The organism is Caballeronia sp. LZ032 (assembly GCF_031451315.1).
Lineage (GTDB): Bacteria > Pseudomonadota > Gammaproteobacteria > Burkholderiales > Burkholderiaceae > Caballeronia.
In genome coordinates, this window is record NZ_JARUXP010000004.1 from 322114 (window position 1) to 379218 (window position 57105).

The 57105-nt window shown below is 65.7% G+C and carries 51 protein-coding genes; 27 read left to right on the forward strand and 24 right to left on the reverse strand.

Annotated elements, in window-relative coordinates:
• Positions 1–684, reverse strand: a 684-nt coding sequence (locus QCE69_RS29220) for an aldehyde dehydrogenase family protein (protein ID WP_309934447.1), incomplete at its 3' end; no start/stop codon positions are given.
• Positions 685–739: 55 nt separating this feature from the next.
• On the reverse strand, positions 740–2035 hold the full coding sequence (gabT, locus tag QCE69_RS29225; protein WP_309934448.1) for a 4-aminobutyrate--2-oxoglutarate transaminase: 1296 nt from the start codon (positions 2033–2035) through the stop codon (positions 740–742).
• 145 nt (positions 2036–2180) lie between these two features.
• Here gabT and QCE69_RS29230 point away from each other — a divergent pair, with 145 nt between their 5' ends.
• A complete protein-coding gene (locus tag QCE69_RS29230; RefSeq protein WP_309934449.1) occupies positions 2181–3674 on the forward strand; it encodes a PLP-dependent aminotransferase family protein in 1494 nt (497 codons plus the stop codon).
• Between the two features lie 52 nt (positions 3675–3726).
• Here QCE69_RS29230 and QCE69_RS29235 read toward each other — a convergent pair whose 3' ends face one another.
• The 5 genes from QCE69_RS29235 to QCE69_RS29255 all read right to left on the reverse strand — a co-directional run bounded on the left by QCE69_RS29235 (position 3727) and on the right by QCE69_RS29255 (position 8693).
• Entirely contained in the window at positions 3727–5268 is a 1542-nt protein-coding gene (locus QCE69_RS29235) for a methyl-accepting chemotaxis protein (RefSeq protein ID WP_309927486.1), read from the reverse strand.
• A gap of 127 nt (positions 5269–5395) precedes the next feature.
• Complete coding sequence (locus QCE69_RS29240; protein ID WP_309819430.1) at positions 5396–5557, reverse strand: hypothetical protein; 162 nt, start codon at positions 5555–5557, stop codon at positions 5396–5398.
• A gap of 40 nt (positions 5558–5597) precedes the next feature.
• Positions 5598–6218, reverse strand: coding sequence for a glycosyltransferase family 9 protein (locus QCE69_RS29245; protein WP_309925742.1), 621 nt, complete (start codon positions 6216–6218; stop codon positions 5598–5600).
• Between the two features lie 328 nt (positions 6219–6546).
• Positions 6547–7062, reverse strand: coding sequence for a hypothetical protein (locus QCE69_RS29250; RefSeq protein ID WP_309925744.1), 516 nt, complete (start codon positions 7060–7062; stop codon positions 6547–6549).
• Between the two features lie 134 nt (positions 7063–7196).
• Complete coding sequence (locus QCE69_RS29255) at positions 7197–8693, reverse strand: UdgX family uracil-DNA binding protein (protein ID WP_309934451.1); 1497 nt, start codon at positions 8691–8693, stop codon at positions 7197–7199.
• Positions 8694–8915: 222 nt separating this feature from the next.
• Here QCE69_RS29255 and QCE69_RS29260 point away from each other — a divergent pair, with 222 nt between their 5' ends.
• Complete coding sequence (locus QCE69_RS29260; RefSeq protein ID WP_309934452.1) at positions 8916–9626, forward strand: glycosyltransferase; 711 nt, start codon at positions 8916–8918, stop codon at positions 9624–9626.
• A 154-nt stretch (positions 9627–9780) separates the two neighbouring features.
• Here the strand turns inward: QCE69_RS29260 and QCE69_RS29265 are convergent, their stop codons facing one another.
• The 9 genes from QCE69_RS29265 to QCE69_RS29305 all read right to left on the reverse strand — a co-directional run bounded on the left by QCE69_RS29265 (position 9781) and on the right by QCE69_RS29305 (position 17555).
• Positions 9781–10065, reverse strand: a complete 285-nt coding sequence (locus QCE69_RS29265; RefSeq protein WP_309934453.1) for a DUF2335 domain-containing protein — start codon at positions 10063–10065, stop codon at positions 9781–9783.
• 55 nt (positions 10066–10120) lie between these two features.
• A complete protein-coding gene (locus QCE69_RS29270; protein WP_309909813.1) occupies positions 10121–10315 on the reverse strand; it encodes a hypothetical protein in 195 nt (64 codons plus the stop codon).
• A gap of 162 nt (positions 10316–10477) precedes the next feature.
• Complete coding sequence (locus tag QCE69_RS29275) at positions 10478–11065, reverse strand: nucleotidyltransferase family protein (RefSeq protein ID WP_309934454.1); 588 nt, start codon at positions 11063–11065, stop codon at positions 10478–10480.
• Between the two features lie 112 nt (positions 11066–11177).
• Positions 11178–13400 (reverse strand): xanthine dehydrogenase family protein molybdopterin-binding subunit, encoded by a 2223-nt coding sequence (locus tag QCE69_RS29280; protein WP_309934455.1) that lies wholly within the window; start codon positions 13398–13400, stop codon positions 11178–11180.
• Positions 13397–14386 carry a xanthine dehydrogenase family protein subunit M gene (locus tag QCE69_RS29285; protein WP_309934457.1) on the reverse strand — a complete coding sequence of 330 codons (990 nt, stop codon included), beginning with the start codon at positions 14384–14386 and terminating at the stop codon, positions 13397–13399. The genes QCE69_RS29280 and QCE69_RS29285 overlap by 4 nt, the downstream gene beginning before the upstream one ends.
• Before the next feature lie 10 nt (positions 14387–14396).
• On the reverse strand, positions 14397–15089 hold the full coding sequence (locus tag QCE69_RS29290; RefSeq protein WP_309934458.1) for a 2Fe-2S iron-sulfur cluster-binding protein: 693 nt from the start codon (positions 15087–15089) through the stop codon (positions 14397–14399).
• 332 nt (positions 15090–15421) lie between these two features.
• On the reverse strand, positions 15422–15661 hold the full coding sequence (locus tag QCE69_RS29295) for a DUF4148 domain-containing protein (protein WP_309934459.1): 240 nt from the start codon (positions 15659–15661) through the stop codon (positions 15422–15424).
• A 60-nt stretch (positions 15662–15721) separates the two neighbouring features.
• Positions 15722–16237 carry an isochorismatase family protein gene (locus tag QCE69_RS29300; protein WP_309925762.1) on the reverse strand — a complete coding sequence of 172 codons (516 nt, stop codon included), beginning with the start codon at positions 16235–16237 and terminating at the stop codon, positions 15722–15724.
• A gap of 4 nt (positions 16238–16241) precedes the next feature.
• Positions 16242–17555, reverse strand: coding sequence for an inositol monophosphatase (locus QCE69_RS29305; protein ID WP_309934460.1), 1314 nt, complete (start codon positions 17553–17555; stop codon positions 16242–16244).
• A gap of 90 nt (positions 17556–17645) precedes the next feature.
• Between QCE69_RS29305 and QCE69_RS29310 the strand changes: the two genes are divergently transcribed.
• The 11 genes from QCE69_RS29310 (at position 17646) to QCE69_RS29360 (ending at position 33617) form a co-directional block, all read left to right on the forward strand.
• Positions 17646–18071 carry a GFA family protein gene (locus tag QCE69_RS29310; RefSeq protein WP_309934461.1) on the forward strand — a complete coding sequence of 142 codons (426 nt, stop codon included), beginning with the start codon at positions 17646–17648 and terminating at the stop codon, positions 18069–18071.
• A 215-nt stretch (positions 18072–18286) separates the two neighbouring features.
• Positions 18287–19861, forward strand: coding sequence for a S53 family peptidase (locus tag QCE69_RS29315; RefSeq protein WP_309934463.1), 1575 nt, complete (start codon positions 18287–18289; stop codon positions 19859–19861).
• Positions 19862–19954: 93 nt separating this feature from the next.
• Positions 19955–21673 carry a S10 family serine carboxypeptidase-like protein gene (locus tag QCE69_RS29320; RefSeq protein ID WP_309934465.1) on the forward strand — a complete coding sequence of 573 codons (1719 nt, stop codon included), beginning with the start codon at positions 19955–19957 and terminating at the stop codon, positions 21671–21673.
• 348 nt (positions 21674–22021) lie between these two features.
• A complete protein-coding gene (locus QCE69_RS29325; protein ID WP_309934467.1) occupies positions 22022–23548 on the forward strand; it encodes an efflux transporter outer membrane subunit in 1527 nt (508 codons plus the stop codon).
• A gap of 102 nt (positions 23549–23650) precedes the next feature.
• Positions 23651–24820, forward strand: coding sequence for an efflux RND transporter periplasmic adaptor subunit (locus QCE69_RS29330; RefSeq protein WP_309934468.1), 1170 nt, complete (start codon positions 23651–23653; stop codon positions 24818–24820).
• Between the two features lie 12 nt (positions 24821–24832).
• Positions 24833–28120 (forward strand): efflux RND transporter permease subunit, encoded by a 3288-nt coding sequence (locus QCE69_RS29335; protein WP_309934469.1) that lies wholly within the window; start codon positions 24833–24835, stop codon positions 28118–28120.
• A gap of 32 nt (positions 28121–28152) precedes the next feature.
• Positions 28153–28818 carry a TetR family transcriptional regulator gene (locus tag QCE69_RS29340; protein WP_309934471.1) on the forward strand — a complete coding sequence of 222 codons (666 nt, stop codon included), beginning with the start codon at positions 28153–28155 and terminating at the stop codon, positions 28816–28818.
• A gap of 39 nt (positions 28819–28857) precedes the next feature.
• On the forward strand, positions 28858–30981 hold the full coding sequence (gene katE, locus QCE69_RS29345; RefSeq protein ID WP_309934472.1) for a catalase HPII: 2124 nt from the start codon (positions 28858–28860) through the stop codon (positions 30979–30981).
• 187 nt (positions 30982–31168) lie between these two features.
• The gene (locus QCE69_RS29350; protein WP_309925777.1) at positions 31169–31702 is read left to right on the forward strand and encodes a hypothetical protein; all 534 of its coding nucleotides are present in this window, start codon (positions 31169–31171) and stop codon (positions 31700–31702) included.
• A 245-nt stretch (positions 31703–31947) separates the two neighbouring features.
• Positions 31948–32214: an RNA-binding protein gene (locus tag QCE69_RS29355; protein WP_309925779.1), complete on the forward strand. Its 267-nt coding sequence runs from the start codon at positions 31948–31950 to the stop codon at positions 32212–32214.
• A 215-nt stretch (positions 32215–32429) separates the two neighbouring features.
• Positions 32430–33617 (forward strand): L,D-transpeptidase, encoded by a 1188-nt coding sequence (locus QCE69_RS29360; protein WP_309934473.1) that lies wholly within the window; start codon positions 32430–32432, stop codon positions 33615–33617.
• Between the two features lie 25 nt (positions 33618–33642).
• Here QCE69_RS29360 and QCE69_RS29365 read toward each other — a convergent pair whose 3' ends face one another.
• Entirely contained in the window at positions 33643–34524 is an 882-nt protein-coding gene (locus QCE69_RS29365; RefSeq protein WP_309925781.1) for a DMT family transporter, read from the reverse strand.
• An 83-nt stretch (positions 34525–34607) separates the two neighbouring features.
• A complete protein-coding gene (locus tag QCE69_RS29370; RefSeq protein WP_309925783.1) occupies positions 34608–34793 on the reverse strand; it encodes a hypothetical protein in 186 nt (61 codons plus the stop codon).
• Between the two features lie 183 nt (positions 34794–34976).
• Between QCE69_RS29370 and QCE69_RS29375 the strand changes: the two genes are divergently transcribed.
• The gene (locus tag QCE69_RS29375; RefSeq protein WP_309934474.1) at positions 34977–35756 is read left to right on the forward strand and encodes a DeoR/GlpR family DNA-binding transcription regulator; all 780 of its coding nucleotides are present in this window, start codon (positions 34977–34979) and stop codon (positions 35754–35756) included.
• Between the two features lie 46 nt (positions 35757–35802).
• Here the strand turns inward: QCE69_RS29375 and QCE69_RS29380 are convergent, their stop codons facing one another.
• Positions 35803–36573 carry an alpha/beta hydrolase gene (locus QCE69_RS29380; protein ID WP_309934475.1) on the reverse strand — a complete coding sequence of 257 codons (771 nt, stop codon included), beginning with the start codon at positions 36571–36573 and terminating at the stop codon, positions 35803–35805.
• 288 nt (positions 36574–36861) lie between these two features.
• Here QCE69_RS29380 and phnS point away from each other — a divergent pair, with 288 nt between their 5' ends.
• From phnS to QCE69_RS29405, 5 genes are all read left to right on the forward strand, one after another.
• The gene (gene phnS / locus QCE69_RS29385) at positions 36862–37935 is read left to right on the forward strand and encodes a 2-aminoethylphosphonate ABC transporter substrate-binding protein (RefSeq protein ID WP_309925788.1); all 1074 of its coding nucleotides are present in this window, start codon (positions 36862–36864) and stop codon (positions 37933–37935) included.
• Between the two features lies 1 nt (position 37936).
• Positions 37937–38998 (forward strand): 2-aminoethylphosphonate ABC transport system ATP-binding subunit PhnT, encoded by a 1062-nt coding sequence (gene phnT / locus QCE69_RS29390; RefSeq protein WP_309934477.1) that lies wholly within the window; start codon positions 37937–37939, stop codon positions 38996–38998.
• Positions 38976–39902 (forward strand): 2-aminoethylphosphonate ABC transporter permease subunit, encoded by a 927-nt coding sequence (phnU, locus tag QCE69_RS29395; RefSeq protein ID WP_309934478.1) that lies wholly within the window; start codon positions 38976–38978, stop codon positions 39900–39902. Before phnT ends, phnU begins: the two co-directional genes overlap by 23 nt.
• A 1-nt stretch (position 39903) precedes the next feature.
• Positions 39904–40716, forward strand: coding sequence for a 2-aminoethylphosphonate ABC transport system, membrane component PhnV (gene phnV, locus QCE69_RS29400; RefSeq protein ID WP_309934480.1), 813 nt, complete (start codon positions 39904–39906; stop codon positions 40714–40716).
• A 258-nt stretch (positions 40717–40974) separates the two neighbouring features.
• A complete protein-coding gene (locus tag QCE69_RS29405; protein ID WP_309925793.1) occupies positions 40975–43428 on the forward strand; it encodes a glycogen/starch/alpha-glucan phosphorylase in 2454 nt (817 codons plus the stop codon).
• Between the two features lie 11 nt (positions 43429–43439).
• Here QCE69_RS29405 and QCE69_RS29410 read toward each other — a convergent pair whose 3' ends face one another.
• The 3 genes from QCE69_RS29410 to QCE69_RS29420 all read right to left on the reverse strand — a co-directional run bounded on the left by QCE69_RS29410 (position 43440) and on the right by QCE69_RS29420 (position 46599).
• Positions 43440–43847, reverse strand: a complete 408-nt coding sequence (locus QCE69_RS29410) for a DUF6232 family protein (RefSeq protein WP_309934482.1) — start codon at positions 43845–43847, stop codon at positions 43440–43442.
• A gap of 114 nt (positions 43848–43961) precedes the next feature.
• Entirely contained in the window at positions 43962–46058 is a 2097-nt protein-coding gene (locus QCE69_RS29415; protein ID WP_309934484.1) for a TonB-dependent receptor, read from the reverse strand.
• Between the two features lie 166 nt (positions 46059–46224).
• On the reverse strand, positions 46225–46599 hold the full coding sequence (locus tag QCE69_RS29420; RefSeq protein ID WP_309934485.1) for a DUF2946 domain-containing protein: 375 nt from the start codon (positions 46597–46599) through the stop codon (positions 46225–46227).
• A gap of 204 nt (positions 46600–46803) precedes the next feature.
• Here QCE69_RS29420 and QCE69_RS29425 point away from each other — a divergent pair, with 204 nt between their 5' ends.
• The 7 genes from QCE69_RS29425 to QCE69_RS29455 all read left to right on the forward strand — a co-directional run bounded on the left by QCE69_RS29425 (position 46804) and on the right by QCE69_RS29455 (position 53973).
• Complete coding sequence (locus QCE69_RS29425; protein WP_309925797.1) at positions 46804–47097, forward strand: hypothetical protein; 294 nt, start codon at positions 46804–46806, stop codon at positions 47095–47097.
• Between the two features lie 100 nt (positions 47098–47197).
• Positions 47198–47491, forward strand: coding sequence for a metalloregulator ArsR/SmtB family transcription factor (locus tag QCE69_RS29430; RefSeq protein WP_309819508.1), 294 nt, complete (start codon positions 47198–47200; stop codon positions 47489–47491).
• 55 nt (positions 47492–47546) lie between these two features.
• The gene (locus tag QCE69_RS29435) at positions 47547–48608 is read left to right on the forward strand and encodes an alkene reductase (RefSeq protein ID WP_309925799.1); all 1062 of its coding nucleotides are present in this window, start codon (positions 47547–47549) and stop codon (positions 48606–48608) included.
• A gap of 322 nt (positions 48609–48930) precedes the next feature.
• Positions 48931–49254, forward strand: coding sequence for a hypothetical protein (locus QCE69_RS29440; RefSeq protein WP_309935449.1), 324 nt, complete (start codon positions 48931–48933; stop codon positions 49252–49254).
• Positions 49137–50831, forward strand: coding sequence for an aspartate-alanine antiporter (aspT, locus tag QCE69_RS29445; protein WP_309925801.1), 1695 nt, complete (start codon positions 49137–49139; stop codon positions 50829–50831). The genes QCE69_RS29440 and aspT overlap by 118 nt, the downstream gene beginning before the upstream one ends.
• A gap of 58 nt (positions 50832–50889) precedes the next feature.
• Entirely contained in the window at positions 50890–52530 is a 1641-nt protein-coding gene (locus QCE69_RS29450) for a bifunctional aspartate transaminase/aspartate 4-decarboxylase (RefSeq protein WP_309934487.1), read from the forward strand.
• A 39-nt stretch (positions 52531–52569) separates the two neighbouring features.
• A complete protein-coding gene (locus tag QCE69_RS29455) occupies positions 52570–53973 on the forward strand; it encodes a glutamate decarboxylase (protein ID WP_309934489.1) in 1404 nt (467 codons plus the stop codon).
• Between the two features lie 103 nt (positions 53974–54076).
• On the opposite strand, the gene QCE69_RS29460 is transcribed toward QCE69_RS29455, so the two are convergent.
• On the reverse strand, positions 54077–55240 hold the full coding sequence (locus QCE69_RS29460; RefSeq protein ID WP_309925804.1) for a porin: 1164 nt from the start codon (positions 55238–55240) through the stop codon (positions 54077–54079).
• Between the two features lie 237 nt (positions 55241–55477).
• Here QCE69_RS29460 and QCE69_RS29465 point away from each other — a divergent pair, with 237 nt between their 5' ends.
• Entirely contained in the window at positions 55478–55846 is a 369-nt protein-coding gene (locus tag QCE69_RS29465) for a nuclear transport factor 2 family protein (protein WP_309934491.1), read from the forward strand.
• A 10-nt stretch (positions 55847–55856) separates the two neighbouring features.
• Here QCE69_RS29465 and QCE69_RS29470 read toward each other — a convergent pair whose 3' ends face one another.
• Positions 55857–56972: a M14 family metallopeptidase gene (locus QCE69_RS29470; RefSeq protein ID WP_309934493.1), complete on the reverse strand. Its 1116-nt coding sequence runs from the start codon at positions 56970–56972 to the stop codon at positions 55857–55859.
• Positions 56973–57105 lie beyond the last annotated feature (133 nt).

The window sequence follows — 57105 nt, forward strand, 5'->3', positions numbered from 1 at the left end:
CGGATTGCCGGTCATTTCCTCGCCGATGGCTTTCGGGTCGCCGGTGAGGATGCTCAGCACGCCCTTCGGAATGCCGGCGCGTTCGGCGAGCACGGCCATTGCGAAGGCCGAGAACGGGGTGGCTTCTGCTGGTTTCACCACGATCGGGCAACCGGCTGCGAGCGCGGGGCCGACCTTGCGGGTGATCATTGCTGCCGGAAAGTTCCAGGGAGTGATCGCCGCGCATACGCCGATCGGCTCCTTCGTCACGACAATGCGTTTGTCCGCTGCCGGAGTGGCGAGCGTATCGCCGGCGACGCGCTTGCCTTCTTCCGCGAACCATTCGATGAACGACGCCGCGTAGCCGATTTCGCCCTTGGCCTCGGCGAGCGGCTTGCCTTGTTCGGTGGTGAGGATCAGCGCGAGGTCATCGGCGTTTTCCGTCATCAGGTCGAACCACTTGCGCATCACGGCCGCGCGTTCCTTCGCGGTCTTCTTGCGCCAGGCGGGCCACGCAGCGTTCGCTGCATCGATCGCGCGGCGCGTTTCAGCCGTGCCCATCTTCGGCACGGCGCCGAGCGATTCACCTGTCGCGGGATTCACCACGTCGAAGGTCGCACCGTTGTCGGCCTGCTGCCATTCGCCGTCGATGTAGGCTGCGTGACGCAGCAGGGTCGGGTCTTTCAGTTGGTCTTTCAGGCTCATTTCTGCGAATCCTTTGCGATTGATCGGGAGCGTGGGTCGATCATGCCTTCGATCGTCACACCGTGGCGCCGACCGTTTCCGTCAGCACGTCTTCCAGGATGCCCAGCGCTTCGTCGAACACCTCGTTCTGGATCGTCAGCGGGAACAGGAAACGCACCACGTTCGAATACACGCCACACACCAGCAGCAGCAAGCCACGCTCCAGCGCGCGCGTCTGCACGTGCTTGGCGAAGGCGGCGTCGGCGTCATGCGTGCCGGGCTTGCAGAACTCCACGGCCACCATCGCGCCCGGGCCGCGCACATCGGCAATCTGCGGGACGTCGGCCTTGAGCGCTTCCAGCTTGGCCTTCAGCTTGTCGCCGAGCGCCGCGCCGCGTTCGCACAGCTTTTCTCCGTCGATGATGTCGAGCACCGCGTGCGCCGCCGCCACCGCCAGCGGATTGCCCGCATAGGTGCCGCCGAGACCGCCGGGCGCGGCTGCGTCCATGATCTCCGCCCGGCCGACGACACCCGACAGCGGCATGCCGCCCGCGAGCGACTTCGCGATGGTCATCAGATCCGGCGCGACGCCGTAGTGCTCCATCGCGAAGAGCTTGCCGGTGCGTGCGAAGCCGGTCTGCACTTCATCGGCGATCAGGAGGATGCCGTGCTCGTCGCAAAGGCGGCGCAGCGCGCGCACGAATTCCACCGGCGCCTGATAGAAACCGCCCTCGCCCTGCACGGGTTCGAAGATGATCGCGGCGATGCGCGCGGCTTCGATGTCGGCCTTGAAGAGGTGTTCGATGGCGCGCAGCGAATCTTCCACCGAGACGCCGTGCAGCGGATTGGGGAACGGCGCGTGGAACACGTCCGACGGGAACGGCCCGAAGCCGATCTTGTACGGCGCGACCTTGCCGGTGAGCGCCATGCCCATCAGCGTGCGGCCGTGGAAGCCGCCGGTGAACGCGATCACGCCCGGACGGCCGGTCGCGGCGCGCGCGATCTTCACGGCGTTTTCGACGGCTTCCGCGCCGGTCGTGAAGAACGCGGTCTTCTTCGGATACGCGCCGGGCGCGCGGGCGGCGATCTTCTCGGCGAGCGATACGTACGACTCGTAAGGCACGATCTGGTACGCGGTATGGGTGAAGCAGTCGAGTTGGGCGCGGATCGCCTCGACGATCTTCGGATGACGATGCCCGGTGTTGCAGACGGCGATGCCCGCCGCGAAGTCGATGAAGCGGCGGCCCTCGACGTCCCACAGTTCCGCGTTCTCGGCGCGCGCCGCGTAGAAATCGCACATCACGCCGACGCCGCGCGGGGTTGCGGCGTTTTTGCGGGCTTGCAGGTCTGCGTTCTTGACGGGGGTGCTCACGGGGATCTCCTTGGATGGACGGGGCGTTTCGGCTGCGGCGAGAGGGTCCGGCAGGCCAGATGGCCCACGGGACGATGCGATGACTATAGTAAGATTTGGCCCTCAAGTTCAGAGCCATTTCAATAAATCTATAGGGGCCAATCGGATGTCCAATCGTGCCAGCGTGTTGTCGGACTGGCTGGCCCAGCGGATCGAGCGGGGCAATGGTCAGCCGGTCTACCGGCAACTGCACCAGCTTCTCCAGCAGGCGATCCTCACGCGCGAGCTCGCGGCGGGCGCGAAGGTGCCGTCGTCGCGGCTGCTGGCGGCGGAGCTGGGCATCGGACGCAATACGGTGACGCAGGTCTACGAGCAACTCGCCATTGAAGGCTACGTGTCGTCGGCGACGGGGCGCGGCACCTTCGTCACCGACGGCGCGCCCGACGAAATCCTCTTCGACGACACACCGCCCGCCGCCTTGCCGTCCGCCATCGAGGCTGAGCAACCGGCGCTTTCGGCACGCGGTACGCGGCTGATCGCGGGCGCGGGCGTCTCGAAGCGGCAGGGCGGCGCGTTCATGCCGGGCGTGCCGGACGTGTCGCGGTTCCCGTCGCGTGTGTGGAACCGGCTGCACGCGAAATACTGGCGCCGTCCACAGCCCGATCTGCTGACCTATGCGCCCGGCGGCGGCCACGCCGGTCTGCGCCATGCGCTCGCGGACTATTTGCGCACGTCGCGGTCGGTGCGCTGCACGCCGGAACAGATCGTCGTGACGACTGGCATCCATCAGTCGATCGATCTCGCCACGCGCCTGCTCGCCGACGCCGGCGACACCATCTGGACCGAAGATCCCTGTTATTGGGGCGTGCGCAGCGTGCTGCAGGTGTCCGGGCTGGACCTGAAGGCGATTCCGGTCGATGCGGAAGGCATCGCGCCGACGCCCGCCGATCTCGCCGCGCCGCCGCGTCTGATGCTCGTCACGCCGTCGCACCAATATCCGCTCGGCATGGTGATGAGCCTCGCGCGCCGCCGCATGCTGCTGGAATACGCGCGCCAGCATCGCTGCTGGATCATCGAGGACGATTACGACAGCGAATTCCGCTACGGCAGCCGTCCGCTCGCCTCGTTGCAGGGCATGGACACGGGCGGGCAGGTGATTTACGTCGGCAGCTTCGGCAAGACGCTGTTCCCGGGATTGCGCGTGGGTTACGTGGTGGTGCCGGAAGCGCTCGCGGAGAGTTTCGCGACCGCGAGCGCCGAGTTGTATCGCGAGGGACAGCTCCTGCAGCAGGCCGTGCTGGCCGAGTTCATCGAACAGGGACACTTCACGTCGCATATCCGGCGCATGCGCGTGCTCTATGGCCAGCGCCGCGACGTGATGCTCGCCACCATCGCCGCGCGCTATGGCGAGACGCTTGCCATCGCCGGCGGCGATGCCGGGCTGCATCTGGTGCTCAGGCTGCCGAAGGAAATCGACGATCGCGCCGTTGCCGCGGCGGCGCTGGCCGCGAATATCGTCGTGCGGCCGCTGTCGGGGTATTACGCGCATCGGCCGGAGGCGGAGTCGGGCCTGCTGATCGGCTATGCGTGCGTGCCGGACGAGGACATCGCGCCATCTTTCGCCGTGCTCGCGGACGTGATCGACCGCTTCCTGCGCTGAACGAAAAAAAAGCGCACGACACGTCGTGCGCTTTTCACCGCTTTTAGGTGACTCAGGCAGGCAGCCTGAAACTGCCGATCGCCTCGCGCAGCACATCCGCCTGATCCTTCAGCGAGTGCGCGGCGGCGGCCGCCTGTTCGACCAGCGCGGCGTTCTGCTGCGTGACCTGATCCATCTCGACCACTGCACGGTTCACCTGCTCGATGCCCGCGCTCTGCTCGCGTGATGCGTGGCTGATCTCGTCGAGAATCTCGTTCACGCGGCGCACCGACTGGACGATCTCGCCCATCGTCGCGCCCGCGTTCGACACCAGCGACGCGCCGCGTTCCACCGTCTGCGTCGAGGTTTCGATCAGCGCCTTGATTTCCTTGGCGGCCGTGGCGGAACGCTGCGCGAGACTGCGCACTTCCGCCGCGACGACCGCGAAGCCGCGGCCCTGTTCGCCCGCGCGCGCCGCTTCGACGGCCGCGTTGAGCGCGAGGATATTGGTCTGGAACGCGATGCCGTCGATCACGCCGATGATGTCGCCGATCTGCCGCGAGCTGGCGGTGATGCGCGTCATGGTGTCGATCACGTCGTCGACGACGCCGCTGCCGCGCGTCGCCACGTCCGCTGCCTGCTCGGCGAGGCGCGCGGCCTGCGCGGCGCTTTCGGCGTTGTTCTTCACGTTGGCGGTCATCTCGTCCATGCTCGACGCGGTCTGCACGAGCGCAGCCGCCTGTTCCTCGGTGCGTTGCGAGAGATCCGTGTTGCCCGCCGCGATTTCCGATGCGCCGACATTGATGTTCTCGGTGCCGTTGCGAACGCGCGAGACCGTTTCGACCAGACCGCGCTGCATGATGCCGAGCGCGTGCAGCAGGCTGGTGGTGTCGTCCGGATGCACGTCGACGGCGCTTGTCAGGTCGCCGCGCGCGATGCGGTGCGCCGCGCCGACCGCGAGTTCCAGCTCGCCGCCGAGATTGCGCCGGATGCTGCGCAGGACGATCAGCATCGCGGCCGTCGCGATGCCGCCGAGCACCGCCGTGATCGCGAGCCAGCGCAGCGCGCTTGCCCAGAAGGCGCTTTGCACGTCGTCCATGTACATCCCGGTGACGATGTACCAGTCCCACGGCGCGAAGCGCTGCGAGTAGGACATCTTGCCGACCGGCTTGTCGCTGCCCGGCTTCGGCCACAGGTAGCTGATGAAGCCGCCGCCCGCCTGATCGCCGGCCTTGACGATATCGACGAACAGGCGGTTGCCCGCCGGGTCCGTGTAACCGGACAGGTCCTGTCCGTTCATCGCGGGCTTGATCGGATGCATCACCATTTTCGGATGCGAATCGTTGATCGAGAGATAGCCGTCCGCGCCGTAGCGGATCGCGCCGACCACGTCCAGCGCGCGCTTTTTGGCTTCTTCTTCGGTGAGGGTCTTGTCGGCCGCGAGCGCGGCGTAGTGCGCGGTGATGGCGTGCGCTTCGTTGACGAGGGTCTTCAACTGTTCCTTGCGGTCCTCGATCATCGACGACCGGTTCTGCCACGCCCCGATGATCCCGATCGCAATCAAGCCGATCCACAGCACGGCGATCATCGAGCCGAGCTTCCTGTTCAACGTCATTCTGTTCATGTGCGCCTGCCGCCTCTTGGTATTGTCGGTTGCGACGGCGCATGCCGCCGCATGCCCGCTTTACGGCAGGCGCGGCGGCGTCATGAGGGCGGGGAAAACCCGCGGGTTCCGGGCGCGTTCAGAAGCGGCGGATCGGATCCTTGTCCGGCGGTGCATCGGGATGCTGCGGTTCGTCCGGACGATGTCCCGGCGACGGCGGCGTCAGCGGATCGGCTTCCGGATCGCGGTTCGGGTCCGCGACAGGATCCGGGACGGGATTGGTCTGCAGGTCGATTTTCATGGTGTCCCTCGAAAGACGGTTCGGCGCGCGGACGGCCTCGTCACGCGGATTGGGGTGCGGCCGGCATGTGCAGCGTGAACGGCGCGCCGGGATGCGCGCCGCCTGCGTCCGAGAGGAGGGCGCGGGCGCGGGCCGTGATGGCGTCGCTGGTCGTGTCGCGCGGGTGCTCCGCGAGCACGATGTGCGGCGTGCCGAGCGCGCGGGCCATGGCGACCGGCGACACGGCGGCCGAGGAAGCCGGCGCGGCGTCGTCCGACACCAGCAGGCGCGCATGGGCAATCAGGCGCGGCAGCACGCGCGGCGCGACCGCGCCCGCCAGGAACAGCGCGGCCGTCTGCATCGCGCCCAGCACGCCGCCCGTGCGCACGGGATCGGGCGCATCGCCAACGATGGCGATCTGCCAGCCATCGGCGGCGAGCTGGTCGGCGAGATCGGCGTAACGCTCGGCGGGCCAGGCCGGCGGCGCGCCGTGACTGCCCGGATGCAGCAACACCAGCCGCTCCTGCTCGATGCCATGTAACGCGGCGAGTTCGTCGTATTCGGTGTCGGGCGGAGGGGCTGCACCCTCCGCGCGGGACCTGACATGAGGCGCGCCCGGCGTGTCGGGCAGCAATGCCGGGGTGAATTCGTCGCTCATGATGGAAAGGGGATTGGCTCGCATCCTGGCTCCTGCAAGTGGCGTGGGCCTCGTTGGATCGTCCGCGATGACGCGGTGGCTGGAGCGGGCAAGCACCGTCCATGCCCGGGCCGGCGCGTGCGCATGGCGTGTGCCGATGCTTTCAAACGCACGCCGTGACGTGCACGAAGTGCAACGGCGCGCGTGACAGTCTGGTCGAAGACGGCTCTGACAGATATTGAAGGAGCAGCGGCGGCGCGCGTCAAGGCGGCCGGTGTGGAGCGGGAGTCAGTCGTGGAGCGTAAAAAAGCCGCTGCCTCGTCAAGGCAAGGCGGCGGCTTTTACGGAGACGTTGTACGGCGGAGGCCGGGAATCAGGTTTCGGCGTTGCCGTCGTCGGCGGGCAGGGCTTTCGGCACGAACGCTTCGGCGCGGCGGCGAATGCCTTCGATTTCGCCGGTCACGAAAGTGCGGTTGTCGGCGGCGAGCGCTTCCTGATACGACGTGCCTTCGGGCACGCGATGCAGCAACGCGCGCAATTCGCCCTGGGTCGTCTGCTCGACGGGTTCGTAGTCGTAGAGGCCCAGCGAAAGCTCGGCGCGCTCATGCAGGATGAACAGGCAGGACGCGAACACGGCGACCGCGAGCACTTCCTGCACGCCGAAACGGAATTCGTGGGGCACCGGCGAGAACGGCAGCCAGGCGATGAGCGCCGCACCGGCGAGCGCCACGGCGATGGTGAGATTCAACAGCCACTGCGCGCGGATGACGAGGCGTTCCCGCTCGGTCTTCAGCTGCCCGGCCGACTTCGGCACGAGCGCCAGCAGCGATTGTTGACGGTGGAGTTCCTGGAGCGGGAGAGCGGCCATGTAAGTTGTGGTCGTAACCATCGGTGAGCGCCGGGATCGACGCGACATCGATATTAACGCGCGGCTTACAGGATCGTTGACGGCTCTTTCGTCTTGTTTCTCCTGTTGCTTCCTGTTGCACTTGGACGCCTGAAAGGCGCGCAACGGGTGCGCCGTCAGCGCGTGCGCTCCTTGACCGGGGTACGGATCGTCGCGGTGCCGTCGGCGATCTGCTGCGCGAACACCAGCGCCTCGACTATCGTCCCGAGCACTTCCGCGCGCACTTTTTCGTCGGTCAGGCGCAGCAGATACGACGGGTGATAGGTCGGCACGATGATGCGCCCCTTGTGCTCGATGGTCTTGCCGAGATATTCGGACAGCGCCGTGCGATGCCCGGTGAGCGCCTTCAGCGCGGTGGCGCCCAGCGCGACGACCACTTTCGGCCCGATGCGCGCCAGTTCCTCCTCCAGCCAGAAGCGGCAGGCTTCGCGCTCACGCTGGGCGGGCGCGACGTGCGCGCGCTCGTCGCCGTGCGCTTCCCACTTGAAGTGCTTGACCGCATTGGTCAGATAGAGCGATTCGCGCGCGAGCGACGCCTCGGCGATGGCTTCGTCGAGCAGCTTGCCCGACGGCCCGACGAACGGCTTGCCCTCGCGATCTTCCTGGTCGCCCGGCTGCTCGCCGACCAGCATCACCCGCGCGCCGGCCGGCCCGACGCCCGGCACCGGCTGCGTGGCGTTGCGCCAGAGCGCGCAGCGCCGGCAGGCGTCGAGCGAGGGCGGCGCGTTCAGGATCGTGCCCTTCACCGGCTCCCGGTCCGTATTGAGCGTCACTTCCATGTCAGACGGCACGTTGCGCGGATGGCCGTCGCGCCGCGAGTACGGATCGGCGCGGGCAATCAGCGCGGGATCGGCGCGTTCGTTCGACGGACTTTTCCAGTAGCGCACCGGCATGTGCGAGGCCATTTCGGCGGCATTCGCCTGGGCCGGCGCGAAGGTGCTCTCGTAGTACGCGAGCCAGAGCGCCTCGATGGCGTCGCCGCTGACCGCCTCGCCACTCATGGCGGTGTCGCCGAAGTCCATCGGCTTTTCTTCCGGCTCGCTCGTGCGGTCGACGCGCAGCAGCGCGCCGTCCCAGAAGGCGGCGCCGTGCGGCGTGGCGATCATCCAGGTGGCGCTGCCCATGCGGGTGGCGAAATGCATGGCGGCATGCTCCAGCAGATCGTGCACGGGCTCGAACCAGCTGATGAACTCCGGCGGCCCGAGCGACGAGTCGCGATGCCTGAAGCGCAGCACGCGGCGCATCGTGTTTTCCTCGGCCTCGACCGCTTCGATCATCCGGCGCAGGCGCAGGCCGTCGGCATCCTCCCGGGACGCGATGGCGCGGTCGCCCTGGGTCCAGCGCCACAGCGCCTTGTACAGGAACGGCCAGCGATCCGGCGCGCGATAGCACGCGGCCGTCTCCAGCATGGCCAGGAATTCGCGGGCGATCCTGACCGGCTGCTTCGCGTCCGGGCCCGTGGCGCCGGCCGACGACTGGATCGTGCCGAACACCGTGGCCGATGCGTCCGATTCGCACCAGAGCACCTCCTCGGGACGCAAGCCTTGCGTGAGGAGAGTGCGTGCTTCGGTGCGCCACGCGGCAAACGACGGATCGAGGGTGACGCTTTTCATCGGCGAACGGGATCGGAAAAGTACTGTATATCCATACAGTATTCTAGCGACGACCATTGGCTTAAGGCAACTATCTCGGGACGATCGTGCCCTTTGCCGACTCCGCGCCCGGACAGCCGGGGCCATGGGTACGGTCATTGCTGAAATCGATCTGTCGCGGCGTTCGATTGTTTTTATTCGACGCCTGAAGCGTCGCGCCATCGATCAACCTACGGAGCCGTCATGCTGGCCATCATCATTCCTGCCCACAACGAAGCTGCGCATATCGGCGCCAGCGTGGCGGCGGCATGCCGCGCCGCGACGTGTCATCAACTGTCCGGCGAACCGGTGCGCGTGATCGTCGTGCTCGACAGCTGCACCGACCAGACCGGCGACATTGCGCTGGCGCACGGCGCGCAGGTGGTATCGATCGATGCCCGCAATGTCGGCCGGGCGCGCGCTCACGGCGCGGCGCTCGCGCTCGAGTTGGGCGCGCGCTGGCTGGCCTTCACGGATGCCGACACGACGGTCGCGGAAGACTGGCTCGTGCGGCAGCTCGACTGTCACGCCGATGCCGTCTGCGGCGTGATCGGCGTACACGACTGGTCGCCGCATATTCACGCCGTGCGGGAGCACTTTGGGCGCACCTACATGGATGCGGATGGGCATCGGCATATCCATGGCGCGAATCTGGGCGTATCAGCGCAGGCTTATCTGCGCGCGGGCGGTTTTCCGCCGCTGGAATCGAGCGAGGACGTGGCGCTGGTGGAAGCGCTGATGGCAAGCGGCGCGAAGATTGAATGGAGCGCGATGCCTCGCGTGGTGACGAGCGCGAGAACGGACTTCCGTGCGCAAAAAGGCTTTGGCGCGACCTTGCTCGAGGTCAGCAAGCGCTATCTGCCGGCGGTGTCCGATGCCGGCGATTCAAACGATGCCGCGGCGATTGCGGCCTGAGGAACCCGCTGGGCCGGATCTTCAGGTTTCCATCGGTGCCTTGCTTCACGGCTGCCCCTCATGACCGTACCGGTGAGGAACGCCGTGAGCACGCTGACGAGGAGCGTGACCGCCACCGCGATGGCAACGCCGTCATGCTCTTTTTCGGCCAGCTTTAGACGAGCCCGAACTCGATCAGCACGAGAATGCCTGCGATGAATTGCGCGCGGGCGTCCTTGCGGATAGAGCCGCGCGCGTTCATGGATTCCATGTGCCGCGTGTGCTGACCGTTGATCTGAAACTCCTCGACGATCATTCGACCTGCGCCCGGCATGATCCGGTCGTACTGCGCAAGATAGTCAGGCGACGGCATGGGTCCGCGGAACGAATGCGCCTGGACCGCGACCATGACCGAGGCCGGACTCAATGCTTGGCCTGACGACTGATCCAGTCCAGACACGGGTTCAGCCCTTTCGCTCCGAGCCGCATGCGCGACGTAACGAATGCGCGTCTCCTCAGCGGTTCCGCTGACGCTGTCCATAGCCGTTCAAGGTCCTGTCGAAGTCCGACATGGTTCTCTGCCACGCGTCGTCCATCATCTCGGCAGGCGATTTGCGCGGACGATTCGCCAGGTAATCGGTACGCGGATAAATGGAAAAAACGGAGGCGAACGCGTTGGCCACGCGCCGCATTTCGCGCCGGATTGTCATGTGGTGCTCTCTTCCCCGAAGGGGTGCGCCGCGCCGCCGGAATGCCGCGCGATTGAAATTGATCCTACCATTTGATAAACGGTCCGAATCAATTCAGCTCAATGGCCAAGCGCTTTTCAGACAACCCGACAGAGGGTGCGTACACGCCGGCGCTGAACCGCTTCAGACGGCTCCGAGATCGCCGGGCACATCGATGTCGCGCAGCACGTTCGGGTCGCCGGCATCCACGATGAAAGGCTCATGCAGGGCGAAGAGTCCACGCGCGCCGGCGTCGCCGTCGAGCGCCATGAGCGCGTCCCGATGCGTCAGACCGAAGCCCACCGGATGACCGCGCTGGCCGCAATAGCCGGGCGCGACCAGCGGCTTGCCGCCGTCGAGTGCGCGGGCGACGGCTTCATACGTCGCGGCTTCGATCCACGGCATGTCGCCCAGCGCGACGAGCCAGCCATCGGCTTCCGAGGTGGCGCGCACGGCCGCGGCGAGCGTGGCGCCCATGCCGCGTTCGGCGTCGATGCTGAAGATGACGCCGCAGCCTGCTTCGTTCAGCACATCGGCCAGTTTCTCCGCGCCGGGCCGCACGACGGCGATGACTTCCGACGCCACCGCCAGTAGTCGCCGCGCCGACTGGAACACGACCGGCGTGCCGTCGGGCAGCGGGGCGAGCAGCTTGTTGTGAATGCCGGAGGGATCGAAGCGGGTGCCCAGGCCCGCGGCCAGCAGGACGCCGGTCGCGCTCGACGAATAGGTCATCGCGGCTGCTCGTATGGGGATCGAACGGCGATTGTGCGGCGCATCGAAGTGCGCCGCAAGCACAAAAAAATGCGCGGCGGGCCGAGGCGCCACCGCGCATTTTGCTCAGCTATCACGCCTGCGTCGAAGGCAGAAGCGTATCGAGCGTGATCGGCAGGTCGCGCACGCGGATGCCCGTTGCGTGATACACCGCGTTGCCGAGCGCGCCCGCCACGCCCGTGATGCCGATCTCCCCGATGCCGCGCGCGCCGAGCGGATTGATCAGCGGATCGGGATGTTCGACGAAGGCAATGTCGAGCGTGCCGATATCCGCGTTCACCGGCACGTGGTACTCGGCGAGGTTGGCGTTCGTATAGCGGCCATAGCGTGCATCGAGCTCGCTCTTTTCCATCAGCGCCGAGCCGACGCCCCACACGATGCCGCCCATCAACTGACTGTGCGCGGTCTTCCGATTGAGCAGCGTGCCGACGTCATACACCCCGACGATGCGCGGCACGCGGATGATGCCCAGTTCGGCATCCACATGCACTTCCGCGAACACCGCGCCGAAGGAGTGGAACGCGTACTGCTTTTTCTCGTCGCCGGGGCGCGCGGTGGCCATTGCCTCGATGGCCTTGCCGCCGTTGCGCGCGATGACCGCCGCCGCCGGATCGCGCCGCTCGGGGTTCGACAGGCTCACGACCCAGCCGTTGTTCACCGTGACATCCTCGCGCGCCAGGCCCGCGACGGGGGAGCCGCGATCCGCGAGCGCCATTGCGATGAGCTGGTCGCGCGCCTGCAGCGACGCCGCCCGCACCGCCGGCGACACGCTCGCCGCCGATTGCGAGCCGCCCGACACCGGCGCTTTCGGCAGCGAGGAATCGCCGAGTGCGAAGCGCACGTAATCGGGTGGAAAGCCGAGCGCGTCGGCGGCCACCTGCGTCATGATCGTGTAGGTGCCGGTGCCGAGATCCTGCGTGCCCGAGGCGACCATCGCGGTGCCGTCCGGCAGGATGCGCGCCACCGCCGACGCCTCGCTGCGGTTGGCCGGATACGTCGCCGTGGCCACGCCCCAGCCGATCAGCGTATTGCCCTCGCGCATCGAACGCGGCGCGGGCTGCCGTTTCGCCCAGCCGAAGGTGTCGGCGCCGCGCTGATAGCACTCCAGCAGCGACTTCTCCGACCACGGCTTCTTCTCCTGCGGCTCCATGTTTGCGTGGTTCTTCACCCGGAACGCAAGCGGGTCCATCTTCAGCTGATAGGCCATTTCGTCAATGGCGGTTTCGAGCGCGAACGAGCCGCTCGTCTCGCCCGGCGCGCGCATGAAGGTCGGCGTGCCGATATCGAGCTTCACCAGCTTGTGCGAGGTCGACTGGTTGGGCACCGCATACAGCATGCGCGTGACGATGGCCGAGCTTTCGGTCCAGTCCTCGAAGGTCGACGTGGTGGAGATCACGTCGTGACGCATGCCGGTCATGACGCCGTCGTCGCGTGCGCTGATCTGGATACGCTGCTCGGTGAAAGGCCGGTTGCCGATCATGCCGTACATCTGCGGCCGCGTCAGCACGAGCTTCACGGGCCGCCCGGTCTGCTTCGACGCCATCGCGGCCAGCACGACATGCGACCAGACCGAGCCCTTGCAGCCGAAGCCGCCGCCGACGAACGGGCAGATCACGCGCACGTTGTCATCGGCGATGCCGAAGAACTTCGCGACCGCGCTGCGCGCGCCGGAGACGCCCTGGGTCGCATCGTAGAGCGTGAGCTTCGGGCCGTCCCAGCGGGCGAGCGTGGCGTGCGGCTCCATCGGGTTGTGATGTTCATAGGGTGTCGTGTAGACCGCGTTCAGACGCGTCGGGCCTTGCCGCAAGCCGGCCTCGACGTCGCCGCGCTGTGTCGTGATCGCGCGGCCCATCATTTTCTCCGGCTGATAGGCCTGAGGCTTCGCGCGCCCGAAATCGGCGTTGGGCATCGCAGCCTCGTAGCGCACGTCGACGTAACGCGCCGCGTCCTGCGCATGTTCCAGCGAATCCGCAACGACCACCGCCACCGGCTCGTTGCTGTAGCGCACTTCGTTGGTCTGCAGCAGCGTGAGCTTGCGCACGGCGGGCGGCTGCGCATCGGGGACGCCGTTGTTCGGCAGGCGCATGGCGTTCTGATACGTCATGACGAGCAGCACGCCAGGCATTGACTGTGCGCGGTTCGTATCGATCGACGCGATACGCCCATGCGCGACCGTGCTCGTGACAATCACTGCGTGCGCGAGCTTGGCGTCGGTGTTGTCGGCGCTGTAGCGGGCCTGGCCGGTGACCTTGAGCACACCGTCGGTACGGTCGAGGGGTTTTCCAATGACAGTCATGCGACACCTCCGGCCTGTTGAACGGCGCGCACGATCGCGCGTTGTGCGAGCGTGACCTTGAACGCGTTGTCGCGCTGCGGCTGCGCGCCTTGCACCGCGAGTGCGGCGGCCGCCTGCAGCGTGGCGGGATCGAGCGGCTTGCCGGCAAGCGCCTGTTCGGCCGCGTTCGCGCGCCACGGCTTGTGCGCGACACCGCCCAGCGCGATGCGCGCCTGACGGATCGTGTTGCCGTCCATCTGCAACGCGGCCGCGACGGACACCAAAGCGAACGCATAGCTCGCGCGGTCCCGCACCTTCAGGTACTTCGAGTGTCCGGCAAACAGCGGCGGCGGCAGATCGACCGAAGTGATCAGCTCGCCGGGCTGCAAGGTGGTATCGAGATCGGGCCGCTCGCCCGGCAGCCGATGAAACTCCGCGAACGGAATGGCCCGCTCGCCGTTCGGACCCGTGACGCGCACGACAGCGTCCAGCGCGGCAAGCGCGACGCTCATGTCGGAGGGATTCGTCGCGATGCACTGACGGCTCGCGCCGAGAATCGCATGCATGCGGTTATGGCCGTCGAGCGCCGCGCAGCCGCTGCCCGGCGTGCGCTTGTTGCACTGGGGAAAGCCGGGGTCATAGAAATACGAACAGCGCGTGCGCTGCATCAGGTTGCCGCCGACCGTCGCCATGTTGCGCAACTGCGCCGACGCGCCCGCGAGCAGCGCCTGCGACAGCAGCGGATAGCGCTCGCGGACCCACGTGTGATTCGCGGCGTCGCTGTTGCGCACGAGCGCGCCGATGCGCAAGCCGCCGTCGGGCAGCGTGCTGATGCCGTCGAGCGCGGCGATGTGCGTGATGTCGACAAGCTTCATCGGCCGCATCACGCCGCCTTTCATGAGATCGAGCAGGTTGGTGCCGCCGCCGATGAACATCGTGCCGGGCTGGCTCGCTGCCTGCAGCGCCGTGCCGATGTCGGCGGCGCGCTGATAGGAGATCGCGTCCATGTGCGTCTCCTCAGGCGTTGCTGGAGGCGACCGACTTCACCGCCGCGACAATGTTCGGATACGCGCCGCAGCGGCAGATGTTGCCGCTCATGCGCTCGCGGATCTCGTCGTCGGACAGCTGCGCGGGGCGGAAGCGCACGTCGGCCGTGACTGCGCTGGCGTCGCCGGCACGGTATTCGGCGATGAGCGCCGTCGCCGAGCACAGCTGCCCGGGCGTACAGTAGCCGCACTGGAAGGCGTCCTTCTCGATGAAGGCGCGCTGGATCGGCGCGAGCGTGTCGCCGTCGGGCGCGAGTCCTTCGACGGTGGTGACGGATTCGCCGTCGTGCATCACCGCGAGCGTCAGGCACGAGTTGATGCGCCGGCCTGAGACCATCACCGTGCAGGCGCCGCACTGGCCGCGATCACAGCCCTTCTTCGTGCCGGTGAGACCGGCGTACTCGCGCAAGGCATCGAGCAGCGTGGTGCGCGCCTCGACTTGCAGTTCGTAGGGATGACCGTTGATGGTCAGCGTGACGGGCAGCGTCGGCACGGCGGCGGGCGGCAGCGGGGCGGGCGCCGGTGCAGCGGCCTGTTGCTGGGCGTGCGCGAGCGGCGCGGCGCTCACGGCGGCGGCCGCCGCGGCCGATTGCAGGAACCGTCGGCGCGATGGCTGCTGCGCGGTTTCGCTGGCGTCTTGGGAAGGTGTATTGGCTGGGGACATGGCGATTCGATGCTCCTCGCTCGTTCGGACGGATGCCTGCACAGTCTCCGGTCTTCATGAAGGCATTCGCCCGCGGCGGAACGCGACATCGTGCGCCGGGTGCTCGAGTGCTGTGCGGTGCATGGGATACGCGGGGCGTGCGCTCGGCCCGATGCTGATCGAACGTTCGACTCCGCGACGGCTGGCAATCAGCAAGTACGGTGCCATGCGGTGCGTGACGCACCTGCCGTGCGAGGCCGGGAGCAAAGGCGGGTAATAGCTGCACGTTCCGGTAAATCCGGCACTTCACATCATCTGGAAGATGGCGAAATTGCCAGTTTCGTGAGCGACGCTCAACGTCCGGGCGGGTTGCCGTAGCGAGGGATGGATCCGTCGGCACGGGCCTGGGCGAGCGCCGCGCGGACTTGCGCCCGGGTGAGCGGGGCGCTCGGCGGCGTGACTTCAGGCTGGGTTTGCGTTCGTGGAGGCGTTTGCATCTGCGGCTGCGGAGGCGCCGTGTCATTCGACTGCGCCACGGCCTGGGCGGCAAGCAGGCAGCCGGCGCACAGGGCCGGGCGAACTGGGAATGTCATGGCGCGCTCCTTCGACTTCGTGCAACGGCAAGCGAGCGGAAGAACGCCATGGTCGCACGGTCACTTGATCAGCGCGAGCGTCTCCCTGAAGCGCGGATGCGCATAGGTGCCGAGCCAGTTGAACAGCGTGGTTTCGACCGTCGTGAGCCGCGCGCCTTCCTGCTGCGCGCGCGCCAGTGCGATGGCGCGATCGGCGGGACGGCGCGACGCCACGGCATCCGCCACGTACTCCACGCGATAGCCGAGCCGCAGCAGTCCCAATACGGTCAGCAGCACGCAGACATGCGCCTCTGCGCCCGCGATCCACAAAGGCCCGGGCGCGGGCGGCAGCGCGGCGATAAAGGTGGGTTCGAGCGTGGCGTCGAAGGTCTGTTTCTCGATCCGGCGAGCCGCATCGCAATGAGCGAGCAAGGCGTCCGCCGTCCCGCCGATGCCGCGCGGATTCTGTTCCGTGACGAGCATCGGCACGTCGAGCAACCGCGCCGCGCGCATCAGCGTCGCGACGCGGCCAGTCAGCTGCTCGCCGCCGTCGAGATGCGGCAGCAGCCGAGCCTGCATGTCGATGACGACGAGCACGGCATCAGGCCTCGCTTTCCATGATGCGGTCGATCAGCCGCGCATTCTCGCCCGCCGAGCCGATGCCGGCATGCCGCGCCATGGGCACGAAGAAATGTGTCGCGATGGGCAGCTTCGAGCGCTCGAGCCAGCCCGTCAGATGCGTCGCGAGGCGCCGCGCGGGCGCCTTCAGTTCCTCGCGCAGCACGGCGGGCAGGGTGTCGAAGTGGCGCATGTCGGTCTGATACGGCTCCGGTGCGACGCACAGCGCGTTCGGCCGGCCATCGACATCGACGGGCAGCCGCTCCAGCGCCTGATGCAGCAGCGCGACGCCGAGCCCTTCACCACGCCACGGCTTGCGCACTTCCCACAGGCCGATATAGATCACGCGATGCGCGTTGAACACCTCGCAGAGCTTCTCGGGCCCGAGCGCCTCGGTAGCGGCGAGCGCGAGCGACAGCATCTCGCCGGAGTAGGTATCGAGCGTGTAGACGAGGTCGGCGCTGCTCTGCAACGGCGGCACCTTGACCAGTTGCAGCTTGACCGCCGCCGCGACGATGTCGCTGCCCGCTTCGTGGAACACCGCGAACGCCGTGCCGAGGCGCTCGTCGTCCACTTGCGGATACTCGTGGCGGTAGGTCATCGTGAACAGAAACGGCCCGATCTTCTCGCGATACGCAAGCGGCCGGTCCACGTCATACACGTCCGTGCCGTCGAGTCCGTAGGGATCGTAATCGCGCTTCTCGCGCCGGGCGCCGTCCTGCGCCAGCGCGGCGAGCGGGCGGCGCGACTCGGGCACGAGATCTTCCGGCAGGCCTTCCCACGTCAGCCGCAGGAACTCGCGGCCGCCGCGATAGTGCGTCTCGAACAGCGCCAGGACGGGATCGGCCGCCACGGGTTCCAGGATGCACTGCGCGCACTCGGCGGCGCGGTCGAGCAACTGGTCCGCTTCGGCGGGATCGGGCGCGAGGTGCGGTTCGTTGCCGTCCGGCGTGGCGGGCAGGCCGCGCCCGAGGCGTTCCTTGTGCGCCAGTTCGAGCCATTCGTCGGCGGCGCGTTCGGCGATGAAGCCCGCCGCGATCCGGTAACCCGTCAGCACGATCGACTGGCCGGTTTGTCCGAGCGGGAACACGTAGGAATCGTTCATGGCGTCATCGACCGTGACGCTGCGGAAGGTTTCGCGCGGCGCGTGCGTCTGCGCGGCGGTGTCGAAACGGGCATGCGAGAGAACGTGAGCGACGAGGTCGGTGGCGGCCGGACCGAAGTCCGATCCGGCGCCGGGTAGAAGCTTCAGGAGGGACAAGGTGCGGGTGCTGCCGGCCGTGCTCGCTGTGCTCATGAGTGCCATCTCCGATCGTGAAGGGTTATCGTAACAAACCAGGGGGCGCGGCAGGCGCGCCGGTGCAATGATCATTCCCGGGAGAGCACGATGAATGTCAAACAGGGCGACGAAACCAGTGCGACGGTTCACGAGGGCGGCTGCGCATGCGGCGCTTTCCGCTTTCGCGCGGCAGGCCCGCACAAGCGCGTGGGCATGTGCCACTGCATGACGTGCCGGCAGGTGCATGGATCGGCGTTCGGCGCCTACGTGATCTATGCGCGCGGCGCCGTGACGATGAGCGGCAGTGTATCGACCTGGCAGAGTTCCGGGCAGGGGCGGCGGCATTTCTGTCCGGTGTGCGGCTCGGTGGCGTATATGGAATTCGTGTCGCGCGACGAAATCGATCTGCCGCTCGGCGCCTTCGATCAGACCGGCGTGTTCGAGCCGGACTACGAGCTGTGGTGCAGGCATCGCGAGCCGTGGCTGCAGCAGGGCGCGCGGCCCGAATATGACGAAGAGCGGCCCGCGCATTAGCCGTTACCCCCTCGTTGCCTTCATCATCCGGGATCCTTCATTTGGAGACATCGTTTGTCTCAATGGAACTGCATGCTCTCGTCAACGGTCCGAGCAATTGCTTTCACGCCCGGAAAATAAGACGATGAGCGACGTGCGTACAGCGCGTCGCGACACGCGAGAGCGGCAGGATCGGTCACCTGTGAACTGCAAGGCCAACGAGGAGTATTGACATCATGGCGAAGCAACCGGTCAGCGGCAGCGACAAGATTCATCCCGAAGGCGCCAAATGCATCGGCGCGTGCGATCCCGGCGAACAGATCGAAGTGATCGTGATGCTGCGGCGCAAGGACGAGGCGGGCTTCAAGGAGATGATGGCGCGCATCGATGCGGGCGATGCGCCCGCTCAACCCGTTTCGCGCGCCGAGTTCGACAAACGTTTCACCGCCTCCGACGCAGACGTCGAGAAGGTCAAGGCCTTCGCGAAGCAATACGGCCTGACCGTCGTGCGGGCGGAAACCGAGACGCGCAGTGTCGTGCTGAAAGGCACCATCGAACAATTCCAGAAAGCTTTCGATGTGAAACTCGAACGCTTTCAACATCACAACATCGGCGAATATCGCGGCCGCGCGGGTCCGGTCAACGTGCCCGACGACATGCACGACGCCGTGACCGCCGTGCTCGGCCTCGACAGCAAGCCGCAGGCGCGTCCGCACTTCCGTTTCCGGCCGCCCTTCAAGCCCGCGCGCGGCGCGGCGCCTGCGTCGTTCACGCCGGTCGACCTCGCGCGCCTCTATGACTTCCCCGACGGCGACGGCGCCGGGCAGTGCATCGCGATCATCGAACTGGGCGGCGGCTACCGCGACAGCGATCTCAGCGCCTATTTCAAGAAGCTCGGCGTGAAGGCGCCGACGGTGATTTCAGTCGGCGTCGACAACGCGAAGAACGCGCCCACCGGCAATCCGAACGGTCCTGACGGCGAAGTGACGCTCGACATCGAAATCGCCGGGGCGATCGCGCCGGCCGCGCGCATCGCCGTCTACTTCGCGCCGAACAGCGACGCCGGTTTCGTCGATGCCGTCAATCGCGCGCTGCACGATTCAAGCAACCAGCCTTCGGTGATCTCGATCAGCTGGGGCGGCCCGGAGTCCAACTGGTCGTCGCAGTCGATCAGCGCCTTCAACGCGGTGCTGCAAAGCGCGGCTGCGCTCGGCGTGACCGTGTGCGCCGCATCCGGCGACAGCGGCTCGTCCGACGGCGCCAGCGACGGCGCCGATCACGTCGACTTCCCGGCATCGAGCCCGTATGTGCTCGGCTGCGGCGGCACGAGCCTGACGGCCTCGGCGAGCGGGATCGGCAGCGAGGTGGCCTGGAACGACGGCGACCAGGGCGGCTCGGGCGGCGGTGGCGTGTCCAGTGTCTTCGCGCTGCCGGTCTGGCAGAAAGGGCTTTCGGTCACGCGCAACGGCAGGCATGCGGCGCTCGCGAAGCGCGGCGTGCCGGATGTGGCGGGCGACGCCTCGCCGCAAACCGGCTACGAAGTGTTGATCGACGGTGAAGAAACCGTGGTCGGCGGGACGAGCGCCGTCGCGCCGTTGTGGGCCGCGTTGATCGCGCGCATCAATGCGCTCAACGGGTCGCCGGCCGGCTTCGTGAATCCGAAGCTGTACAAGGCGCAGACCGCGTTCCACGACATCACCGAAGGCAATAACGGCACCTTTTCAGCCTCGGCCGGCTGGGATGCCTGCACCGGGCTGGGCAGCCCGGACGGCGGCAAGATCGCGGCGGCGCTCAAGTCGTCCAAGGGCTGAGTGCGTTTGAATTGAATTGAGTTGAGTTGAAGCAACGAGCAGGCAGCACCGACAGTGAACAACAACCACGACGACGATTCTGGAGCGACGACGATGAACTCCGATCCACTGGCAGCGAAGCACCCCTCCGCCGAAGCCGCGCCTGCATCGCAGGCGGCGGCTCCGGCGGTCCCGGCAGCGAAGAAAGCGGCGAAGAAGACCTCGTCCGCGAAGACGGACCAGCCGTATTTCGATCCGGTCGCCTACGGCAACGGTCCCGACGACGCCGTCGAGGCCAGCGAGGCCGATGAGAACGCGGCCATCACGCATCACAGCGTGACCATCGGCGGCGCGAAGATTGCCTATACGGCGACGGTCGGCCATCTCGTGACGGTCGATCCGAGCAGCTCGAAGCCGAACGCGAAGATGTTCTACGTCGCGTTTACGAAGGACGGCGCGAAGGAAGAGACCCGGCCGCTGATGTTCTTTTATAACGGCGGACCGGGATCGTCGTCGGTGTTCGTGCTGCTGGGCTCGTTCGCGCCGCGCCGCATCAAGACCGCCATGCCGAGCTTCACGCCGCCCGCGCCTTACCAGATGGAAGACAACCCGGACAGCCTGCTCGACCGCAGCGACCTGATCTTCATCAACCCGGTGGGGACCGGCTACTCGGCCGCCATCGCGCCGAACAAGAACCGCGATTTCTGGGGCGTGGATCAGGATGCGGGATCGATCGCGCAGTTCATCAAGCGCTATCTGACGAAGAACAACCGTTGGAATTCGCCCAAGTTCCTGTTCGGCGAGTCCTACGGCACGGCGCGCAGCTGCGTGCTGGCCTACAAGCTGCATGAGGATGGCATCGACCTGAACGGCGTCACGCTGCAATCGTCCATTCTGGATTACGCCCAGGCGGGCAATCCTGTCGGCGCCTTGCCGACGGCGTCAGCCGACGCGTGGTATCACAAGAAGCTCGGCGTGCACCCGACGCCGACCAACCTGCTCACGTTCGTCGAAGAGGTCGCGGAGTTCGCGCGCACGGACTATCTGAATGCGCTGCGCAAGTTTCCGCAGACGGACGACGAAGTGGTCGAAAAGCTGTCCGAATACACGGGCATCGAGAAGGCCACCTTGCTGGCCTGGAGTCTCGACATTGCTGCTTACGACAGCCGCGGCAACTCGCTGTTCCTGACCACCTTGCTCAAGGCGAAGGGCGAAGCGCTCGGTTCGTACGACGGGCGCGTGACGGCCATCTCGACGGGCATCGCGGGCAAGATCGATCCGAACTCCGGCGGCAACGATCCGACCATGACGGCGGTCAGCGGCGTGTACACGACGATGTGGAACAGCTATCTGAACGAGCAGCTGAAATTCACCTCGACGTCATCGTTCACCGACCTCAACGACCAGGCGTTCCTCAACTGGGACTTCAAGCACACGGACCCGACCGGCGCGCAGAAGGGCGTCGATGCCAAGGGCAACGTGATCCTCTACACGGCGGGTGACCTGGCGGCGGTCATGGCGCTGAACGTGGACCTGAAGGTGCTGTCGGCAAACGGCATGTACGACTTCGTGACGCCGTTCTATCAGACGGTCATCGATCTCCAGCAGATGCCGCTGATCGACAAGACCGTGCGGCAGAACCTGTCGGCGACGTTTTATCCATCGGGCCACATGGTCTATCTCGACGGCGGCTCGCGCACACAGTTGAAAGCGGACGTGGCGAAGATGATCGACGAGACCACGGGCAATCACGCGGCGATGACCCGCATCATCGCGCTGCAGAAGGTCACCGCGGACAAGCTCGGCGCGCTGTCGCCGGCCGCGGGCAGCTGAGGGAGATCGTCCCGCTTCCGCTGCGTCGCCGGTTACCGGCTGACGCAGCGGCCTCTGCTGCAATTCTTTGTCTTCGGCATCCTGCCTTCTTCCCAGACGGCGCTTCTCAAATTCCTCCTCCACGTGCGTAACGGTCTGCATGCCGAAAGACCTTGCGTATCCATCGCGCAAAAGAATCGGCGATAGCGAATCTGCGATTCGCCTCTGCCTCGTCGAAATCGGCGCGCGACGTCGATAAGATTTCTTCGTCCATGGCGACGAACCACGCGCAGCGCCTCGAAGGCTCCGGACGCGGACATTCGAATCAAGTCGCACTGCACGGCCAATTCAATAAAAAAGAGAATGTGCGTGAAAACAGCTTTCCGGCTCTTCGCACCCAGGCCCGTTGCACTACGCCGCTTGAACTGGCGTCGTGTGGCGGCGCTTGCCGTGCTGCTGCCCCTCGCGGCGTGCATGCTCGGTCCGGACTACCAGCGGCCCGCGATCCAGGTGCCACAAAGCTTCAAGGAAGGCACCGACTGGCAACGCGCCGACGCGAATCCGCAAGCCGCCATCGACAGCACCTGGTGGCGCATGTATGGCGACGAGCGCCTGAATCAGCTCGTCGAACAGGCCTTGCAGGCAAACCAGTCGATTGCGGTGGCCGAAGCGGCGTATCGCGTCGCGCTCGCGACGGTCGCGGCCAACCGCGCCGGCCTGTTTCCGACCGTCACGGCGGGTTTCTCCGGGACGCGTTCCGGCGGCGCCGCGCAGGCGGCGGGCGCGGCGCGGAATTCCGGCGCGCCCGCCGCCGTGCCGGGCAACAGCGTGGTCATGCTCGGCTCAGTGAGTTGGGAGCTGGATCTGTGGGGCGCGGTGCGGCGGCAGATCGAGGAAGCCAAGGCGAACGCGCAGGCTTCCGATGCGCAATTGGCCGGCACGCGCATATCCATCGCCGCGAGTCTGGCGATGACGTACTTCGCACTGCGGCAAGCGGACTACGACCTCCAGGCGCTGAACGCGCAACGGGACATCGACGCCCGCCTTCTCGCGATGACCCAGACCGCCCTGGCAGAAGGCTACGCGTCCAGCGACGATGTCCTGTCCGCCCAGCAGACCTTCGAAACGATCACCGCCCTGTTGCAGGCAACCGCCACGGCGCGCGAGCAGGACGAACACGCGATCGCCGTGCTGACCGGGGTGCCGCCCGCGTCGTTCAGCATCGCCGCCGATCCCGACTATCGCTTCGTCGCGCCCGCCGTGCCGCTCGCGCTGCCGGCGCAGTTGCTCGAACGTCGCTATGACGTGGTCAGCGCCGAGCGCTCGGCGGCGGCGGCCAATGCGGGCATCGGCGTGGCGGTGGCCGCGTTCTTTCCGACGCTCTCGCTGTCTGCCGACGGCGGCTTCGCGCACGACACGCTCGCGCATCTGTTCACCGTGCCGTACCGCTTCTGGACGCTCGGCCCCGATCTCGCGCAGACCCTCTTCGACGGCGGTGCGCGCACGGCCGCCGAACACGAGGCTCGCGCGCGCTACGACGAGAGCGTCGCGACGTATCGCAATACGGTGCTGGCGGCGTTCCAGAGCGTCGAAGACAGCCTGTCCTCGATCAACCATCTGCAGACTCAGGAGCACGCGGTCGCGAAGGTGCTGAACGACAACCTGCGGCTGTTCGCGAGCAAGCAAGCGCAGTTCGATGCCGGCGCGGCCAGTCAGCAGGACGTGCTCGCGCAGCGCCTGACCTTGATCCAGGCATGGCAGAGCCTGCGCGACACCGAGGCGCTGCTGACCCAAAGCCACGTGCTGCTCGTGAAGAATCTCGGCGGCGGCTGGCAGCAGGATCACGCTGGCATTGCGCCCGAGCCGGCTGCGCACGCTGCCGCTGCATCCGGCTGATCCGGCGATCCCGCTTGGGCTCCACACGACCGGGCAGCGAGCGGCGGGCGTGTCGGGAGGGAGAGACCGCTCGCATCCGTCACCCGCAAGAGCGGAGTTCATATGACGTCACGCCTTCGACGCGCGACCTTGTCGTGCCTGTGTCCGATCGTGCTTGCCGCCTGTTCGAAGAGTCCGGCGCCGCCCGCGCCGCCGCGCGTCGCGACCGTGACGGTGCAGCCGCGCTCGGTGCCGCTCGAGCGAAGCTTCGTCGGACGCCTGTCGCCGTATTACAGCGCCAACGTCACCGCGCGCGTGTCCGGACTGCTGCTCAGGCGCAATTACACCGAGGGCGCGGCGGTGCGGGCCGGGCAACTGCTCTTCGAAATCGATCCGGCGTTCTACCGCGCGCAGCTCGACACGGCGCTGGCGGTGCTGGCGCAGGACCGCGCCGTGGCCGTCAACAACCGGATCACGGCGGCGCGCGATCGCCGGCTGCTGCCGGTCGGCTCGGTGTCGCAGCAGACGGTCGATAACGCCGACGCCGCCGAGCGCAGCGCCGCGGCCAAGGTACAGGCCGATGAAGCGGCCGTGCAGAGCGCGCGCGTGTCGCTCGACTACACGCGCGTGACCGCGCCGATCAGCGGCATTGCGGGGCAGCAGCAGGTCACGGCGGGCGCGGTGGTGGGCAGCGGCACGTCCGACAGCGGCGGCAACGGCACGCTGCTGACGACCATCCAGACGATCGATCCGATGTACGTGAACTTCACGATCAGCTCCGCCGATCTCGTCACGCTGGAACAGCCATCGAGCCAGCCTGCCATCGAACTTGCGAAGCCTGCCGAGACCACCGTGCGCATCGCGCTGCCCAACGGCGCGCCATACGGCAGCGCCGGGACGATCGACTTCTCCGGCGTCACGGTGAATGCCGCGACCGGGGCCGTCAATCTGCGGGCGCGGGTCGCCAACCCGGAACGGCGCCTCCTGCCGGGCATGTACGTGACGCTGACCGTCGACCTGGGGCGGCAGAACGGCGTGTTCCTGATTCCGCAAGAAGCCTTGCTGCGCGATACCGCGGGTGCCTACGTGCTGACCGTCGATGCACACGACACGGTCGCGCGCCGTGACGTGGAGGCCGCCCAGAGCCACGGTAACGACTGGATCGTCACGCGCGGACTCGGTGACGGCGACCGGGTCATCGTGACCGGGCTCCAGGCGGCGCACGAGGGGGCGAAGGTCGCGACTGTTGCATGGCAAGCTCCCGCGCCGGCCTCGTCCGGCGTGACGAAGTAGAGGAGGCTGCCCATGCCGAGTTTCTTCATCGAGCGTCCGGTGTTCGCGTGGGTCATCGCCGTGCTGATGTCGCTGTTCGGGATCGTGGCGGTGCGCAGCATGGGCATTGCGTCTTATCCGGACATCGCGCCGCCGCAGGTGACGGTCACCGCGCAATACCCCGGCGCGAACGCCGAGACCATGGAATCGACCGTCACGCAGGTGATCGAGCAGCAGCTCACCGGCATCGACAACCTGCTGTACTTCAGTTCGACCTCGGGATCGAACGGCCAGACGCGGATCACCCTCAGCTTCGCGACGGGCACCAACCCGGACATCGCCGAGGTGCAGGTGCAGAACCGGGTCGCGCTGGCGCAGCCGCTGCTGCCTTCGCAGGTCACGCAACAAGGCGTGGTGGTCGCAAAGTCGAGCCCGGACATCCTGATGTTCATTGCCTTGCAGTCGAACAACCCGGGCATCGGGTCTGGGGAGCTGTCCGACATCGTCGCCTCGCGGATCCAGCCGGCCATCGGCCGGGTCACGGGTGTCGGCAACACGACCCTGCTCGGCTCCGAATACGCGATGCGCATCTGGCTCGACCCCGACAAGCTGCAAAGCTACGGACTCTCGACCACGCAGGTCTTCAATGCGGTGGCCCAGCAGAACGCGCAGTTCCCGGCCGGCTCGCTGGGCGCGGACCCGGCCATCGAGGGGCAGGCATTCACGGCGACCGTGTCGGGAGACTCGCTGTTCTCGTCGATGAAACAGTTCCGCGACATCATCGTCCTGTCGAACAGCAGCGGCACGACGGTCAGGCTGAGCGACGTCGCGCGCATTTCGTTCGGGCCGCAGACCGGCGGCGTGGCGGCGTCCTATCGCGGCAAACCAGCTGGCGGCCTCGCCGTCTTCCTGCTGCCGGGCGCCAACGCGCTGAAAGTGGAGCGCGCCGTGAAGGCCACGATGGACACGCTCGCGCGCGACCTGCCCGCCGGCGTCACATGGTCCGTGCCGTACGACACCACGCCGTTCATCACGGCATCGATCGAGGACGTCGTCCGCACGCTGGCCGAAGCCATCGCGCTGGTGTTCCTCGTCATGCTGGTGTTCCTGCAGAACCTGCGCGCGACGATCATTCCGGTGCTCGTGATTCCGGTCGCGCTGCTCGGCACCTTCATCGGCCTCGCCGCGCTCGGCTTCACCCTCAACCAGCTGACGCTGTTCGGCATGGTGCTCGCCATCGGCATCGTGGTGGATGACGCGATCGTCGTGATCGAGAATGTCGAGCGCATCATGAGCGAGGAGGGCACGCGGCCGCGAGCAGCGACGCACAAGGCCATGACACAGATCACGGGTGCGATCGTCGCCATTACCGTGGTGCTGACGGCGGTGTTCGTGCCTTCCGCGCTGCAACCGGGCGCGACGGGCATCATCTACGCGCAGTTCGCGCTGACGATCGCCATCTCGATGGGCTGCTCCGCCTTCCTCTCCATGTCCTTCACGCCGTCGCTGTGCGCAGCGATCCTCAAGCCGCATCATCGGAAGGAGAAGAACGCGTTCTATCGCGGGTTCGACCGGCTCTTCGACTGGACCGCGTCACGCTACGTGGCCCAGGCCGGCCGCATGATCCGCCGGGCGCCGCGCTGGATGATGGCGTTCGCGCTGGTCGCGGTGCTGGCTGGCTTCCTGTATGCGCGTCTGCCCACGAGTTTCGTGCCGGACGAGGACCAGGGCTTCGTGCTCGCTCTCGTCAACCTGCCGCCCGGCGCGACCTTGCAGCGCACCGCGCACGTGATGGACGAAGTGCGCGACACGCTCGCCCGAAGCGACGTGAGCCGTGACATCGCCGGGATTTTCCAGCCGGAGGGTTTCAGCTTCGTCGGCACGAGCGAGAACGTCGGCATGGCCTTCATCGAGCTCACGAACTGGGACAAGCGGTCCGCGACGGCCATGGCGCTGATCCCGCGCATGAACCGGATCCTGTCCGGCATCGCGGACGCGCAGATCTTCGTCGTCAATCTGCCGACCATCCGCGGACTGAGCCAGTTCGGCGGCGTCGACATGTTTCTGCAGGCGCGCGCGGGCCAGTCGCGCGCCGAGCTGGGGCAGGCGGAACACACTCTGCTCGCCGATGCCGCGAAAAGTCCCGTGCTGGCAGGCATCCGTCCGAACTCGTTGCCTTACCAGCAGCAGCTGGACATCGCGGTGGACCGCACGCAGGCGCAGGCGATGGGTCTCTCGCTCACGGATGTCTACCAGACGCTCGGAATGGAGCTGGCGCCGTCCTATGTCAACCAGTTCACTTACGGCGGCCGCGTGAAGCGGGTCTATCTCCAGGCGGACGCGCCGTACCGGATGGGGCTCGATGCCTTTCAACATCTGTTCACGCCGGGCACGTTTGCGGCCAACAGCACGAGCAACGGGACGGGCGCCGCCTCGCGCGGCTTCACGACGCCAGTCGATCCCTCGCCCGCCAACACGTCGATCGCGCCGTACAACATGGTGCCGCTCGCGAGCGTCGTCGCTGCCAGATGGGCCTACGGTCCGACCGAGCTGCCGCGCTACAACGGCTATTCGGCGATCGAGATCGTCGGCAATTCGGCGCCCGGCTATTCGACGGGCCAAGCGATGAACACGCTCGATCACATCGTCGATCACGGACTGCCGCACGGCTTCGCGGCGAACTGGACCGGGCAGTCATATCAGGAACTGCTGTCGGGCTCGTCGGCGACGCTGTTGATGGCGCTTTCGATCGTCGTGGTGTTCCTGTGCCTGGCGGCGCTTTACGAAAGCTGGTCAATTCCCGTCTCCGTGCTGCTCGTCGTGCCGCTCGGCATGCTGGGCATGCTGGTGTTCTGCGGGCTCTTCGGCGTGCCGAACGACATCTACTTCAAGATCGGGCTCGTCACGGTGATCGGACTGGGTGCCAAGAACGCGATCCTGATCGTCGAGTTCGCGGTGGAAGGCCAGAAAGACGGCCTCACGCTCCGCGACGCGGTGCTGCAGGCCGCACGCCTGCGCCTGCGGCCGATCCTGATGACCTCGCTGGCGTTCATCCTCGGCGTCCTCCCGCTCGTGCTCTCGTCGGGCGCGGGTGCGGTGTCGCGGCATGAGATCGGCACCGGGGTGATCGGCGGCATGCTGTTCGCGACGGTGTTCGGGCTGCTGCTGATTCCGGTCTTCTATGTGAGCGTGCGGCGCATGCTGGGCGACAGGCTCGATGAAGTCTCGCCGCGCATGCTGCGCGGCAGCCGCGATGAAGAGGACGAAGACGAAGACGAAGACGGCGACGGCGACGCTTCGGCGGAGCGCAAACCGGCCTGACGCGCGGGGCGCGTGGAACGGTGCGACGGCGGATGAAGCGGACACGACAGGAAGCGCTTGCAACACGCGAGCAGATTCTCGACGCGGCCGAATGCGTATTCGCCGAGCAGGGCGTATCGGCCGCCACGCTGGACGCGGTCGCGCTGCGGGCCGGCTTTACGCGTGGCGCGGTCTACGGTCATTTCCGCAACAAGCGCGCGTTGCTCGCCGAGGTGATGCAGCGCGTAACGCTGCCGATGGACGTGTTCGCCAATGCCGTCGACGATGGCGCGGACCCGGATCCGCTCGGCGAGATCCGTCAGCGGCTGTTGTATTTCCTGGGCACGGTGGTGGTGGCGCCGCGCAACCGCCGCCTGTGCGAGGTGCTCTACACGAAATCCGAGCACACGAACATCACGGCGTGCATCTTCGACATGCAGCGCGACGCGGCGGTCGGCGGCCGGGAGCAGTTCGGACGCCATCTTGCGCATGCGGTCGCGCGGGGGCAGTTGCCGCCCGGACTGGATGTAAAGCGCGCGGCCGGCGTGGTCCATGCGTTTCTGGGCGGCGTGCTGCGGGAATGGCTGCTCGGGCGGGATGCGATCGCCCTGCCACGCGATGCCGCGAATTTGACTGATGTTTGCATCGGCATGCTGAGGCTCGTGCCGCTGTTGCGCCCGGAGTGTGCCTCCGAACAGGAACGTTGCTTGCGCGGGTGAGAGACGATCAGACGAACCTCACACCCGGAGTCCCCACACATGGCAACAAAGAAGCTACCGGCGAGCGGCGTCGCTCGCGTGCCTTCGCACAGCAACAGCAACGCGAAGGTGGAAGCGCTCGAAACCTTTCGCACCGATGCTACCGGTCAAGCCCTGACGACCAATCACGGCGTCAAGATCGCCGATAACCAGAATTCCCTGCGCGCCGGGGAACGCGGTCCGTCGCTGCTCGAAGATTTCATCATGCGTGAAAAGATCACGCACTTCGACCACGAACGCATTCCCGAGCGCATCGTGCATGCGCGGGGATCGGCGGCGCACGGCGTGTTCAAGGTGTACGAATCGCAGGCGGCGCTGAGCAAGGCGGCGTTCCTGCAGGATCCGTCGATGGAAACGCCCGTCTATGTGCGCTTCTCGACCGTGCAGGGTTCGCGCGGGTCGGCGGACACCGTGCGCGACGTGCGCGGCTTCGCGGTCAAGTTCTACACCGAGGAAGGTAATTTCGATCTGGTCGGCAACAACATGCCGGTGTTTTTCATACAGGACGCGATCAAGTTTCCCGACTTCGTGCATGCCGTGAAGCCCGAGCCGCACAACGAGATGCCGCAGGGCGGCTCCGCGCACGACACCTTCTGGGACTTCGTCTCGCTCGTGCCGGAATCGGCGCACATGGTGCTGTGGGCCATGTCCGACCGCGCCATCCCGAAGAGCCTGCGGACCATGGAAGGCTTCGGCATCCACACGTTCCGGCTGGTGGACGCGCAGGGCAAGGGACGCTTCGTCAAGTTCCACTGGCGGCCGACCATCGGCTCGGCGTCGCTGCTGTGGGACGAAGCGCAGAAGCTCGCGGGCAAGGACCCGGACTATCATCGCCGCGATCTGTGGGAAGCGATCGACAACGGTGACTATCCGGAATGGGAACTGGGCGTGCAGGTCGTCGAGGAAGAGGACGAGCACAAGTTCCCGTTCGATCTGCTCGATCCGACCAAGATCATCCCCGAAGACCTCGTGCCGCTGCAGATGATCGGCAAGCTGACGCTCAATCGCAATCCCGACAACTTCTTCGCTGAGACCGAGCAGGTGGCGTTCTGTCCGGGACATATCGTGCCGGGCATCGACTTCACGAACGATCCGCTGCTGCAGGGCCGGCTGTTCTCCTACACCGACACGCAGATCAGCCGCCTCGGCGGTCCCAACTTCCACGAGATCCCGATCAACCGGCCGCTCGCGCCGCTGCACAACGGCCAGCGCGACGCGATGCATCGCATGACGATCGACAAGGGTCAGGCATCGTACGAACCGAATTCAATCGACGGCGGCTGGCCGAAGGAAACCCCGCCTGCCGCTGCGGGCGGCGGTTTCGAGACCTACACGGAGCGCGTGGAAGGCTCGAAGATCCGCGTGCGCAGCCCGTCGTTCAAGGACCACTACTCGCAGGCGACGCTGTTCTGGAACAGCATGACGGATCCCGAAAAGGATCACATCGTGGGCGCTTACTCGTTCGAGTTGAGCAAGGTCGAACGCAAGCCGATCCGCGAGCGGCAGCTCGGTATCCTCGCCAATATCGACGCGACCCTCGCGTCGCGGGTCGCCGAGAATCTCGGTTTGCCCGTGCCGAAGAAGAGCGCAAGCGCCGAGGAACTGGGCACGCCGTCGGTGAACGAGTCGAAGGCGCTGTCGATCGTTGCCAAGACGCCGCCTTCGGTCAAGACGCGCAAGGTCGCCATCCTCGCCGCGCCGGGCGCGGACGCGGCGACCATCCAGGCCATCAAGGACGCACTCACGGCTGAAGGCGCGCACGGCAAGGTCATCTCGCCGACGCTCGCGCAACCTGCCCAGGGCGTCGAGCCGGATGCGACCATCCTCGGCATGCCGTCGATCATGTTCGACGGCGTGGTCGTCGCCGGCGGCAAGGCGAGCGCGAAGGCGCTGTCCGAATCCGGTGACGCGCGTCATTTCGTGCTCGAATCCTTCAAGCATCTGAAGGCCATCGCGGCTGTCGCGGACGGCGAAGACCTGCTGGCGGCCTCGCATCTTCCCACGGGCGATGACGGCATCGCCGTGGGCAGCGACGTCAAGGACGTGATGAAGCGCTTCATCGAGGCCATGGGCCAGCATCGCGTCTGGTCACGTGCGCAGAAGGCGGAATCGGTGCCTGCCTGAGTCGGTCCGCAACAGGAAACGGCGCTCTGTGGGGCGCCGTTTTTCGCGTGTATCGCCTGATCTGTTTCGTGGCGCGCAAACGATGGTTGGCGTGCGGCGCGCCATTCATGTGTTTTAATTGACCCTCCGATCTTCTCCAATAACAAAGCGGCGCCGTCCGGCCGCACGATGGATTGCACCGAGAGGCATGAATCGAAGGGATAAGAAAGTCATCGAGAGGCGGAAGCGGCGCGCCAGGCGTGGCCGCTTCTCCGTGCGCGCGGCGCTCGCCTGTACCTGCGCGATGTTCGCGTTCGCGCCGGGCATGTCGCAGGCCCAGCGCGCGGAATGGCTCGATGCGCGTGTGACCCAGGCGACCATCGTCGACACGATCTGCGTGCCGGGCTACGTGGACCGCGTGCTGCCGTCGTTCGAAAGCCAGATGCGGCAGAAGGAGCGCCTGCTCAAGCAGCGCAGCATCGATGCTTCGTTCGCATCGGAATATGCGCTCGACCACCGCATGCCGGTCCTGCTGGGCGGTTCGCCCAATTCACCCGCGAATCTCGATCTGCGCCGCTGGGAAGGACGCGCGGGGCAGCGTCGCAAGGAACGGCTTGCCGTCTATCTGAAGCGCTGCGTCTGCACCGGCGACATCACGCTGAAAGACGCGCAGTCGGCGATGGCCGGCGACTGGCCTAACCGCTACCCGAATCTTTCCAGCATGTCCTGTAACGGCCAGTAAGCGTACAACGGGGTCATTGCCGGTGCGCATCCAGCCGATTGTGAAGATCAATCGAAAAAGACGGAATGTCGCGGCTCGGTGCGGGTCTACGGGAATAGACTGAGCAAACCTGTCACTTGCCGTGGAGCCATCATGATCGTCGTCTATGTGTCTCTCTTCGTTGTCGGCACGCTTGCCGCGCGTCATGTGCAGCAGCGTCGCGCGAAGCCTGTACCCGTTCGTGTGCGTGCCAGAAGGTGACGGCGATGAACCTGCTTGTATGGAATCTTCCCGCGCGCTGCGCCGCGCGCGATGTGCGGCGCTTCCTGGAACATGAGCTCGGCGACTACGCGAGCGACATCCAGATCCATGGCGCAGGCACCGCCGATGCCTATGCCACCGTTCGGCTCGATACCGATGTGCCTTACATCGGCGAAGCAATTGCCCAGAAGCTGTGCCATCTGCGCTTGCTCGATGCGCCGCTGCGTGCCCGCGCATCCGCTTCCGGCGATGCCTCCATCCGTCTGCATTGAGCGCTTGCTTTGCAAGTTCTGCGATCGCCCGGAATGAACCTTGCTGAGGCTTGATTGACGAACGTTGGAATGGCGGTCAAGCCGGTGCCTCAACCACACCGGCTTTTTCGTCGCTACGGGCGCGTGTCCGCAGGGCGGTGGCGTGCTTCCATCGACCGAAGCGACGCGTCCACGGACCGTTCGCGCAATCCAGTCAAAGCGGAACATTCATCTCGATGCATCAGGCAGGAAAGAGCAAGACAAGGAAGAAGAGCATCATCGGCGCACGGTTTCTGGCAGGCGCGCTGATATTGAATGCGGTATCGGCCGTGGCGCAGGGAACGCTCACGCAAGAGCACGCGACGGCGCCCGCCGCGCCCATGCCGCCCATACTGCCTGATGCGAGCGCACCGGGTGCCGCCAGCGCCCCGGCGCGTGCGCTTCCCGCGATGCCCGTGCCTGTTCCGACGCCTGCGCCTGCAGCGGCGTCCAGCGCGTCTGCGACAAGCGCGGCCTCCGAAGCCGCGGCGGCGAGCGCAGCCTCAGCGGCCAGTGCCGCCAGTGCCGCCAGCGCGGCTTCCGAAGCCCAGGTGCCGGAAGTGCCGCTGCCGCCGGAGCCGCCCGAGCCGAACCTCGCGCAGCGCACCGGCATGCCGCCAGCGGGCGCGCTTGCGATGCGTGAGGCTTATGCAAAGGAAGTGAGCCGGCGTCTGACGGTGCCGGCCGTGGACCAGCAGGCTTATGGCCGCCTGCTGCAACATCGGCTGGCCGAGGAAGGTCATGGCGATCTCGCCAATGAGTATGTCGTGCTGGTCGACCGGAGCCCGAACGTGCAGGCGCTCTTCGTCTACTTCCGCGCGCGGCCCGATGAGGCATGGTCGATGATCGGCGCATCGCCGGTATCGACCGGCCGCCCCGGCACCTACGATCACTTCCTGACACCGCTCGGCGTGTTCCAGCACGTGCCCGGCAACATGGACTTCCGCGCCGAAGGCACCTTGAACGAGTACCAGATCCGCGGCTACGGCGCGCGCGACATGCGCATCTACGATTTCGGCTGGGCGGAAGGCGAGCGCGGCTGGGGCAAGGGCGGCAAGTCGCCGATGCGCTTCCAGATGCACGCCACCGATCCCGAGAAACTCGAACCGCTGCTCGGCATGCGGCATTCAAAGGGCTGTGTGCGCATTCCTTCGACGCTCAACACTTTCTTCGATCATCACGGCGTGCTCGACGCCCAATACGAGGCGCGCGCCGCCGAGGGGCAGTCGATGTGGATCCTCAAGGCCTCGCGCAAGACAACGCCATGGGCGGGCCATTATCTGGTCGTCATGGATACGGGGCGGAAATCGCGGCCGGCGTGGTCGCCGGGTCCGGGAAAGGCCGTGCGCGAACACATTCCCGCAGGCGCGGACACGGTCGACTGAGCGCGGCGCGCTTTGCTTCTGCAGGCTATTTCGAGCGCGCCAGCAGCACGCCGGCCAGCGCCACGCCGAAGCCCGCAAGTTGCAGCGCGCCCAGCGTTTCGCCGAACAGCAGGTAGCTTTCGAGCGCGGCAAGCGGCGGTGCGAGAAACAACAGCGCGGTTGCGCGCGACGCATCGCCGCGCCGGACCATCCAGACGAGCAGCGTGGTCGCGACACCCGACAGCATGACGATGCCCCACAGCAGTGAAACCCAGGTGGTCGTCGAGGCAACGAAGCGGTGCTCGCCGAGCGCGAGCACCAGCACGAGCGCGACCACGGCCGCGCCGGCGTTTTGCAGTGCGCTGGCGGTGCGGATATCGGATTGCGCGAGCGAGCTTTTCTGGTACAGCGTTCCCGCCGTGATCGCGAAGATGGCAAGGACCGCTGTCGTCACGACGAACCATTCGGGCGCATGAGCGGCCCCATGCGCAACCGGCGCACCGCTCGCCGCGATCTTCGGCGCCAGCACGAGCGCGACGCCGAGCAGACCCAGCAGCAGGCCGCCCCAGGCACGCGGAGAGAGCCGTTCGCCGAACAGGCGCGCGGCGACGGCCGCGGTCAACAGCGGTTGCAGCGCGCCGAGCAGGGCCATGATGCCCACGCCCAGCCCTTGCGCGACCGCCCAATAACCCGAGCCGAGATAGACGCCTTGCAGCAACGCTCCCGCGAACAGATGCCGGCCGATATCGCGCCCTTTAGGCCAGGGCGCACGCGCGGCCACGGCGATCACGGTGAACAGCAGCGTCGTGCCGGTGAAGCGCACGAGCAGATACATGTTCGGGTCGACGTAAGGCGTGATGGCGCGCGCCACGATGAAGCCCGTCGACCAGAGGAACACGAAGACCGGCGCGGCGAGTAGCGAGAGCATGGAGGTGGACGACGAAACGGAATCCCGCAGTATCGTCGCTCCGGCGCGCGCGTGTCTTGTCTGGCCGTGCAACCCGGAACGCTTCAGTCGAGCGAGAAGGTATCGAGCGGCTGGTTGGCGCGCGCCTCGCCGTCGAGACGACGCGACAGTTGCGCGTGCAGACGCCTGGCCTCGTCGAGCGTGAGGTCGATCCAGTAGGGATCTCCGGCGGCGTCGTTGAGACGCTCGGGCGGAAACTGAATTTCGATGACCACGCCTTTCTTGTACATCCGCTTGCCTCGATCAAAACCTGTGCGAAGCCTGCGAGTTTAGCGAAGGACGCTGCCCGGATTGCCAACGCAGCGGAAACAATCCGTTGCGCGATCGGGCCAGCGTCCCGCGTGCCGCCTTGCCAAGGATTTGCCACACAAAGCCGCTAGACTCCTCACGCTGCCTTATCCCGACTACACGCGATGCTCCCCGAACAACGCCATCACTACATCCTCGATGAACTTGACAAGCACGGCGTGCTTGCGGTCGCGGACGTCGTGCGCGCGCTGTCCGTCTCGCGCGAAACCGTGCGGCGCGATCTCAACACGCTCGCCGGGCGCGGCCTGCTGACGACGACCCACGGCGGCGCGCTCTCGACGGAGCGGCGCGAAGCGCATCTCGACATACGCGAAGGGGAAAACGCGGCGGCCAAGCAGGCGATCGGCGTGCGGGCGGCGGCGTTCGTGCCGGACGGCGCTTCGGTGATCGTCGATTCGGGCAGCACCACGCAGGCCGTGGCCCGGGCGCTCGCGGACCGGCATCGGCTGACCGTGTACACCAACGACTGGCGCATCGCGCTGTTGCTGGCGCGGCGCAACGGCAACCGGGTGACCGTGCTCGGCGGCGAACTCGCCGATGCCGAGGACGCCGCGTTCGGCCTCGATACCCTCACGCAGCTCACGCAGTATCACGCGGATTTCGCGTTCATCGGCGCAGGCGGGATCACGCAGGACGCGCATCTCACCGACTATTCGCGGCTGGCCGCCGAAGTGCGCGGCAGGATGATCGCATCGGCCGCGTGCGCGATCGTGGTGGCGGACTGCTCGAAGTTCGGGCGCGTCGCGCCGGTGCGCATCCGCGGCTTCGAGACGGTGCGCTACCTGGTGTGCGAAGTGCCGCCGGAGCGGGCCATGCAGCGCGCCATCGCGTCGAGAGGACCGCAAGTGGTGCCGGTCGTGGAGCCCCGTCCGCCGCGCACCTGACCCGGCAGCGGCCGTTGCCGGCCGCATGACGGGACGAAAGCCGCCGTTATTCCTTGACGCTCTGCGTCGCGGCGGTCTCGATCAGCTTCGCGACTTCGGCCGGATGCGACATGAAGGGCACGTGACTCGACTTCAGTTCGATCGTCTTGCTGCCCGCGCGCCGGGTCATCGAGCGTTCCAGTTCGGGATTGATCATGCGGTCCGCGGTAGCGATGACGCCCCAGCTCGGCTTGGTCCTCCAGGCGGCCTGCTTGATCGGCGTGCCAAAGTCCTTCGCGTTCGGCATCACCTGCGAGATGGCCATGAAGTTGGTTTCGGCGACGGGAAGATCGGCTGCGAAATCCGCATGGAAGCGGGCCGGATCCAGATACAGACAGCCGTCCGGCGTGAGCTTGATGGCATTGCTCGCAGGCGGCGTCTTCTTCGACAGCGAAGCAGGCGATTCACCCGCGTCCGGTTCGAATGCGGCCACGTATACGAGGCCGGCGACCTTGTCGTGATTGCCGGCTTCGGTCACCACGGCGCCGCCGTAGCTGTGGCCGACCAGGATGGCCGGGCCGTCCTGCTGGTCGAGGACGCGCCGCGTGGCGATCACGTCATCCTCGAACGAGGTTTCCGGCTCCTGCACGACGGAGACCTTGTAGCCGTCGTGCGCAAGGATGTTGGCGACCGGCTGCCAGCCGGAACCATCGGCGAAAAAGCCGTGCACGAGGACGATGTTCTTGATCGGCTCGGCGGGAGCCGCGTGGGAGCCCATTGCGCCGAGCGACAGCATCACGCCGGCTGCGGCGCGGGAAAGGGACAAGGAAACGCGCATGTTCATGCTCCAGATGAGTAGGGAAGCGGCAGTTCTTCAGTAAAGCGGACGGCATCGTATGTGGGCGCGAAATGCATCGCAAGGCATCGAAGGGGTCTGGAGCGCGAAGTTCGTTCGGCCTGGGCGGATCACGGATTCGCCCTGATGTTCGGGCGCTGCAAGGTTGGCGAAAAGTGCCGATTATTGGCAAATCGTGGTGGGTTCACGTCGATGTCACGGATATCTGCAATTCTCCGGTTCGAGGTTGAAACCGCCTCGAATCCTCCCGACATCAGAGAGCTCATCACCATGACCCGCGATTTGCGCCTTGCGCGCGCCGTGCTGCCGGCGATCGCCGCTGCAGTCAGCCTGTTTGCCGCGATGCCCGTGCACGCCGCCGAAGCCGTCGTTCTCTATACCGCCGACGGTCTCGAGAACCTCTACAAGGACGTGCTGCCCGCGTTCGAGAAGAAGGAAGGCGTGAAGGTCAACATCGTCACGGCGGGCAGCGGCGAAGTCGTGAACCGCGCGACGGTGGAGAAGGATGCACCGAAGGCCGACGTGCTCGTCACGCTGCCGCCGTTCATCCAGCAGGCGCAGCAGGGCGGCCTGCTGCAGCCGTACGCGAGCGTGAACTACAAGAACGTTCCGGCGATCGCGAAAGCGCAGGATGGTGCGTGGGCCACGTTCGTGAACAACTACTTTTCGTTCGCGATCAATCCCGACGTCACGAAGAACGCGCCGCGCACCTTCGCTGACCTGCTGCATCCGAACTACTCGGGCAAGATCGCGTATTCGAATCCCGCCACCGCCGGCGACGGCATGGCCGTCATCATCCTGACCTCGGCGCTGATGGGCGAAGACGCCGCGTTCAGCTATCTGAAGAACCTCGAGCAGAGCGCCAAGTTCCACACGAAGGGCACCGGCTATCTCGACGTGCTGCTCTCGCGCAACGAGATCGCCTTCGCGAACGGCGACCTGCAGATGGACCTCGACGACGCCGCCAACGGCGGTCTCTCGATCAAGCCGCTGTTCCTCTCGCACAAGGCCGGCGAAGCGCCTAGCACGTTCCAGCTGCCGTATGCGATCGGCCTCATCAGGAGCGGTCCGAACCAGGCCGAAGGCAAGAAGCTGATCGACTATCTGATGTCGCCGGAAGTGCAGGCGAAGGTGCCGGACATCTACGGCATTCCGGGCCGCACCGACGTGCCGCTCGCCGGCAAGAACGGCGAGGCCGTGAAGCAGGCCATCGCGGGCGTGAAGCTGATTCCGGTCGACTGGAACCAGGTCATGGCGAAGAAGGCCGGCTGGACCGAGCGCTGGAAGAACGAAGTGATCGGCAACACGGGCAAGCAGACCGAAGTGGTCAAGCCGAAGTCGTAACGTGAACGCGATTCCCAGCCACACAGCGGGCGTCGATGCGACGCCCGGCGTGCAGATCGACCGGCTCACGGTGCGCTTCGGTGCGCGCACCGTGCTGGACGATCTCTCGCTGCATATCGAACGCGGCGAGTTCCTGACGGTGCTCGGCAAGAGCGGCTGCGGCAAGACCACGCTGTTGCGCTTCATCGCGGGCTTCGTCGCCGCCGATGCGCTCGCCGGCCGGCTGTCGATCGCCGGCCGCGACCTGACGCACGCGCCGCCGCATCGGCGCAATCTTGGCTTGCTGTTCCAGAGCTATGCGCTGTTTCCGCATCTCTCGGTGTTCGACAACGTCGCCTTCGGCCTGCGCGCGCGCCGGCTGGCGGGCGGCGAGATCGCGCGCCGCGTCGCCGATGCGCTCAAGCTCGTGCAACTGTCCGATGCCGGCCATGTGATGCCCGCGCAATTGTCGGGCGGCATGCAGCAGCGCGTGGCGCTGGCGCGTGCGCTGGTCATCGAGCCGGACGTGCTGTTGCTCGACGAGCCGCTGTCCGCACTCGATGCCAACCTGCGCGCGTCCGTGCGCAGCGAACTGAAGGCGCTGCATGAACGCCTGCCGAACCTGACGATCGTCTGCGTGACCCACGATCAGGACGACGCGCTCGTGCTCTCTGACCGCACGCTGTTGATGCGCGATGGACGCATCGCGCAACTGGGCGCGCCGCGCGAACTGTATGACGCGCCGAACGATGCCTACGTCGCGCGCTATCTCGGCGCGGCGAACCTGCTGCCGCCGCGCGTGGTGTATCCGCTTGGGAATGCGCGCCATGAGGAGCGTGAGCGGCTGGCGTGCATCCGTCCGGAAAGCTTCAGGATCGTGCCGCTGGGCGAAGGCCGCCTGCATGGCACGATTGCGTCCGTCGAATGGTATGGCGCCGCGTTGTCCATCTCGGTCGCGCTCGATGCGTTGCCCGGCGAGCCGGTGCTCGTCGCGATGCAGCGCGGCCACGCCCGTGCGCCGGAGCAGGGCGCGCGCGTCTCTTTGAGTTTCGAGGCTGACGATGTCGTCCTTGTTCGTCCCTGACAGCGTCGCGCGCGACGAGCCCCCCGGCGACGCCGAACTGTCCGCGCAGTTCGCCGCGCATGCCGCCGCCGCGAAACGCCGCGCGCGGCGCGCACAGTGGCATCTGTTGTTCATTCTCGTGGTCGTGCTCGGGCCGCTCGTGGTCTATCCGCTCGCGCGTCTCGCGATGCTGAGCGTAAGCGGACCGCAAGGCTTCACGCTGCATGCCTATACGGCGTTCTTCGGCAATCCCGAAACGCGCGGCATGATCGGCACGACGCTTGGGATCTTGTTCGCGAGTGCGAGCATTGCTTCAGTGCTCGGTGTCGGGCTCGCCTCGATGCTGTTCTTCAGGCCGTTCGCGGGCGCGCGGCTGCTGACGCGCTTCCTGGAATTGTTTGTCGCGTTTCCTTCGTTTCTCGTGGCCTTCACGCTGATCTTTCTGTATGGCTCGCAGGGTTCGGTGAGCATCGGCCTGCAACGGCTCTTTTCGCTCGATGCCACGCCGCTCGACTTCCTGTTCGGCATCGGCGGCGTGATCCTGGCGGAAGTGGTGTTCTATGCGCCGTTCGTCGTGCGTCCGACGCTCGCGTCCTATGCGACGCTCGATCTGCGTCTCGTCGAAGCGGCACGGAGCCTCGGTGCGAATGGCTGGATGGTCGCGCTGAAGGTCGTGCTGCCGCTCGCGTGGCCGGGCATCGCGGCGGGCACGGTGCTGTGTTTCCTGCTGACGCTGAACGAGTTCGGCATTCTGCTCGTGCTCGGCAGCGCGCATCTGGTTACCTTGCCGATCGCCATCTACAGCGCCGCGACCGTCGATCTCGACCTGCCCAGCGCGGCCGCCGGCGCGGTCGTGATGCTGCTGATGTCGCTGTCGCTGCATGCGCTCTACCGGCGCGCGGAACGCCGCTCGAAAGGACGTTGACATGCAGCTTGCCCTTGCTTCGCGCTTCAGGCCCGGCGCCGTCCTGAGTTTCATCGCGACGGGATGCGTCGCGCTGCTGTGCTTCTGGCTGTTCGTGCTGCCGGTGGGCGTGGTCGCGCTGTCGAGCGTCGCGTCGCACTGGTCCGGCACGATCCTGCCCGACGGCTACAGCACGCGCTGGTTCGCGCGCCTCTCATCCAGCGACTTCGACGCCGTCATCACGAGCCTCGAAGTCGGTGTCGGCGTGGCGGTGCTCGGCACCGCGCTGGGGCTCTGGCTCGCGCTTGCTCTGGAAGGACGCGACCGGCGCGGCCTCGGCGCGCTCGTCGATGCCGTCGCGATGATGGGCAGCGGCGTGCCGAGCATCGTGCTTGGTCTCGCGGTGCTGATCGCGTATCACAAGCGTCCGCTCGATCTCTCCGGTTCGGCGGCCATCGTCGTGCTGGTGCAGCTCGCGCTGGTGCTGCCGTTCTGCTACCGCTGCGCCGCGGCGGCACTGCGCCCCGAGCTGACGACGCTGCGCGAGGCGGCCGCGAGTCTCGGCGCGCCGCCGCGCATGGTGCTGTTGCGGGTCGTGCTGCCGCAACTCGTGCCGGCGATCCGCGCCAGCCTGGCGCTGGGCTTCGCGCTGTCGCTCGGCGAACTGGGCGCGACGCTCACGGTATATCCGCCGGGCTTCGCGACGGTGCCTATCGTTGTCGTGGGGCAGGTCAACCGCGGCTACTATCTGCCGGCGTCGGCGCTATCGCTGATCCTGCTGGGCATCTCGCTTGCCGCGCTGCTGCTGATCGCCGCACGGACCCCGCGCCGTTGAGAAGCATGCCAATCATACGGATGGCGAAGTAAATATTTCCCTCGCGCCGAGCAGGGCGAGGGCGCCGGTCAGCAATTCCCGGGCCTCATTGCGGTGCACGAGCCGTCATACCAAAAACAATAAAACTGGCGTAACCTGCACGTTCAGGCGCGACCGCACCCGCGCGGAACGGAGCGATGGCCGGTAAATGCGTCCAGTCGGTGAACTCCGGATGCGCTTTCGCGGTCGCTGCATATGACGCAATAACCGGAGGTTTCGATGACATCCGTCGACCTGGAATTCGACCAGCTCAATAGTACTGTCGATGCGCTCAGGCGCTCCATCTCGAACCGCCTGATGTACGGCGTAGGCAAGGATGCGGTCACCGCGCAGCCGCGCGACTGGCTGCATGCCGTCGAACTGGCGGTGCGGGACCGCCTCGTGGCGCGCTGGATGCGCACCACTCGTCTGCAATATGAACAGGACGTGAAACGCGTCTATTACCTGTCGATGGAGTTCCTCATCGGCCGGACCTTCACCAATGCGCTGCTCGCGCTCGGCATTCACGACGAGGTGCGCGATGCGCTCGCCGGCCTCGGCGTCGATCTCTCCGCGCTGGAAGATCTCGAACCCGATGCCGCGCTCGGCAACGGCGGCCTGGGCCGTCTCGCTGCCTGCTTCCTCGACTCGATGGCAACGGTCGGCGTGCCCGGTTTCGGCTATGGCATCCGTTACGAATACGGGATGTTCCGCCAGACCATCGTCGACGGCAATCAGGTTGAAATGCCCGACTACTGGCTGCGCGCGGGCAATCCGTGGGAGTTTCCGCGTCCCGAGGTCGTGTACACCGTGCACTTCGGCGGGCGTACTGTGCAGCACGAGGACCGCACCGACTGGATCGATACCGAGCACGTCAACGCGATGGCCTACGACACGGTCATCCCCGGCTTCGCCACCACGGCGACCAACACGTTACGCCTGTGGTCCGCGCGCGCGACCGACGAGTTCGATCTCTCCGCCTTCAACCAGGGCGACTATCGCCGCGCGGTGGAAGCGAAGAACACGTCCGAACACGTGTCGCGGCTGCTGTATCCGGATGATTCGACGCAAGCCGGCCGCGAACTGCGTCTGCGCCAGGAATACTTCTTCGTCTCCGCGACGATGCAGGATCTGATCCGCCGCTATCAGCGCACGCATACGCACTTCGGGCGGCTCGCCGAGAAGGTGGCGGTGCATCTGAACGACACCCACCCGGTGCTGGCGATTCCCGAACTGATGCGCCTGCTGGTGGACCGTCATCATCTGCCATGGGACAAGGCGTGGAAGCTGATCCAGCAGATGTTCTCATACACGAATCACACGTTGATGCCGGAAGCGCTCGAGACGTGGGATGTCGAGATGCTCGCGCGGCTGCTGCCCAGGCATCTGGAAATCATCTTCGAGATCAACGCGCAGTTCCTGAAGCAGGTCACCGAGAAGTTCGGCCGTGACGTGGAGTTGATCCGCCGCATCTCGCTCGTCGATGAATACGGTCAGCGCCGCGTGCGCATGGCGCATCTGGCGATCGTCGCAAGTCACAAGGTGAACGGCGTCTCGAAGCTGCACTCGCAACTGATGGTGCAGAACATCTTCTCCGACTTCGCGCGCATGTATCCGGAGCGCTTCACCAACGTGACGAACGGCGTCACGCCGCGCCGCTGGCTGGCGCAGGCGAGTCCGTCGCTGTCCAGCCTGATCGACAAGCGCCTCGGGCCGCGCTGGCGCACCGATCTCTTCGAACTCGGCCGGCTGCGCGAATGGCGCGACGATCCCGAATTCCGCAAGGCGTTTCATGACGCGAAGTTCGCGAGCAAGCTGCGGCTCGTCGAACGCGCGAAACGCGACGCCAACGCGATCATCAATCCCGAGGCGCTGTTCGACCTCCAGGTGAAGCGGATCCACGAGTACAAGCGGCAGCTGCTCAACATCCTGTACGTGATCGTGCGCTACAACCGCATTCGCGAGAATCCGGAGAAGGACTGGACGCCGCGCGTGGTGATGTTCGCGGGGAAGGCGGCGTCGGCGTACAAGATGGCGAAGAACATCATCAAGCTCATCAACGACGTCGCGAAGAAGATCAACGCGGACCCGCTGATCGGCGATCGCCTGAAAGTGGGCTTCATCCCGAACTATGGCGTGAGCGTCGCGGAGCTGATCATTCCGGCAGCGGATCTCTCCGAACAGATCTCGATGGCCGGCACCGAAGCATCGGGCACCGGCAACATGAAGCTCGCGCTGAACGGCGCGCTGACCATCGGCACGCTGGATGGCGCGAACATCGAGATCTGCGATGCGGTGGGGCGCGAGAACATCTTCATCTTCGGCAACACGACCGACGAGATCGAGTCCTTGCGCGCGGCGGGGTATCGGCCGCGGCAGATCTATGAAGAGAACCCGGAGCTGAAGGTGGCGCTCGACCAGATCCGCCTCGGGCATTTCTCGCCGGAAGAGCCGCACCGCTTCTACGACATCTTCCACACGCTGGTGGACTGGGGCGATCACTACATGGTGCTCGCCGACTTCGACAGCTTCGACAAGACCCAGACCGAAGTCGATCTCAAGTTCCGCGACAGGGACGCGTGGACCCGGAGCGCCATCGAGAACGTGGCCGGCATGGGCATTTTCTCGTCGGACCGCACGATCGCGGAGTATGCCCGCGATATCTGGCATGTCGAGCCGTTGCAGATCACCTGACTCCGTGACGATCAGCCCTGCGGCTTGACTGCCGCAGAGTTCGCCGCATGCTTCGCGACCGCCTCGGCGACCAGCGCGGCCACCTTGTCCGCGAAGTCCTGATCCTTCGTGATGAGCACTTCGCGTTCGCCGTCGGGCGTGGCCACCATCAGTTGATAGATGACGTCCTGCGTGATCCAGGTCAGGTAGCCGACCACGACGATCATGATGCCGAGCACGAGCGCCGCGCCCGAGCCGGTGAAGATGCCCGCGCCCAGCACCACGAGCCCGATCAGCGCGAAAAGGATCGGCAGCGGCTTCTGGCGCGGAATCATGACGACGCGCGCCGCGCGCAGTTCGCGCAGCGGGATCATCTGGCCCGAGGCCGACAGGCCCGCGCGCGACAACGTGACGCCGCGTTCGTTGAAGGGAGTATCCATAAGCGTTGCGTAGAGGTTCCGACGACCGGTGAAACCGGGCAGGTTACCAGACCGCGCGGTCCGGCGGCGTGTGCCGTATCGACACGGGCCGCCGGATCCGCCACGTGAGGCAGCCTAGAAGGCGTAGCGGACACCCGCGAAGACGCTGCGTCCCTCGCCCGGATAGAAGATCGCGGTCGATGCCGTGCGGGCGTCGGCGACCGTGCTGATGTCGCTGACATAGCGCTTGTTGGTCAGGTTGCGCGCGTCCAGGAAGACCGACAGCCCGTTTTTGAAGTCCATGCCCGCCTGGAGGCCGAGCAAGGTGTAGCCGGGCACGCGCAGCGTGTTGGCATCGTCGGCCCAGGCGCCTGCCGGCACCCAGTCCACCGATGCCGAAATATGAAACCCGTTGGGCCGCGAGTAGCCGAGCACCGCGCGCATCACGTTCACCGGCACGCCCGCAATGCGGTTGTTGCCGTACACCGGATCGTCCTTGAAGCGGAAGTCGCTCAGGTTCCACACGCCGGAGAGCGTCACCTTGTCGCCCGCGCCGCGGCTCGTCAGATTGCGCAGCACGTCCACTGAAATGCCCGCTTCTACACCTTGCAGCACGGTCTTGTTCGCATTGAAGGTGGAGGCGGGGATGTCGGGGCTCGTCGTGTATTGCAGCAACTGATCGCGCACGATCGAGCGATATGCCGTCAGGTCCCAGCTCACACGATCGCGCGTGCCGCGCGTGCCGAGTTCCAGCGTCCACGCATGTTGCGCGCTCAGCGGCGTGAATTGCGTCGTGTTCGAGAAGGTCTGCGTCAGGTCGCTGAAGTCGGGCACGTCCTGGCTGCGCGTGACGTCCACGTACGCCTGGATTTCGCGGCTGGGCTGCCACAGCAGTCCGAGTTTCGGATTCACGCCGCTGAAGGTTTCGCTGGTCGACTTGTAGGTCGGGTCGGCGGCGAGTCCGCCATGGTCGACATACTGGCGCACATCGCGCAACGCCTTGAAGCCCGCCATCAGCGCGACAGTCGGCAGGAAGAACAGGCGGTCTTCCACGTAGGCTTCGTAGTTATAGGCGCTTTGCGTGGAATCGAGCGTCTGCGTGCCTTCGTTGCCCGAGACATTGACGTACTGCCGCGCCTGCGTATTGCCGCCGAAGAAGCGCGCGCCCGCGATCACGTCGTTGCGCATGCCGCCCAGATTGAGCGTCGCCGTGTAGCGCGGCGCGATGCCGTAGGTCCAGCCGTCCTGATCGATTACCTGGAAGATCGGGTGATAGAGACTCTTGTGTATCGCCCAGGTGACGACGTCGAGCTGGCCGACATCGAGCTTCACGCTCGTCTTGTTGGCGATGCGTTCGGTGCGCGTGTCGCGTGCCTGATCGCCGGACAGCGCGCTCGGCGCCGCTTTGGTGGGATTGTTCAGGGCGTCGCTGAGCGAGAGCGTGCCCGGCAGTTCCTGATCCACGACATAGACGCCGAGATAGAAGCGCGTTTCCACTTCCGGCGAAAAGCGGTAGCCGATGTTCGCGTTGAACTGCTCGTACTGCCCGCGTTCGTGATCGCGATAGCCATCCGCATGATTCACCGAAAACGTGCCGATGAAATCCAGCGGCCCCAGCACGCGCGAGAACTGCGCACTGCTGCGCACCGTGCCGTAGCTGCCGCCCTCGAGGCGAAGGATGTTCGGCGCTTCGGCGGTGCGGGCGGTCGGCGTAATGAAGTCGATCGCGCCGCCCTGCATCGACGAGCCGTACGCGAGGCCGTTGCCGCCCTTGTAGACATCGACGGATTGCAGCGCGATGGGGTCGATCTGATAGTAGTCGCCGCTGCCGTCGGCGAGGTTGGTCGGAATGCCGTCCTGGAGGATTTCGAGTCCGCGCGTGTGATAGCTGCGCGCGATGCCCGAGCCGCGGATCGACAGCCGCAGTTCCTGGCCATAGCGGTTCTGCACGAACACGCCGGGAACGTTCTTGAGCACATCGCGCAGGGTGAAGGCGTAGGTGTTCTGGAAGTCGTCGCCGTCGACGAAACCGACCGAGCCGACCGTCTCGAAGAGCTTGCGTTTCTCCTGGGCGACGCTCTGCGACGTGAGCGACTGATCGGGCTGTCCCTGCACGATCACGGCGGGGAGCGTGGCGGCGGGCTCAGGCGTCGTCTGGGCAAACGCGCGCGAGGCAAACAGCAGGCTCACGCCGGTAGCGAAGGCGCTTCTTCTGGCGAGGGCGTATTTCATTGTTTCGCCTCCACGAGCGTGGAAGCAGGCGAGGTCGGCTCGCTGCCGCAAGGGATCGGGCACAGGTGCATGGTTCTTCTCTGATATCGGTCGTGAAAGATCGCGCACGCGCACAGGCGTGCGAAACCGTTCGATGCCGGCAAGGCATCGCGTCATGGGAACGAGGTCAGATCAGAACGGGCGGGGCGCGTGGTTGCGCCGGGGAGAAGTGCGTGACGCGCCGCGTGTCGCGCGCAGGCGTGGGCGCGACGGATTGCCGCGCAGGAATATCCAGCGCGAACGCCAGCCGTACGGCCGGCAAGACAGGCGCGTGCGCGAAGACATGACAGTAGCCGCAGGCCTGGCCGCCGAGGTGCGCGGGGGCATCGGAGTTGCGATGTTCGTCCGCGGGTGTCGCGTGCGCCGAGCACAGTTCCGCAGTGAAGTCGGCGGTACGCGCATGCGCCGCGAGCAACTGCGAGATCGCCGGGGCGAACGTGATCAGCAGCATGGCGAATAGCGCCAGCAGTGAACCCGTTCGTTGATGAAGGCGACGGCGCATCGTGATCAGATGTAAGGACGGAAATCGTGACGGCGGCGATTATGCCATCGGCTACGTGGTATTACAGAACAAATTGCCCGGAATTCCCGGAATAAATACGGTGCGTGAAACGGTGCATGCCATTGCATGTGCGGCACAGCGCACCGAGGCGCCTGGCTCGCTGTGGCAGCGTGTTCGCAGGAAGCTCACGGCACGGGAGGTCGCATGAACGTGCGCACGGTTTCGTTGTGCCTGGCCATGGCATGCATGGCCCGGCATGCCGCCGCCGACACCCTCACACGCGCGGACGGCGGCCGCTACGTCGGACAGGTCGTGAACGGCAAGGCCGACGGTCAGGGCGTCGAAACGCGCCCCGACGGCACCATCCTCAAGGGGCGCTTCGCCCAGGACGCCTTCGTCGAAGGCACGATGCGTTCCGGCGGCTGGGTCGTGCCGTTCTCGGCCTGCCATTCGACCCCTGCTGGCGCCGCCTCCACGCCAGAGATTGCGGACCGGTGATGCGTCGGCACTTGCATATCGTAAATTCCCGATATAAACTTCGACGCAAGACGATTTCGGGAGCCTTTGCATCCGTTTCGTCAGACGCAAGAGCACCGAAATGGACATCGACGCAATTCACAAGGCCCTCGCCAACCCCCTTCGCCGCGAGATTCTCGAGTGGTTGAAGGAGCCGGAACTGCATTTCCCTGATCAGGAACTGCCGCATCTGCACGGCGTATGCGCGGGCCAGATCGATGGGCGCTGCGACATGTCGCAGTCCACCGTTTCGGCGCATCTCTCTGTTTTGCAAAAGGCCGGACTCGTCACCACGAAGCGCGTTGGACAATGGGTGTTCTTCAAGCGCGACGAAGCGGTGATCCAGGCGTTCCGCGATTCCCTCGCGAAGCTCTGAGCAAGGTGTTTCGCCCGGCGCAGTCCAGCTTCAAACTTATTTAGGATGCCATTACATGACGACTCTCTTCGATCCGCTCAAGGTAGGCGCACTTACGCTCAAGAACCGCATCATCATGGCCCCGCTCACGCGTCAGCGTGCCGGTGTCGAGCGTGTGCCGAACGCGCTGATGGCGCAGTACTATGCGGACCGCGCATCGGCCGGCCTGATTCTCAGCGAGGCCACCTCGGTGACGCCGCAGGGCGTCGGCTATGCCGACACGCCGGGCATCTGGTCGGATGAGCAGGTGGAAGGCTGGAAGCTCGTGACGAAGGCCGTTCACGATGCCGGCGGCAAGATCATGCTGCAACTGTGGCATGTGGGCCGCATCTCGGACCCCGTGTTCCTCGACGGCGAGCTGCCCGTGGCGCCGAGCGCCATCGCGGCGGGCGGACATGTGAGTCTCGTGCGTCCGCAGCGTCCGTTCGTGACGCCGCGCGCGCTCGAGCTGGATGAAATTGCCGGCGTGGTCGCTGCATTCCGCAAGGGCGCGGAGAATGCGAAGCGCGCCGGTTTCGACGGCGTCGAAGTGCATGGCGCGAACGGCTATCTGCTCGACCAGTTCCTGCAGGACAGCACCAACAAGCGTACCGATGCCTACGGCGGCGCGATTGAAAACCGTGCGCGCCTGCTGCTCGAAGTGGTCGACGAATGTATCGACGTATGGGGTGCGGACCGCGTGGGCGTGCATCTGGCACCGCGCGCGGATTCGCACACGATGGGCGACAGCGACCGTGCAGCCACCTTCGGTTATGTGGCGCACGAACTCGGCCGTCGCAAGATTGCGTTCATCGCGGCGCGTGAGCATGAAGCGGGCGACAGCCTCGGGCCGCAACTGAAAAAGGCCTTTGGTGGCGTGTATATCGTGAACGAAGGGTTCTCGAAGGCGAGCGCCGAAGCGATCATCGCGCGCGGCGATGCCGATGCCGTCGCCTGGGGCAAGACGTTCATCGCGAACGCGGATCTGGTGCGCCGCTTTGAGCAGGACGCCGCGCTGAACGACTGGGACACCTCGACGTTCTACGCGCCCGGTGCGAAGGGCTACACGGACTATCCGCTGCTCGAAACGGCGGAATAAAACCACGCATTGAAAAAGAGGAGAACGACGGCGCGCGCCGTCGTTCGTCAATCCTCGCGCATCGGGCGCAAGCCAGTTTCACTCTCCCCGCCATTCGGCCCCTCTCTGCGCGCGCATCAGCGTCCGCGTCTCTCCCTCCGTAAGTTGCCTCAACCGAAGCGCCCTCCAAGCGCCCTCAAAGCGCTCATCGACGAACTTCGACCCTGACGACCGCCGGGCAATTGCCGCTCACAAAAAATTGCGGACTTGTTAGGGACAATTTCGAAAATTGGTGTATTGGTGAGCCGTCGAGATGAATCCGTGCCGGGCGCAGTCCCAGGCTATGAACGATTCACATACGCCCGGCAAGACGCAGAAAAAATTGCGTCGAATTGTGCGTGTGTTGTCGTCGGTCAAGCTGCGCTTCATTTCGAGTGGACGGTTTGAACATCCTCAATATGATTCAGGCGATTCAAATGATCGTGCTGATTTTCTGCCGTTCTTGGTCAAAAAAACGGCAAAGCAGCTTCGACTTGACAAGGAACGCTTATGTCATGGCTTACTGCAACACTGCGTAGTTATCCTGAAATCGCCGTATTTCTCTCGTTGGGCGTTGGCTACTGGGTCGGCGGAAAAAGCTTCAAGGGGTTCAGTCTCGGCGCAGTGACCGCGACCCTGCTTGCCGCCATCGCCGTAGGCCAGCTCGGCATCACCATCTCGCCCAACGTCAAGTCCGTCTTCTTCCTGATGTTCCTGTTCGCCGTCGGCTATGGCGTCGGGCCGCAGTTCGTGCGCGGCATCGCGAAGGACGGGTTGCCGCAGGCGTTGTTCGCCGTCATTCAATGCGCGTTGTGCCTGGCCGCGCCGTGGGTCGCCGCGAAGATCGCCGGTTATGACATCGGCTCGGCGGCGGGGCTGTTCGCAGGCTCGCAGACCATCTCGGCTTCCATGGGCCTCGCGACAGACGCAATCAATCGCCTTGGCCTGCCGCCCGAGCAGGCCAAGGCGATGCTCGACGCCATGCCGACTGCCTACGCCGTGACCTACATCTACGGCACGATCGGCTCGGCGCTGATCCTGGCGATGCTCGGTCCACGGCTTCTCGGGATCGATCTGGTTGCGGCGTGCAAGGAGTACGAGAAGCAACTCGGCGGCGGCACGGAACTGGGCGGCGACGGCTCGGGCTGGCATCAGTTCACGTTGCGCGCCTATCGCGTGCAGGCCCATGGCCGTGTCGCGGGTCTGACGGTCGCACAGGCGGAAGCGCTGGAGCCCGCGGGCGCCCGGCTCTTCATCGAGCGGATCCGGCGCGGCGGGCAGATCCAGGAAGCGAAGATCGACGACGTACTGCAGGCCGGCGACGTGGTCGCCGTGGTCGGGAGGCGCGATCAGCTGGTCGAGATTCTCGGCGGCGGCGTGGCGACAGAAGTCGACGACGCAGAATTGCTCGCCGTGCCGGTCGAAGGCGTCGATATCTTCGTGACGAACAAGGCGGTGGAAGGCAAGACGCTCGGCGAGCTGGCGCATCTGCCAGGCGCGCGCGGCGTGTTCATCCGCAGGATCAAACGCGGTGCGACCGAGACGCTCATTCCGGTCCTGGCGAACACGAAATTGCATCGTGGCGACACCGTGACGGTGGTAGGGCGCACGCAGGACACCACGGCGGTCGCCAAGGCGGCCGGCGTGATCGACCGCCCGAGCGATGTCGCCGACATGGCGTTTACCGGCCTGGCGATCACGCTTGGCGCGCTGATCGGTGCGGTCGTCATTCACGCGGGCGGCGTTCCGCTCACGCTGTCGACCGCGGGCGGCGCGCTGATCGCGGGGATTCTCTTCGGCTGGCTCCGCGCGATTCACCCGACCTTCGGACGGATTCCGTCTCCGACACTGTGGTTCATGAATTCGGTCGGCCTGAACGTGTTCATCGCAGTGGTGGGCATCACCGCTGGTCCGGGCTTTGTCGCGGGGCTCGAGAAGCTCGGCGTGAGCCTCTTTCTGTGGGGCATCTTCGCGTCGTCGGTGCCGCTCATTCTCGGCATGTACATCGCGAAATACGTCTTCAGGTTTCATCCGGCGATCCTGCTCGGCATCTGCGCGGGCGCGCGGACCACGACGGCCGCGCTCGGCATGATCTGCGATGCCGCGAAAAGCCAGGTGCCGGGCCTCGGCTACACGGTCACCTACGCGGTGGGCAATACGCTGCTGACCATCTGGGGGATGGTGATCGTCATGCTGCTTTCGTGAGCGTGCCGCATGTCTTTTCAAGTGTCATCGAGTTGATTTCTTTTTCTGGGGGTGTTGGATGGCCAAGTCTTCAAAGCCGGCTCGCGACGATCGTGCTGCGATGGCAGCGCTCAGCCCGTTCGAACTCAAGGACGAGCTCATCAAGGCCGCGGGCGGCAGCGCGGTCGAGCGGCCCGCGAATCTCGCGATGCTCAACGCGGGCCGCGGTAACCCGAATTTTCTTGCGACGATTCCGCGCCATGGCTTCTGGCAACTGGGCCTCTTCGCGATGCGGGAGTCGGAGCGTTCGTTTGCCTATATGCCGGAAGGCGTCGGCGGATTTCCAAAGCGGGAAGGCATCGAGGAGCGCTTCGAAATTTTTGCGCGCGAGTTTCATGGCACGCCCGGCATCAGCTTCCTGGCGGGCGCCGTGTCCTACGTTCGCGACCAGCTCGGCCTGAACGCGGCTGATTTCCTGTATGAGATGTGCGAAGGCATTCTCGCCTGCAACTATCCCGTGCCGGATCGCATGCTGGCGCTGTCGGAGCGCATCGTCGCGCAGTATCTGCGGCGCGAGATGATCGGCAAGCATCCGTTCGTCGGCGAATTCGACGTCTTCGCGGTGGAAGGCGGCACCGCGGCGATGACCTACATCTTCAACACGATGCGCGAGAATTTCCTCATCAAGGCGGGCGACACCATCGCGCTCGGCCGGCCGATCTTCACGCCGTACATCGAAATTCCGCGCCTGAACGACTACAAGCTGAACGTCATCAACTGCGATGCCGACGTGAAGAACCGCTGGCAGTACTCGAAAAGCGAGCTCGACAAGTTACGTGACAAGAAGGTGAAGGCGTTCTTTCTCGTCAATCCGAGCAACCCGCCGTCGGTGAAGATGGATGAGGCGAGCTTGGAGTACATCGCCGAAATCGTGAAGGAGCGGCCTGATCTGATTCTGCTCACCGACGATGTCTACGGCACCTTCGCCGACGACTTCGTGTCGCTCTTCGCGCTGTGCCCGAAAAACACCATCCTGGTCTATTCGTACTCGAAGTACTTCGGCGCGACCGGCTGGCGCCTCGGCACGATCGCGACGCACCGTGACAACGTGCTGGACGAGCAGATCGCTGCCTTGCCGAAAGATGCGCGGGCGATCCTGCACGAACGTTACGAATCGATCACGACCGAGCCCGACAAGCTCAAATTCATCGACCGTCTGGTGGCGGACAGCCGGACCGTCGCGCTGAATCACACAGCCGGCCTCTCCACGCCGCAACAGGTGCAGATGGTGCTGTTCTCCCTGTTCTCGCTGATGGACACGCCCGATGCCTACAAGAACGCGCTGAAGCGTCTGATCCGTGGCCGCAAGGCGGCGCTCTATCGCGAGATCGGTGTGGCCCAGGAAGCGGAGGACGAGAACCAGGTCGACTACTACACGATCCTCGATCTCGAATACATGGGTGGGCGCGCGTATGGCAAGGAATTCGTCGACTGGGTGCTCAAGAGCGTGCAGCCCTCCGAAATGCTCTTCGAGCTTGCAAAGGAAGCGCGCGTCGTTCTGCTGCCGGGACGCGGCTTCGGGACGCCGCATCCTTCGGGCCGCGTGTCGCTCGCCAATCTCAACGAGAGCGACTACATGCTGATCGGCCGCGCGATTCGCAAGCTGATGGATCGATACGTCGAGCGCTTCAGGAAGGAAGGCGGCAAAACAGCGAAGTAATCGAAATTCTCAATCCTTATTTGCAGAGGATGCAAGGCAATGAATCCTGCAACGAACCCGGACGGCACGCCGCCTGAAAAAGTCACGATGTACGACGAATTCAATCTCGAAGTGCCGGAGAACGCCTTCCCGCGACACGGCATTTCGGCGCGCGCCGCGGACGCGCTGGTCTGGAGCGACGAGTGGACCGACACCAACCCCATGCTGAACATGTCGTCGTTCGTCACGACCTTTGCGGAACCCGAGGCGGTGGAGACCGCGCGGCGCAACATGTACAAGAACTACATCGACCATGACATGTATCCGCAACTCTTCGCGATGGAGAGGCGCATGGTCCGCTGGCTGCACGAGCTCTGGAACGGTCCGCAAGACGTGGAGCCCTACGGTGCGGCGACTATCGGCTCCTCCGAGGCGTGCATGCTGGCGGGACTGGCGCACAAGTGGAACTGGCGGCAGGCGCGCGAGAAGGCCGGCAAGGACGCATCGCGACCGAACATGGTGACCGGCGGCAATGTGCAGATCGTCTGGAAGAAATTCCTGCGCTACTTCGACGTCGAGCCGCGCATCGTGCCGCTCGAGCCGGGCAACTATCGGCTGACGGCGGATCAGCTGGACAAGTACGTCGACGAGAACACCATCGCGGTGGTCGCGATCGCCGGACAGACGTTCACCGGCGAGGACGACGACATCCAGGCAATCCACGACTGGCTCGACGCGTACGAACAGAAGACCGGCATCTCGATTCCGATGCATATCGACGGCGCCTCGGGCGGCTTCGTCAATCCCTTTCTCTATCCGGACTACGCGTGGGATTTCCGTCTGCCGCGCGTGCAGTCGATCAACGCGTCCGGGCACAAGTTCGGGCTCACGCCGCCAGGACTCGGCTGGGTGGTGTTCCGCGAGCGCAAGGTCTTCAATGAAGACCTGATCTTCTACGTCAACTATCTTGGCGGTGAAATGCCTACCGCGACCCTCAACTTCAGCCGCAACGCGGCGCCGATCGCGGTGCAGTACTACCAGTTTCTGCGTCTTGGCTTCGATGGCTACAAGCGCATCATGACGCACACGCTCGCCAATGCGGTCAGGCTGCGCGACGAACTGGTCAAGAGCGGCTACTTCACCATCATGAACGAGACGCAGCGCATTCCTGTCGTCGCCGTCACGCTCGATCCCAAGGTGAAGAAATTCAATGAGTTCGACGTGTCGAACAAGGTGCGCGAGAAAGGCTGGGTGCTGTCGGCGTATTCGATGCCGCCCAACGCCGAGGAAGTGAGGAGCCTGCGCGTGGTGGTGCGTCCACACATCAACCACACTGTCGCAATGTCGCTGGCGCGCGACATCGTCTCCGCCTGCGCGTACCTCGACGAGCACGGCGGCACGGCCACCGCTCCGGCACTGCACGCTCACGCCGATCCTCACAAGGTCGCCGTGGCGAAATGCTGAGCCGCGTGAGCGTGTGAGCGTGTGAAAAAAACGGGCCGCCCAAGGGCGGCCCGTTTCGTTCAGCAGACGTCCTTCGACAGGACGCCTGGCATCGCAGCGATGCTTAGAACTTGTGGCGGATGCCGACGCGGAACGCGAGCTGGTCGTCTTCGCCCAGACCCGACGTACCGAAGTAGCTGGTCGCCGAACCGATCTGCGCCTGCACGTCGTTCGTGCCGTTGCGGCCCGAAGCCTTCTGGTAGATGCCGAGCACGTAGACATCGGTACGCTTCGACAGCGCGTAGTCGACCGACGCGTCGAACTGGTGCCAGTGGCCCTTGGCGTTGTCCGTCAGGTTCATGTACGAGTAGCCGAGGCCAGCCGTCAGCGCCGACGTGAAGGCGTACTTGCCGCCGATGTCGAACGCGTTGAACTTCGAGCTCGCGCCGGTAACCGGTTCGAAGCGCGTGTTGGTCCACAGGCCGAAGATCGTCGCTGCGCCCAGCGCGTAGTTCGCGCCGACGCCGAACGTGCGCAGGTCCTTGATGTTGGCTTGCGTGATGTTCGCGATGTTGGTCGAGAATGTCGGCGTGGACGAGCCCGGGTAGTGGATGTCAGTGTAAGCCGCGCCGATGCCAAGCGGGCCCGCCTTGTAGTTCAGGCCGAAGCTGTAGGCGCGCGACGAACCGGCCGTCGTGCCGACCGTCGGCGAGCCGGCGAAGGCGCCAGCCGCGTTCGAGAAGCCGTACATGGCGCCGAACGTCACGCCGTAGAAGCTGGCGCTGCTGAACTTGACCGAGTTGTTGATGCGGCTCGAGGTCAGCTGGTCGACGTCGTTGATGTGGTAAGCGTAGTTGCCCGCGACGGTCTGGCCGCCGATCGAGTACGCGCCGCCGAGATAGTCGGTCGAGAATGAATATTGACGACCGAAGGTCAGCGCGCCGACGTCGTTCTTCGAAATACCGACGAATGCCTGACGGCCGAATTCAGCCCCGCCCTGGCCCAGTGCGCCGGTGCCGCTGTTGAAGCCGTTTTCCAGCGTGAAGATCGCCTTCAGGCCGCCACCGAGGTCTTCGGAGCCCTTCAGGCCCCAACGGCTGCCTTGCGCCACGCCGTCGTCGTACTTGACGAGCGAGTCGCTGCCGCCGGTGCGTGCTGCGTTGGTCGCGTAGCTGATACCGGCGTCGATGATGCCGTACAGCGTGACGCTGCTTTGGGCTTGCGCGGAGGTGGCGGCGAGGGCGGCAAATGCGGCGAGCGCGGCGGTCGCCAAGAGATTCTTCTTCAAAACAAGCTCCGTGAGTTGGTTCGCGGTGGTGGTGACGATGTCGGTCAAATCCGCGTTCTACGACGTGTTCATTGCGACGGGCGCAACTGTAGCGAGCGCTGAAGAAGAAAATGTGACAGTGCTTTCAGCCGGCTTTCGGTGTATCTCAGGGGCAACACCACTGGCGGAATCGTTGCGCTTGTGTGTTCAGTGGGCGCGATGCGATGCTCACGCTTCACTCTCTAAGCGAGCGACACCATGGACGAAACGGGAATCCTTGCACTGGAAGCGCGCCTGAAGCAGGCGATGATGAAGTCGGACGTGGATGCGCTCGACGCGCTGCTCGCCGACGACCTGAGCTTCGTCGACGCCACCGGCAAGGTGTGGACGAAGGCCGACGACCTGAACGGGCATCGCTATGGGATGCAGCGGATCGAGAAGCTGGAGACGGAGGACGTGCGGGTGTGCGTGTATGGCACGTTCGCGGTGACGGTGACGCGCGTGGCGATCACCGGCACGTTCGGCGGCGCCCCGTTCGCGGGCAGCCTGCGCTACACGCGAACCTGGGGCGAGATCAACGGGAACTGGCGCGTGGTGGCCGCGCAATGCGGCCTTGCGCCTTACTAGAGAAAGCGGCTCAGGCGGACAGCAGCGACCCGGTCCGATACGCCTTCGCGCCCGCGATGCGCGCCACTTCGAGACCGGCCGTCGCGAAGCGCACGATGTGGCGTGCGTACATGACGCCCGAGGTCGTGCACTTGAGCGTGGTCACGGTGTCGGTCAGCGGATCGATGATATCGGCGACCGGCGCGCCCGCCTCGATGTACTCGCCCACCGGCGCGCGGAACACCAGGATGCCCGACATCGGCGTGACGATCGGCTCCGCGCCCGCAAGCGGCGTGGCCGGATAAGCGAGCGGCGGCAGCTCGGGCACTGGGGCGTCGATCACGCCGCGCCGGATCAGGTAATTGACGATGGCCTGCGCGTCCTTGTCCGCGAGTTCGTAGGACACGTCGTGCTGGCTGCGCAGCTCCACCGTCACCGACACGCCGCCGTTCGGAATCGGGAAGCGCTCGCCGTAACGCTGGCGCAGATCGGACCAGCAGAAGCTGTGGATCTCATCGAACGGATTGCCCACCGAATTCAGCGCGAGCAGCGACGCGCGGGCGTCGAGATAGCGCGCGAGCGGCTCCACTTCTTCCCAGATGTCCGGATTGGTGTAGAGATGCAGCGCGGCGTCGAGGTCGCAGTGCAGGTCGAGCACGACATCGGCGTCGAAGGACAGCTTCTGCAACGCCAGACGTTGCGATTCGAGTTCGGTGTGCGGCGTCTGCTCGTCGAGCGCTTCCTGCATGGCGGCGCGCACGGCCAGCTTGTTGGCCTCCGCGTCCGGGCCGAGACGCGCCTCGATGCGCGGCGCGATCAACGCGGCGAGATCGTGGAAATTGCGGTTGAAGTTGTGGCCGCTGTTGGTTTCGAAACGGCCCATCAGCGTGCCATGCAGATGCTGGGACAGGCCAATCGGATTCGGCACCGGCACGATCACCACTTCGCCGCGCAGCTTGCCGGCGGCTTCGAATTCGGCCAGCTGGCGGCGCAGACGCCATGCGACCAGCATGCCGGGCAGCTCGTCCGCGTGCAGCGAGGACTGGATGTAGATCTTCTGGCCGCCGCCGGGACCATAGTGGAAGCTGGTGATGGTGCGGGTGGTGCCGAGGGACGGCGAGATCAGGGAGTGGGTTCGGGTTTGCATAGGGGTCGCGCGCACGCGAATGCGTGCTTCTTGCCTCGGATAGTTGCGGGGCGCCGCGGTGTCTCCTTCCGCTGGCGTCTTACCGGACGTTCGATCTTAGCCGAAATCACTGCGGCGGGCGCCCGGACGGCGG

Excerpts from the sequence above, each read along its gene's own strand:
- QCE69_RS29450 (WP_309934487.1), top strand. The coding sequence starts at position 50,890 with ATGGCCAAGTCTTCAAAGCCGGCTCGCGACGATCGTGCTGCGATGGCA.
- QCE69_RS29250 (WP_309925744.1), bottom strand. The coding sequence starts at position 7,062 with ATGGTTACGACCACAACTTACATGGCCGCTCTCCCGCTCCAGGAACTC.
- QCE69_RS29340 (WP_309934471.1), top strand. The coding sequence starts at position 28,153 with ATGAAGCGGACACGACAGGAAGCGCTTGCAACACGCGAGCAGATTCTC.
- QCE69_RS29405 (WP_309925793.1), top strand. The coding sequence starts at position 40,975 with ATGACATCCGTCGACCTGGAATTCGACCAGCTCAATAGTACTGTCGAT.
- QCE69_RS29470 (WP_309934493.1), bottom strand. The coding sequence starts at position 56,972 with ATGCAAACCCGAACCCACTCCCTGATCTCGCCGTCCCTCGGCACCACC.
- QCE69_RS29320 (WP_309934465.1), top strand. The coding sequence starts at position 19,955 with ATGAACTCCGATCCACTGGCAGCGAAGCACCCCTCCGCCGAAGCCGCG.
- QCE69_RS29370 (WP_309925783.1), bottom strand. The coding sequence starts at position 34,793 with ATGTACAAGAAAGGCGTGGTCATCGAAATTCAGTTTCCGCCCGAGCGT.
- QCE69_RS29435 (WP_309925799.1), top strand. The coding sequence starts at position 47,547 with ATGACGACTCTCTTCGATCCGCTCAAGGTAGGCGCACTTACGCTCAAG.
- QCE69_RS29245 (WP_309925742.1), bottom strand. The coding sequence starts at position 6,218 with ATGCGAGCCAATCCCCTTTCCATCATGAGCGACGAATTCACCCCGGCA.
- QCE69_RS29230 (WP_309934449.1), top strand. The coding sequence starts at position 2,181 with ATGTCCAATCGTGCCAGCGTGTTGTCGGACTGGCTGGCCCAGCGGATC.
- phnV (WP_309934480.1), top strand. The coding sequence starts at position 39,904 with ATGCAGCTTGCCCTTGCTTCGCGCTTCAGGCCCGGCGCCGTCCTGAGT.
- QCE69_RS29375 (WP_309934474.1), top strand. The coding sequence starts at position 34,977 with ATGCTCCCCGAACAACGCCATCACTACATCCTCGATGAACTTGACAAG.
- QCE69_RS29425 (WP_309925797.1), top strand. The coding sequence starts at position 46,804 with ATGAACGTGCGCACGGTTTCGTTGTGCCTGGCCATGGCATGCATGGCC.
- QCE69_RS29430 (WP_309819508.1), top strand. The coding sequence starts at position 47,198 with ATGGACATCGACGCAATTCACAAGGCCCTCGCCAACCCCCTTCGCCGC.
- QCE69_RS29270 (WP_309909813.1), bottom strand. The coding sequence starts at position 10,315 with ATGACAATCCGGCGCGAAATGCGGCGCGTGGCCAACGCGTTCGCCTCC.
- QCE69_RS29275 (WP_309934454.1), bottom strand. The coding sequence starts at position 11,065 with ATGACCTATTCGTCGAGCGCGACCGGCGTCCTGCTGGCCGCGGGCCTG.
- phnU (WP_309934478.1), top strand. The coding sequence starts at position 38,976 with ATGTCGTCCTTGTTCGTCCCTGACAGCGTCGCGCGCGACGAGCCCCCC.
- QCE69_RS29295 (WP_309934459.1), bottom strand. The coding sequence starts at position 15,661 with ATGACATTCCCAGTTCGCCCGGCCCTGTGCGCCGGCTGCCTGCTTGCC.
- QCE69_RS29410 (WP_309934482.1), bottom strand. The coding sequence starts at position 43,847 with ATGGATACTCCCTTCAACGAACGCGGCGTCACGTTGTCGCGCGCGGGC.
- QCE69_RS29285 (WP_309934457.1), bottom strand. The coding sequence starts at position 14,386 with ATGGACGCGATCTCCTATCAGCGCGCCGCCGACATCGGCACGGCGCTG.
- QCE69_RS29420 (WP_309934485.1), bottom strand. The coding sequence starts at position 46,599 with ATGCGCCGTCGCCTTCATCAACGAACGGGTTCACTGCTGGCGCTATTC.
- QCE69_RS29290 (WP_309934458.1), bottom strand. The coding sequence starts at position 15,089 with ATGTCCCCAGCCAATACACCTTCCCAAGACGCCAGCGAAACCGCGCAG.
- QCE69_RS29280 (WP_309934455.1), bottom strand. The coding sequence starts at position 13,400 with ATGACTGTCATTGGAAAACCCCTCGACCGTACCGACGGTGTGCTCAAG.
- QCE69_RS29465 (WP_309934491.1), top strand. The coding sequence starts at position 55,478 with ATGGACGAAACGGGAATCCTTGCACTGGAAGCGCGCCTGAAGCAGGCG.
- QCE69_RS29260 (WP_309934452.1), top strand. The coding sequence starts at position 8,916 with ATGCTGGCCATCATCATTCCTGCCCACAACGAAGCTGCGCATATCGGC.
- QCE69_RS29455 (WP_309934489.1), top strand. The coding sequence starts at position 52,570 with ATGAATCCTGCAACGAACCCGGACGGCACGCCGCCTGAAAAAGTCACG.
- QCE69_RS29235 (WP_309927486.1), bottom strand. The coding sequence starts at position 5,268 with ATGACGTTGAACAGGAAGCTCGGCTCGATGATCGCCGTGCTGTGGATC.
- QCE69_RS29415 (WP_309934484.1), bottom strand. The coding sequence starts at position 46,058 with ATGAAATACGCCCTCGCCAGAAGAAGCGCCTTCGCTACCGGCGTGAGC.
- QCE69_RS29315 (WP_309934463.1), top strand. The coding sequence starts at position 18,287 with ATGGCGAAGCAACCGGTCAGCGGCAGCGACAAGATTCATCCCGAAGGC.
- QCE69_RS29255 (WP_309934451.1), bottom strand. The coding sequence starts at position 8,693 with ATGAAAAGCGTCACCCTCGATCCGTCGTTTGCCGCGTGGCGCACCGAA.
- QCE69_RS29440 (WP_309935449.1), top strand. The coding sequence starts at position 48,931 with ATGAACGATTCACATACGCCCGGCAAGACGCAGAAAAAATTGCGTCGA.
- QCE69_RS29380 (WP_309934475.1), bottom strand. The coding sequence starts at position 36,573 with ATGCGCGTTTCCTTGTCCCTTTCCCGCGCCGCAGCCGGCGTGATGCTG.
- QCE69_RS29335 (WP_309934469.1), top strand. The coding sequence starts at position 24,833 with ATGCCGAGTTTCTTCATCGAGCGTCCGGTGTTCGCGTGGGTCATCGCC.
- QCE69_RS29360 (WP_309934473.1), top strand. The coding sequence starts at position 32,430 with ATGCATCAGGCAGGAAAGAGCAAGACAAGGAAGAAGAGCATCATCGGC.
- QCE69_RS29365 (WP_309925781.1), bottom strand. The coding sequence starts at position 34,524 with ATGCTCTCGCTACTCGCCGCGCCGGTCTTCGTGTTCCTCTGGTCGACG.
- QCE69_RS29310 (WP_309934461.1), top strand. The coding sequence starts at position 17,646 with ATGAATGTCAAACAGGGCGACGAAACCAGTGCGACGGTTCACGAGGGC.
- QCE69_RS29330 (WP_309934468.1), top strand. The coding sequence starts at position 23,651 with ATGACGTCACGCCTTCGACGCGCGACCTTGTCGTGCCTGTGTCCGATC.
- phnS (WP_309925788.1), top strand. The coding sequence starts at position 36,862 with ATGACCCGCGATTTGCGCCTTGCGCGCGCCGTGCTGCCGGCGATCGCC.
- QCE69_RS29350 (WP_309925777.1), top strand. The coding sequence starts at position 31,169 with ATGAATCGAAGGGATAAGAAAGTCATCGAGAGGCGGAAGCGGCGCGCC.
- QCE69_RS29355 (WP_309925779.1), top strand. The coding sequence starts at position 31,948 with ATGAACCTGCTTGTATGGAATCTTCCCGCGCGCTGCGCCGCGCGCGAT.
- aspT (WP_309925801.1), top strand. The coding sequence starts at position 49,137 with ATGTCATGGCTTACTGCAACACTGCGTAGTTATCCTGAAATCGCCGTA.
- QCE69_RS29240 (WP_309819430.1), bottom strand. The coding sequence starts at position 5,557 with ATGAAAATCGACCTGCAGACCAATCCCGTCCCGGATCCTGTCGCGGAC.
- QCE69_RS29305 (WP_309934460.1), bottom strand. The coding sequence starts at position 17,555 with ATGAGCACAGCGAGCACGGCCGGCAGCACCCGCACCTTGTCCCTCCTG.
- katE (WP_309934472.1), top strand. The coding sequence starts at position 28,858 with ATGGCAACAAAGAAGCTACCGGCGAGCGGCGTCGCTCGCGTGCCTTCG.